Annotated in this window: 46 protein-coding genes and 1 tRNA gene; 13 read left to right on the forward strand and 34 right to left on the reverse strand. The window is 64.1% G+C overall.

Going from position 1 to position 42,417, the window contains the following annotated elements; translation table 11 throughout:
- Positions 1–171: 171 nt before the first annotated feature.
- Genes BLS08_RS19760 through tsaA form a run of 3 tightly spaced genes read left to right on the forward strand, consistent with a single transcriptional unit; the run spans position 172 to position 1,847 of the window.
- Positions 172–882 carry an RNA pseudouridine synthase gene (locus BLS08_RS19760; RefSeq protein WP_017677496.1) on the forward strand — a complete coding sequence of 237 codons (711 nt, stop codon included), beginning with the start codon at positions 172–174 and terminating at the stop codon, positions 880–882.
- A 43-nt stretch (positions 883–925) separates the two neighbouring features.
- Positions 926–1,132 (forward strand): hypothetical protein, encoded by a 207-nt coding sequence (locus tag BLS08_RS19765; RefSeq protein ID WP_017677497.1) that lies wholly within the window; start codon positions 926–928, stop codon positions 1,130–1,132.
- 10 nt (positions 1,133–1,142) lie between these two features.
- Positions 1,143–1,847, forward strand: a complete 705-nt coding sequence (tsaA, locus tag BLS08_RS19770) for a tRNA (N6-threonylcarbamoyladenosine(37)-N6)-methyltransferase TrmO (RefSeq protein WP_017677498.1) — start codon at positions 1,143–1,145, stop codon at positions 1,845–1,847.
- Between the two features lie 48 nt (positions 1,848–1,895).
- Here tsaA and BLS08_RS19775 read toward each other — a convergent pair whose 3' ends face one another.
- On the reverse strand, positions 1,896–2,198 hold the full coding sequence (locus BLS08_RS19775) for a putative quinol monooxygenase (protein WP_017677499.1): 303 nt from the start codon (positions 2,196–2,198) through the stop codon (positions 1,896–1,898).
- Positions 2,199–2,259: 61 nt separating this feature from the next.
- Between BLS08_RS19775 and BLS08_RS19780 the strand changes: the two genes are divergently transcribed.
- The gene (locus BLS08_RS19780; protein WP_017677500.1) at positions 2,260–2,676 is read left to right on the forward strand and encodes a VOC family protein; all 417 of its coding nucleotides are present in this window, start codon (positions 2,260–2,262) and stop codon (positions 2,674–2,676) included.
- A gap of 144 nt (positions 2,677–2,820) precedes the next feature.
- On the opposite strand, the gene BLS08_RS19785 is transcribed toward BLS08_RS19780, so the two are convergent.
- The 8 genes from BLS08_RS19785 to BLS08_RS19820 form a co-directional block, all read right to left on the reverse strand.
- A complete protein-coding gene (locus BLS08_RS19785; protein ID WP_017677501.1) occupies positions 2,821–4,773 on the reverse strand; it encodes a methyl-accepting chemotaxis protein in 1,953 nt (650 codons plus the stop codon).
- 289 nt (positions 4,774–5,062) lie between these two features.
- Positions 5,063–6,523 carry a sodium-dependent transporter gene (locus tag BLS08_RS19790; RefSeq protein WP_017677502.1) on the reverse strand — a complete coding sequence of 487 codons (1,461 nt, stop codon included), beginning with the start codon at positions 6,521–6,523 and terminating at the stop codon, positions 5,063–5,065.
- A 90-nt stretch (positions 6,524–6,613) separates the two neighbouring features.
- Positions 6,614–7,264 (reverse strand): maleylacetoacetate isomerase, encoded by a 651-nt coding sequence (gene maiA, locus BLS08_RS19795; RefSeq protein ID WP_017677503.1) that lies wholly within the window; start codon positions 7,262–7,264, stop codon positions 6,614–6,616.
- A 97-nt stretch (positions 7,265–7,361) separates the two neighbouring features.
- On the reverse strand, positions 7,362–8,348 hold the full coding sequence (locus BLS08_RS19800) for a fumarylacetoacetate hydrolase family protein (RefSeq protein ID WP_017677504.1): 987 nt from the start codon (positions 8,346–8,348) through the stop codon (positions 7,362–7,364).
- 83 nt (positions 8,349–8,431) lie between these two features.
- Positions 8,432–9,571 (reverse strand): homogentisate 1,2-dioxygenase, encoded by a 1,140-nt coding sequence (locus BLS08_RS19805; protein ID WP_090337328.1) that lies wholly within the window; start codon positions 9,569–9,571, stop codon positions 8,432–8,434.
- 4 nt (positions 9,572–9,575) lie between these two features.
- Positions 9,576–10,670 carry a 4-hydroxyphenylpyruvate dioxygenase gene (gene hppD, locus BLS08_RS19810; RefSeq protein ID WP_090337330.1) on the reverse strand — a complete coding sequence of 365 codons (1,095 nt, stop codon included), beginning with the start codon at positions 10,668–10,670 and terminating at the stop codon, positions 9,576–9,578.
- A 224-nt stretch (positions 10,671–10,894) separates the two neighbouring features.
- On the reverse strand, positions 10,895–11,221 hold the full coding sequence (locus BLS08_RS19815; protein ID WP_017677507.1) for an antibiotic biosynthesis monooxygenase family protein: 327 nt from the start codon (positions 11,219–11,221) through the stop codon (positions 10,895–10,897).
- Positions 11,218–11,955, reverse strand: coding sequence for a CTP synthase C-terminal region-related (seleno)protein (locus BLS08_RS19820; protein WP_090337331.1), 738 nt, complete (start codon positions 11,953–11,955; stop codon positions 11,218–11,220). The genes BLS08_RS19815 and BLS08_RS19820 overlap by 4 nt, the downstream gene beginning before the upstream one ends.
- A 94-nt stretch (positions 11,956–12,049) precedes the next feature.
- On the opposite strand from BLS08_RS19820, the gene BLS08_RS19825 reads away from it, so the two are divergent.
- Positions 12,050–12,913 carry a LysR family transcriptional regulator gene (locus BLS08_RS19825; RefSeq protein WP_090337332.1) on the forward strand — a complete coding sequence of 288 codons (864 nt, stop codon included), beginning with the start codon at positions 12,050–12,052 and terminating at the stop codon, positions 12,911–12,913.
- 327 nt (positions 12,914–13,240) lie between these two features.
- Here the strand turns inward: BLS08_RS19825 and BLS08_RS19830 are convergent, their stop codons facing one another.
- The 5 genes from BLS08_RS19830 to BLS08_RS19850 all read right to left on the reverse strand — a co-directional run bounded on the left by BLS08_RS19830 (position 13,241) and on the right by BLS08_RS19850 (position 17,706).
- On the reverse strand, positions 13,241–15,022 hold the full coding sequence (locus BLS08_RS19830) for an ABC transporter ATP-binding protein (RefSeq protein ID WP_021488659.1): 1,782 nt from the start codon (positions 15,020–15,022) through the stop codon (positions 13,241–13,243).
- Entirely contained in the window at positions 15,015–15,647 is a 633-nt protein-coding gene (locus tag BLS08_RS19835; RefSeq protein WP_055987531.1) for a DsbA family protein, read from the reverse strand. Before BLS08_RS19835 ends, BLS08_RS19830 begins: the two co-directional genes overlap by 8 nt.
- A 3-nt stretch (positions 15,648–15,650) precedes the next feature.
- Entirely contained in the window at positions 15,651–16,589 is a 939-nt protein-coding gene (gene trhO / locus BLS08_RS19840) for an oxygen-dependent tRNA uridine(34) hydroxylase TrhO (protein WP_021488657.1), read from the reverse strand.
- A gap of 314 nt (positions 16,590–16,903) precedes the next feature.
- The gene (locus BLS08_RS19845; RefSeq protein ID WP_021488656.1) at positions 16,904–17,197 is read right to left on the reverse strand and encodes a BolA family protein; all 294 of its coding nucleotides are present in this window, start codon (positions 17,195–17,197) and stop codon (positions 16,904–16,906) included.
- 11 nt (positions 17,198–17,208) lie between these two features.
- Entirely contained in the window at positions 17,209–17,706 is a 498-nt protein-coding gene (locus tag BLS08_RS19850; RefSeq protein ID WP_017677514.1) for a DUF2059 domain-containing protein, read from the reverse strand.
- Positions 17,707–17,981: 275 nt separating this feature from the next.
- Here BLS08_RS19850 and BLS08_RS19855 point away from each other — a divergent pair, with 275 nt between their 5' ends.
- From BLS08_RS19855 to BLS08_RS19865, 3 genes are all read left to right on the forward strand, one after another.
- Entirely contained in the window at positions 17,982–18,992 is a 1,011-nt protein-coding gene (locus BLS08_RS19855) for a DUF2804 domain-containing protein (protein WP_055987529.1), read from the forward strand.
- Between the two features lie 106 nt (positions 18,993–19,098).
- Entirely contained in the window at positions 19,099–20,493 is a 1,395-nt protein-coding gene (locus tag BLS08_RS19860; protein WP_055987527.1) for a class II fumarate hydratase, read from the forward strand.
- Entirely contained in the window at positions 20,486–21,103 is a 618-nt protein-coding gene (locus BLS08_RS19865) for an NAD(P)H-dependent oxidoreductase (RefSeq protein ID WP_017677517.1), read from the forward strand. The genes BLS08_RS19860 and BLS08_RS19865 overlap by 8 nt, the downstream gene beginning before the upstream one ends.
- Positions 21,104–21,124: 21 nt before the next feature.
- Here the strand turns inward: BLS08_RS19865 and BLS08_RS19870 are convergent, their stop codons facing one another.
- The 14 genes from BLS08_RS19870 to phnC form a co-directional block, all read right to left on the reverse strand.
- Positions 21,125–22,324 carry an MFS transporter gene (locus BLS08_RS19870; RefSeq protein WP_017677518.1) on the reverse strand — a complete coding sequence of 400 codons (1,200 nt, stop codon included), beginning with the start codon at positions 22,322–22,324 and terminating at the stop codon, positions 21,125–21,127.
- An 82-nt stretch (positions 22,325–22,406) separates the two neighbouring features.
- The gene (phnP, locus tag BLS08_RS19875) at positions 22,407–23,171 is read right to left on the reverse strand and encodes a phosphonate metabolism protein PhnP (RefSeq protein WP_017677519.1); all 765 of its coding nucleotides are present in this window, start codon (positions 23,169–23,171) and stop codon (positions 22,407–22,409) included.
- The gene (phnN, locus tag BLS08_RS19880) at positions 23,162–23,761 is read right to left on the reverse strand and encodes a phosphonate metabolism protein/1,5-bisphosphokinase (PRPP-forming) PhnN (protein WP_017677520.1); all 600 of its coding nucleotides are present in this window, start codon (positions 23,759–23,761) and stop codon (positions 23,162–23,164) included. Before phnN ends, phnP begins: the two co-directional genes overlap by 10 nt.
- A complete protein-coding gene (locus BLS08_RS19885; RefSeq protein WP_017677521.1) occupies positions 23,761–24,906 on the reverse strand; it encodes an alpha-D-ribose 1-methylphosphonate 5-triphosphate diphosphatase in 1,146 nt (381 codons plus the stop codon). Before BLS08_RS19885 ends, phnN begins: the two co-directional genes overlap by 1 nt.
- Positions 24,896–25,612 carry a phosphonate C-P lyase system protein PhnL gene (gene phnL / locus BLS08_RS19890; protein WP_017677522.1) on the reverse strand — a complete coding sequence of 239 codons (717 nt, stop codon included), beginning with the start codon at positions 25,610–25,612 and terminating at the stop codon, positions 24,896–24,898. Before phnL ends, BLS08_RS19885 begins: the two co-directional genes overlap by 11 nt.
- A 259-nt stretch (positions 25,613–25,871) precedes the next feature.
- Positions 25,872–26,681, reverse strand: coding sequence for a phosphonate C-P lyase system protein PhnK (phnK, locus tag BLS08_RS19895; protein WP_017677523.1), 810 nt, complete (start codon positions 26,679–26,681; stop codon positions 25,872–25,874).
- Entirely contained in the window at positions 26,678–27,547 is an 870-nt protein-coding gene (locus tag BLS08_RS19900) for an alpha-D-ribose 1-methylphosphonate 5-phosphate C-P-lyase PhnJ (protein WP_017677524.1), read from the reverse strand. Before BLS08_RS19900 ends, phnK begins: the two co-directional genes overlap by 4 nt.
- Positions 27,547–28,623, reverse strand: coding sequence for a carbon-phosphorus lyase complex subunit (locus BLS08_RS19905; RefSeq protein ID WP_017677525.1), 1,077 nt, complete (start codon positions 28,621–28,623; stop codon positions 27,547–27,549). Before BLS08_RS19905 ends, BLS08_RS19900 begins: the two co-directional genes overlap by 1 nt.
- Positions 28,623–29,234 (reverse strand): phosphonate C-P lyase system protein PhnH, encoded by a 612-nt coding sequence (gene phnH / locus BLS08_RS19910; RefSeq protein ID WP_017677526.1) that lies wholly within the window; start codon positions 29,232–29,234, stop codon positions 28,623–28,625. The genes BLS08_RS19905 and phnH overlap by 1 nt, the downstream gene beginning before the upstream one ends.
- Entirely contained in the window at positions 29,234–29,683 is a 450-nt protein-coding gene (gene phnG / locus BLS08_RS19915) for a phosphonate C-P lyase system protein PhnG (protein ID WP_017677527.1), read from the reverse strand. Before phnG ends, phnH begins: the two co-directional genes overlap by 1 nt.
- Before the next feature lie 11 nt (positions 29,684–29,694).
- Positions 29,695–30,417 carry a phosphonate metabolism transcriptional regulator PhnF gene (gene phnF / locus BLS08_RS19920; protein ID WP_082469419.1) on the reverse strand — a complete coding sequence of 241 codons (723 nt, stop codon included), beginning with the start codon at positions 30,415–30,417 and terminating at the stop codon, positions 29,695–29,697.
- Between the two features lie 18 nt (positions 30,418–30,435).
- The gene (phnE, locus tag BLS08_RS19925) at positions 30,436–31,227 is read right to left on the reverse strand and encodes a phosphonate ABC transporter, permease protein PhnE (RefSeq protein ID WP_055987523.1); all 792 of its coding nucleotides are present in this window, start codon (positions 31,225–31,227) and stop codon (positions 30,436–30,438) included.
- Positions 31,228–31,309: 82 nt separating this feature from the next.
- The gene (gene phnD, locus BLS08_RS19930) at positions 31,310–32,311 is read right to left on the reverse strand and encodes a phosphonate ABC transporter substrate-binding protein (protein WP_055987521.1); all 1,002 of its coding nucleotides are present in this window, start codon (positions 32,309–32,311) and stop codon (positions 31,310–31,312) included.
- 53 nt (positions 32,312–32,364) lie between these two features.
- Entirely contained in the window at positions 32,365–33,189 is an 825-nt protein-coding gene (gene phnC, locus BLS08_RS19935) for a phosphonate ABC transporter ATP-binding protein (protein ID WP_055987519.1), read from the reverse strand.
- Positions 33,190–33,573: 384 nt separating this feature from the next.
- Between phnC and BLS08_RS19940 the strand changes: the two genes are divergently transcribed.
- Positions 33,574–33,900 carry an Arc family DNA-binding protein gene (locus BLS08_RS19940; protein WP_003461866.1) on the forward strand — a complete coding sequence of 109 codons (327 nt, stop codon included), beginning with the start codon at positions 33,574–33,576 and terminating at the stop codon, positions 33,898–33,900.
- Positions 33,901–33,978: 78 nt separating this feature from the next.
- Here BLS08_RS19940 and BLS08_RS19945 read toward each other — a convergent pair whose 3' ends face one another.
- The 4 genes from BLS08_RS19945 to BLS08_RS19960 form a co-directional block, all read right to left on the reverse strand.
- A complete protein-coding gene (locus BLS08_RS19945) occupies positions 33,979–35,115 on the reverse strand; it encodes a sodium ion-translocating decarboxylase subunit beta (RefSeq protein WP_017677532.1) in 1,137 nt (378 codons plus the stop codon).
- Positions 35,116–35,125: 10 nt separating this feature from the next.
- Positions 35,126–36,904: a sodium-extruding oxaloacetate decarboxylase subunit alpha gene (gene oadA / locus BLS08_RS19950; RefSeq protein ID WP_017677533.1), complete on the reverse strand. Its 1,779-nt coding sequence runs from the start codon at positions 36,902–36,904 to the stop codon at positions 35,126–35,128.
- Between the two features lie 23 nt (positions 36,905–36,927).
- Positions 36,928–37,185: an OadG family protein gene (locus tag BLS08_RS19955; protein WP_017677534.1), complete on the reverse strand. Its 258-nt coding sequence runs from the start codon at positions 37,183–37,185 to the stop codon at positions 36,928–36,930.
- Between the two features lie 201 nt (positions 37,186–37,386).
- On the reverse strand, positions 37,387–38,283 hold the full coding sequence (locus tag BLS08_RS19960; protein WP_026088620.1) for an AraC family transcriptional regulator: 897 nt from the start codon (positions 38,281–38,283) through the stop codon (positions 37,387–37,389).
- A 175-nt stretch (positions 38,284–38,458) separates the two neighbouring features.
- On the opposite strand from BLS08_RS19960, the gene BLS08_RS19965 reads away from it, so the two are divergent.
- From BLS08_RS19965 to BLS08_RS19975, 3 genes are read left to right on the forward strand one after another with little or no spacing between them, the layout of a single operon-like run.
- A complete protein-coding gene (locus BLS08_RS19965) occupies positions 38,459–39,181 on the forward strand; it encodes an SDR family oxidoreductase (protein WP_017677536.1) in 723 nt (240 codons plus the stop codon).
- An 11-nt stretch (positions 39,182–39,192) separates the two neighbouring features.
- Entirely contained in the window at positions 39,193–39,522 is a 330-nt protein-coding gene (locus tag BLS08_RS19970; RefSeq protein WP_055987517.1) for an Atu4866 domain-containing protein, read from the forward strand.
- Between the two features lie 29 nt (positions 39,523–39,551).
- The gene (locus tag BLS08_RS19975; RefSeq protein ID WP_017677538.1) at positions 39,552–40,013 is read left to right on the forward strand and encodes a nuclear transport factor 2 family protein; all 462 of its coding nucleotides are present in this window, start codon (positions 39,552–39,554) and stop codon (positions 40,011–40,013) included.
- Positions 40,014–40,019: 6 nt separating this feature from the next.
- On the opposite strand, the gene mgtE is transcribed toward BLS08_RS19975, so the two are convergent.
- Positions 40,020–41,462 carry a magnesium transporter gene (gene mgtE / locus BLS08_RS19980; RefSeq protein ID WP_017677539.1) on the reverse strand — a complete coding sequence of 481 codons (1,443 nt, stop codon included), beginning with the start codon at positions 41,460–41,462 and terminating at the stop codon, positions 40,020–40,022.
- 323 nt (positions 41,463–41,785) lie between these two features.
- Between mgtE and BLS08_RS19985 the strand changes: the two genes are divergently transcribed.
- Entirely contained in the window at positions 41,786–42,280 is a 495-nt protein-coding gene (locus tag BLS08_RS19985) for a DUF4124 domain-containing protein (protein ID WP_017677540.1), read from the forward strand.
- 44 nt (positions 42,281–42,324) lie between these two features.
- Here the strand turns inward: BLS08_RS19985 and BLS08_RS19990 are convergent.
- A tRNA-Arg gene (locus BLS08_RS19990) sits at positions 42,325–42,401 on the reverse strand.
- Between the last annotated feature and the right edge of the window lie 16 nt (positions 42,402–42,417).

Below are 42,417 nucleotides of genomic sequence, written 5' to 3' on the forward strand. Positions count from 1 at the left end.
CCCTGGATGTAGCCCATAAACGACAATGCCCCCATCGACTGATGGAGGCATTGTCTTCAGCTTGCTCTCAGACTGCTAGGTTTTCACACAGTCTGATGCTGCGGGGCTTTTTCTTTCCCGGCACCACAGCTTCTTGCCGGTACAATGACCTTCTTTTTGTCGAGCCCAGTCATGAGCGAAGCCACCCGTCTGTCCAAACGCGTCATCGAACTGTTCGGTTGCTCGCGCCGTGAAGCCGATCTTTACATCGCAGGGGGCTGGGTGACGGTGGACGGCCAAGTGGTCGAAGCGCCGCAGTTCAAGGTCGAGGATCAGCGCGTCGAATTGCACCCCGATGCCCGCCTTGACCCCGTGGAGCCCGTCACCCTGCTGGTGCATGGCTCGACTGGCTGCAACGCCGCACAGTTGCAGCACTTGCTGGTGCGCGAACGACACTGGGAAGAGGACCCGCACGCCCAACGCGTCCTGCATGGCCACTTCCTGCGCCAGGAGCAGAGCCTGCCACTGCAGACCGGTGCCAGCGGCCTGATAGTGCTCAGCCAGGACTGGCGAACGCAACGCAAGCTGCGCGAGGATGCCGCCAAGCTGGAGCAGGAATACCTGGTCGAAGTAGCCGGCGAAGTGCCCGCCAGCGCATTGGAGCGCCTGAAGAAAGGCTGGCTGCACAAGGGCACGCAGTTCCCGCCGTGCAAGGCCAGCTGGCAGAGCGAACAGCGCCTGCGCTTCGCGCTGAAGAATCCGGCCCCTGACCTGCTGCGGCAGATATGTACGGCGCTGGGCCTGAAGGTGCTGGGCATGAAGCGCATCCGCATCGGCGGCGTACCCATGACCAAGTTGCCGGTCGGGCAATGGCGCTATCTGGGCGATAAGGAACGCTTCTGAGGTCGTGTTAGGCTGTGTCCGTCACGCCCTGGAGACCACCATCATGCGTACCCTACTGCTCACCGCACTGCTCGCCCTGAGCCTGCCCAGCTTCGCCGCGCCGGCACCATTCTTTCTCTGGCAGAGCAAGATCGATGGCCACCTGACCTGCGCTCAGGTCAGCCCTGGTGAAGGCTGGATTCGTTTCACCGGCCCATTCCGCGATGCTGGCTGCCGCGTGGCACACGACGCTCCCGTCAACAGACGCTAAGCAGGACGCCATGCAGCATCTGGTTTCTCCGGTCGGTATCGTTCGCTCCTGCTTCAAGGAAAAATTCGCCATTCCTCGCCAGCCGCACCTGGCGCCCGCCGCGCGCGGCGTGCTGGAACTGCTGCCCCCCTTCGATCAGGGCGAAGCCGTGCAGGGCCTGGAACAGGTCAGCCATGTCTGGTTGCTGTTTCTCTTTCACCAGGCGCTGGAAGACAAGCCGCGCCTGAAAGTGCGCCCGCCGCGCCTGGGCGGTAACCAGGCGGTAGGCGTGTTCAGCACCCGCGCCACCCATCGCCCCAACGGCATCGGCCAGTCCGTGGTACGCCTGGAACGAGTGGAACCAGGCCGCCTGCACCTGTCCGGCATCGACCTGCTCGACGGTACGCCGGTACTGGATATCAAGCCTTACGTGCCGTACGCCGATTCTGTGGCCGACGCGCGCAACGATATGGCAGATGCACCGCCCCCCCTGATTACAGTGGACTGGCAGGATGACGCGCTACGCCTGGCGCGCCAACACGCGCTGCGTCTGAGTGAGCCCTTGGTCGAGCTGATCGAGCAGTGCCTGGCGCAGGATCCGCGCCCGGCCTACCAGCAGCCGCAGCCGGAGCGCCGCTATGGTGCGCGCTTCTGGGATCTGGACGTGCACTGGCACTATCCCGAGCCAGGGCATATCCGGGTGCTGGATATGCAGATGGCACAGGGCACGGCCTGACCGAGCCAAGCCTTCGGAACGGCCAGTGGTGCAACGGGCAGCCTCACTTCAGCGCGATGGATTGAGAGCCAGCATATCGGCTTCGATAGCCTCCTGACGCTCGATCAGTGGTTCCACCAGCGGCCGGCTGGCGAGGAAATGCGCGGTTCGCGTATGCGCCTCGAAAGCCGCCTCGTCGACGTACACCTCGTACAGCCACACCAGGTCGGGATCACTGCGGTCACGCATCACGTCGAAGGTCAGGCAGCCCGGCTCATCGCGCACCGAAGCGGCGGCATTGACACGCATGGCATCCATGAACGCCCCGAAACTGCCGGGCTTGAGTTGGGTCTTGAGCAATAGCACGTACACGGCAACCTCCATTATGTTTTATATTTGAAAAATAATTGTATACATATTGGAGTGTAAAAAGATGCTCGAACGCCCATCGCGCCTCAATGGCCTACGCCATCTGGCCCTGCTGGTACCCAACCTGGAAGAGTGCGAGCGTTTCTACGTGGACGTGCTAGGCATGCAGTTGCTGCACCGCGCCAACGAGGACCTGGTCTACCTGACCTGCGGCAACGACAACCTGTCGCTCGGCCGCGCTTATGCCGAGAGCCACGGCGTGGCGCTGGTGGATCACTACGGTTTCATCGTCGACAGCGTCGAGGAGCTGGACGCCTGGTACCAGTACCTCAAGGCACAAGGGGTGACGCTACTGGATCGGCCCTTCGACCATGGCGACGGTGCGCGCAGCTTTCACCTGCTGGACCCAGCCGGCAACAAGGTCCAGCCGCTCTATCATCCTGCGATCTCGGGCCAGCGCTTCAGTCCAGCCCGAACCTGAACATGTGGGAGCGAGCGCTGTAGGGCGTACTCGCGAAGCAGTACGCCGTTAGGACTTTTGCCGCACCGAAGACGGCGGACTGTTCGCTGACGCTCCTGAGTCCGCCCTACGCCCGCCCGCGGCCGGCGTCCCGGCTCGCCCGAATCAGGTGCGGAACTGTCGCACCAACTCCTGCAGCTCGACGCCCAAACGCGCCAGCTCGGCGCTGGAGGCCGCAGTCTGTTCCGTGGCGGTAGCGCTCTGCTCACCGATATCGCGCACACGGGTGACGCTCTCGTTGATCGCCTCGGCCACAGCGCTCTGCTCCTCGGCAGCGGCGGCGATCTGCTGGTTCATCTGCTCGATGGTACTCACCGCCTGGGTGATGCGCCCCAACGCGTCACCAGCCTCGCCCGCCAGTTCGACGGTGCGGCGGGTCAGGTCGCGGCTGCTGTCCATCTGCTGCACGGCGCCCTTGGCCATGCGCTGCAGGCCGGCGATCAGGCTCTCGATCTCTTCGGTGCTGTCCTGGGCACGCTTGGCCAGCGCGCGTACTTCGTCGGCGACCACGGCGAAACCACGGCCCTGCTCACCTGCACGCGCCGCCTCGATGGCGGCGTTGAGCGCCAGCAGGTTGGTCTGCTCGGCGACGTTGCGAATCACTTCCAGCACACTGCCGATACGCGCGCTTTCCTGATTCAGGTCGGCGATGGCCTTGGCGGACTGCTCCACTTCGCTGGCCAGACTGTCGATCTGATCCACCGCCTGCTGCACCACGCGATTACCCTGCTGCGCTTCCAGATCCGCATCACGCGCCGCCAGCGAGGCCTGCTCGGCGTTCTGTGCCACTTCCTGCACGGTCGCAGCCATCTGGTGCATGGCGGTGGCGGTCTGCTCGGTTTCCAGCTTCTGTGTCTGCACCCCGGCGCTGGTCTGCGCGGTGATCGCCGACAATTGCTCGGCAGCCGCCGCGATCTGCCCGACACCCCCACCAATGCGTCCGACCAGGGTGCGCAGGCTAAGGGTCATGTCCTGCATGGCGGCCAGCAACTGGCCCACTTCGTCGCGGCGATCCTGCGGGATGTTCTGGCTGAGATCGCCTGCGGCGATGCGTTGGGCGAATGCCACGGTCTGGCGCAGCGGTGCGACGATCAAGCGGGTGATCAGCAACGCCGCGCACAGGCCCAGCACCACTGCGGCCGCACCCATGATGCCGAGCATCACCAGCGAGCGCTGGCTGTCGTCGAGCATGCTCTGCTCGGCCGCCGCCTGGGCCGCTTCGGCCAGGTCCACCACCGAGCGCGCACGTTCGATCATGGCGTTCTCAGTGGCCAGGTTCTGCTCGCGCAGTTGCTGGTAATAGAGGAAGGAACGCTGGTAGAAGGTCAGCGCCTGCAGCGCGGTGTCAATGGCGCCTTTCTGGTCGTCGTTGAGCCATACCATCAGGCTGCGAGCCACGGTTTGCAGGTCTTCGCTGACGTATTCCCATTCCTCCAGCGCCTCAGCCGAACCGTCGATGATGTACAGGCTTTCATGGCCACGCAGATCGAGCATGCGTTTGCTCAGACCGGATGCGGTTTCCGCCAGGGTCAGCGGATCGCTGCCGCGCAGGCGGTCGCCCTGCAGACGCAGTTCACGTACCGCGTCGTACATGTCTAGCTCGATCACCTCGAACTGGTCGCGCGCCTCGGCAGCGGCGCTGCGCATGTCCTGCCGCGCTTCGCGCGCCTTGTTCTGCTGCTCGACATAGTTATCGAACTGCTTGAGGTACTCGGCCACGGCCTGCTGCATGGTCTGATTGCGCGAGCTGGCGCCAGAACTGTCCTGGGCGAGCTTTTCCAGCAGTGTCTGCACCTTGAGCAAACTGGCCCGCACGAGCTCGGCACTCTGCGGGGTCTGCTCGATGGCGAAGCTGCGCTCCAGGCGACGCGCCTGAAGAATCTCCTGGTTGACCTGTGCCAACTGGCCGACCTGGGCATGTCCTTGCAGCACCGCCTGTACAGCGAGAAAGCCGCTGCCGGTCATGGCTGCAGTGAGCAGCAATACCAGACCGAAGCCGATGAATAACTTCTTGCCGACGGCAAGGTTGGCGAATAGGCGTGCGGCAGGTTCAAACATAGGGGACAACTCCAGGTTCTTCTTATAAAGCCACGTCTCATGAACGCGGCCTGGTCGGAAGGCAACGCAACTGCTGTGCCAAATCGAACCCCATATATCGGCAGCAAAGGCGCCCAGCTTGAGTACTGGCAATTCGCCAAGTGGTTTTGTTAAGCATAGCCCCTGAAAAGCAGACACCTGGCCATGCTCGGCAACTATCCGCTTATTGGCGCCGATTTACTGGCGATTTTTCGCCGATAAAAAAGGCGCAGCCCCTCACAGAGCTGCGCCTCGACCTGTGATCAACGACTCAGCGGCCAGTCAGTACCGGCATCACTCGTGGCCGCAGCACTTCGCCGGCCACCGCCAGCAGACCGATGGCGCCGGCAATCCAGTACCACTGCGCGATTGGGTCGAACATCAGCCAGCCCAGTGCATGCAGGAACACCACCATGATCAGCACCGGGCTGACGTAGCGCACCATGAACAACCAGAGCGCGTAGCCCGCAGGAGGCAGGCCCAGCTCGTCACGCATGATTTCGCCGCGCAGCGCATAACCTGCCAGCAGCACCATGAAAATACCGCCCAGCGGCATCATCCAGCGCGAAGTGAGGTAGTCCAGCCAGTCGAAGAAGTTCTTGCCCAGCGGCGTCCAGCCCGCCAGCAGGTTGAACGACAGCATCGCCAGCAGGCTGATCACCAGCAGTACCGCGCCGGCCCCGATGGCAGCGCGCAGGCGGCTGATACCGTGCTTTTCGTTCAGGTAGGCCACGCTGGCCTCGATCATCGAGATCGCCGAGGTCAGCGCGGCGATCGATACCATGGCAAAGAACAAGACGCCGAACGCGGTGCCGAATGGCATCTGCTGGAAGGCCAGCGGCAGACTCATGAAGATCAGCCCCGGCCCGGCGCTGGGGCTCATGCCGTTGGCGAAGATGATCGGGAAGATCGCCAGACCGGCCAGCAGCGCCACGCAGGTATCGCAGAGTGCGACGATGAAGGTGGTCCGCGCGATGGATTGACCGTCCGGGATGTAGGAGCCGTAGGTGAGAATGGCGCCCGAGGCCAGGCTGAGGGTGAAGAAGGCGTGACCCAGTGCCGCCAACAGTGCTTCGCCGGTGATCTTCGAGGCATCGAAGTGGAAGAGGAAGCCGAAGCCTGCGCTGAAACTGCCACTGGTGAACGCATAGCCGACCAGCGCGATGAGCATCAGGGCCAGGCCCGGCATCATCCAGCGCACCGCGTTTTCGATGCCTTTCTGCACGCCCTTGGCGACGATCCACAGGGTCAGCAGCGCCACCAGCACGCTCCAGCCGCCGAGTTGCCAGGGATTGGCGTTATGCGTCTCGAACACCCCACCCAGTGCTTCGACGCTGGTGGCGGCCAGGGAGCCGTCGAGCATCTTCCACGTATAGGCGAAGGCCCAGCCGGCGACGACCACGTAGAAGCACAAGATCATGAAACCGGCGAGCATGGCCATGCCGCCAACCGCCTTCCACAGCGGGTTGCCGCCGTTCTCGCGTACCACGCGGCCGATGGCGTCGATGGGGCTGCCGCGACCACGGCGGCCGATGGCGATCTCGGTCATCATCACCGGAATGCCGATGGCCAGGATGCACGCCAGGTACATCAGCACGAAGGCGCCGCCGCCGTATTCGCCGGTGATGTAGGGGAATTTCCAGATATTGCCCAGGCCGACGGCCGAGCCGGTTGCAGCGAGGATGAAACCCCAGCGCGAGAGCCAGAGGTTCTTCGGTTTTTCACGGGTCATGCGTCACCTGTTTGTTTTTATCTGTGACGGAATCGGACCCGCCGCGCTTGTGGCGCAGCGGAATGCAAGGCTTGGGTTGAAGCCGAAGTGTCACTGGGCGTCGGCTTGTGCCTCCGGCGCGGCCAGTTGGAAGGCCTCCAGGGGTTCACAGCGCGCCGCCATGGCGACAATGCGTGGGTACGCGGCAAGGTCACAGTTAAAACGCCGCGCATTATACAGCTGCGGAATCAGGCAGGCCTCCAGATATCCCGGCCGCTCGCCGAGCGACAGGCGCCCGTCGAACGGCGCCAGGCCGTCCTCCACTGCCGCCAGGCCCAACGCGACCCAGTGCCGGTACCAGGCGTTCTTGGCTTCGTCGGCAACGCCCAGTTCATTGCTCAGGTACTGCAGCACACGCAGGTTGTTCAGTGGGTGCACGTCGCAGGCGAGATGCAGCGCCAGCGCCCGCACCTGCGCGCGCTCGGCCGGGTCGGCCGGCAGCAGCGCCGGTACCGGGAAGATTTCTTCGAGGTATTCGATGATCGCCAGCGACTGGGCGATGCGTACGCCGCCGTTTTCCTCGTCCACCAGCAACGGCAGCAAACCCTGCGGGTTCAGCGCACGGTACTCGGCCGCGTGCTGCTCACCCCCGCCGCGAACCAGATGCACCGGCACCGAATCAAAGGCCAGGCGCTTGAGGTTCAGGGCGATGCGCACGCGGTAGGCGGCACTGGAGCGCCAGTAGCCATAGAGCTTCAACATTGCGGATTCCTCGCGAAACGCAAACTGTAGGAGCGGCTTCAGCCGCGATAGATCTTGAACGTGCCAACAACATCGCGGCTAAAGCCGCTCCTACCGATCAGCGAGCGTCGTACTTTTCCACCACCTGATCGATGGCGCCGAAGATGCTCTGGCCGGCGGCGTCGAACATCTCGATACGCACCTGGTCGCCGAACTTGAGGAACGGCGTCTTCGCCTCGCCCTGCTCGACGATTTCCAGCATGCGTTTTTCCGCCAGGCAGCTCGAGCCCGCGCTGCGATCGTAGTTGGACACGGTGCCCGAACCGATGATGGTACCGGCGCCCAGCGGACGGGTCTTGGCGGCGTGGGCGACCAGGGTCGGGAAGTTGAAGGTCATGTCCACGCCGGCATCCGGCTGGCCGAACAGCGCGCCGTTGATATGCGAGACCAGCGGCCGATGCACCTTGCCGTCCTTCCAGCTTTCGCCCAGCTCGTCCGGGGTGATGGCCACCGGAGAAAAGCTCGACGACGGCTTGCTCTGGTAGAAACCGAAGCCCTTGGCCAGCTCGCCGGGGATCAGGTTGCGCAGCGACACGTCGTTGACCAGCATCAGCAGGCGGATATGGCCGGCCGCTTCGGCCGGCGTGGCGCCCATCGGCACGTCGTCGGTGATCACCGCCAGCTCCGCTTCCAGGTCGATGCCCCAGGCTTCGTCGGCCAGGCGGATCGGGCTGTGCGGTGGGATGAAAGCATCGGCACCACCCTGGTACATCAGCGGGTCGTGCCAGAAGGATTCCGGCATCTCGGCGCCACGCGCCTTGCGCACCAGTTCGACATGATTGACGTAGGCGCTGCCATCGGCCCAATGGTAGGCACGCGGCAGCGGGCTGTGACAGGCGGCCTGATCGAAGGCGAAGGCGCCCTCTTCCAAGCCGTCGTTGAGACGCTGATAGACCGCCTCCAGCTTGGGCCGGGCGACAGCCCAGTCGTCCAGCGCGGCCTGCAGGGTGATGGCGATCTGCGGCGCGAGCACGGCGCGGGTCAGATCGCGGGAAACCACGATCAGCACGCCGTCGCGGCCTTGATTGAGTGATGCGAGTTTCATATGCGATTTCCGTTCTTGGCGTAGGAGCCGGCTTGCCGGCGATCCGGGGATCGCTGATCGCCGGCAAGCCGGCTCCTACAGGTTCAACCTTGTGTACCCGGCGCGCGCCAGGAATTGACGTACTCGGCGACATCCACCGCACTGGCGGCATCGGCCACTTCCAGGGCACGACGGGTGTCGATCATCACCGCCACCTCGTCGATGAAGGTGGCCGGATCCTCCTGACTCTTCTTCAGCGCCTTGGGGTGCGGCCCATGGGGGAAACCGCAGGGGTGCAGAGTGACCATGCCCTGCTCGATGTTGTCGCGGCTGAAGAAGTTGCCGCGGTGGTAGAACAGCACTTCGTCGTAATCGTCGTTGTTGTGGAAGAACGGCACCTTGAGCGCGCCGGGGTCGGATTCCACCGGTCGCGGGGTGAAGGTGCAGATCACGAAACCGTTGGCGACGAAGGTGGTGTGTACCGACGGCGGCAGGTGGTAGCGATGGCTGATCAACGGGCGAATATCGCGCCAGTTAAGGCGTACCACGGTGTTGTCACCGTGCCAGCCGACCACGTCCAGCGGGTTGTAGGGGTAGGTCACGGTGCTGATCTGGCCGCGCCGCTTGATGCGGATCTGCCAGGTGTTCTCGTCCTGCTGCGCCTTGAAGGCGTCGTCGATATGCGGGTGCTCCAGCACCGCCAGGTCGAAGATCGCCTGCGGGCCGAGCAGGCCCTTGTCCGGCAACTGATAGGCGCCGTCGGTGTTCTCGATCAGCAGGAAGTAGCTCGGTGTGCTGGCCTCGATGCGCCAGGCGGTGCCACGGGGGATCAGCAGGTAGTCGCCGTCGCGGTACTGCAGATGGCCGAAGTCGCAGTAGAAATGCCCACTGCCTTCATGGACGAACAGCAACTCGTCACCATCGGCGTTGCGCACCAGATGGCGCATGGCGCCGTGGGTGCGCCAGACGCGCAGCTTGACGTCGGCGTTGTGCAGCGTCAGCGGCGCCGCCAGCGGGCAGTCGCGCTCGCTGGGAATGTTGTTGAAGTTGAACGCATGCGGACGCAGCGGGCCTTGCCAGTCGATCCAGCCGGTGGGCGGATGCTTATGGTGCAGGTGCGCGGTGGGGCCGAAGAAGCCCTCACGGCCCATCTCGCGCTCGTATGTGCCCTGCGGCAGGTCGCAATGCGCCTGACGCGAGCACTCGCCTTCACGCAGGGGAAAGCGAATCCATTGGCGGCTCATGGCATCACTCCTCGGAGATCACACCGCGACGCAACTGGTCTTCCTCGATGGACTCGAACAAGGCCTTGAAGTTGCCCTCGCCGAAGCCCTGATTGCCCTTGCGCTGGATGATCTCGAAGAAGATCGGGCCGATCACCGTGTTGGTGAAGATCTGCAGCAGGATGCCGTCATCGCCCGGCGCTCCGTCGATCAGAATGTTCAGTTCACGCAGTACGTCGGTCGGCTCGCCATGGCCGGCGACGCGGGTGTCGACCTTCTCGTAATAGGTATCCGGGGTGGTCATGAAGTCGACGCCGTTGGCGCGCAGTTGGCGCACGGTGGCGTAGATGTCGTCGGTGGACAGGGCGATGTGCTGGATACCTTCGCCGTGGTATTCGCGGATGAATTCCTCGATCTGCGACTTGTCATCGGCCGACTCGTTGATCGGAATGCGGATCTTGCCGCAGGGCGCGGTCATCGCGCGGGAGAACAGGCCGGTGAGCTTGCCTTCGATATCGAAGTAGCGGATCTCGCGAAAATTGGCGATACGCTCGTAGAAGCCGGACCAGACGTCCATCTGCCCGCGACGCACGTTGTGGGTCAGGTGGTCGATGCACTGCAGGCCGACGGCGTTGTCATTCGGGCTGCGGCCTTCGATGTACTCGAAGTCGACGTCGTAGATGCTCTTGTCGCCGCTCTCGTTGGAATAACGGTCAACCAGATACAGCAGCGAGCCGCCGATGCCCTCGACGCAGGGAATGTTCAGCTCGCCGAAGTTGGCGTGGCTGCCCACCAGCTTGGCGCCCTGCTGCTCGACGTAAGCAGCGGCCTGGGCCGCGTTCTTGACCCGGAAGGCCATGGCGCAGGCGCTGGGGCCATGCTTCTCACCGAAGGCGCGCACGTGGCCGGTGGGGCTGCCGTTGAGCACGATGTTGATGTCGTTCTGCTGGAACAGCCAGACCTCTTTCGAGCGGTGCTTGGCGGTCTCGGTGAAACCCATGGCGGTGAACAACTGGCGCAGTTGCTCGATGCCTTCGGCATTCGGTGCGGTGAATTCGACGAACTCGAAACCGTCGGTTCCGATGGGGTTGTGCTGCTCGATCTTGGCCACGGCGGTCATTTCGCCTCCTGATTGTCATTGTTATGGCAGCCGCACGAATGCGTTGCGGACAACCTCATGACAACCGAGCGCAGACCCGCTCTCAAGATGGCTTGCGACACTTCGACACAGCAGCCAAGCGCAACGCCGGCAAATTTTCGTTACGCCAGGCAGCTAACGCAGGCAGCGCCCCGCTTACCGTAAAAGAAACCTTACAGAGCGGTCTGCCGGCTTGCCGCTAGCACTCAGTCGGAGCGCAAGAAGGTGTAGGCACGCTCCACCTTGGCCACCCGTGTGGCGAAGGCAGCGTACCAATCGGCTCGCCCCTGCTCACGCACGACGCGGTGCTCGGCGTGCTCGCGCCAGGCACGAATGGCCTCCTCGCTCTGCCAGTAGGACAGGGTAATGCCCAGGCCATCGCTGCGCGCCGACTCCACGCCGAGGAAACCGGGCTGCTGGGCGGCCAGTTCCAGCATGCGCTGTGCCGCCTCGGCGTAGCCGGCATCCACCTCGGTGCGCTGGCTGGTAAACATCACCACGTAATAAGGTGGCTCAGGCGTAACGGCGATCACACGGCTGCCTGCAGATGCGCTTCGTGTACCGATTGCACCGCACAGGCGCCGACCAGACCGGCCACGACCGGCGGCAGGCGACCTTCCAGCGCCGCGCGCTCGGGCTGGAACAGGGTGGCGATAAAGAACGGATGGTCCTCCAGTTCGATGGCACGCACCGCGCCCGCCTGGTCATGCCCGGAGGCCTTCAGCGCCTGGGCCATCAGCGGCTCGACGAAGGCATCGACGAGACCATAGCGGCACAGGTACTGCTCGCTGATCTCACGTACGCCGTAGAGTTCGGCAATGCGCGAGCCGGAAACCAGATGCACGTGCTCGCTGACATCCAGCAAGGCGCAGCTCAGGGGCGCGATCAGAGGATTCTGCGCTTGCGGCGACAGCTCGGCGTGTTCGGCATCGGTCCAGCCCAGGCGGTTGCGCGCGTACTCCAGCAGCGCGTGCTGGAAGCCGCCACAGGTGCCCAGGAACGGCACGCCCCGCTCGCGCGCGAAACGAATGGCGCGCAACGCACCTTCGGTGGCGGCGTAGGGACTGCCCGGCACGCACCAGATGCCGTCGTAAGCCATCAGGGTGGCGTCATCGACGAGACTGTCAGTGGCCAGCCAGTCATGTTCGACCGCCACACCCAGTGCCTCGCTGGCCAGGCGCAGCGCCTCGGGAATGGCCCGGTGCGCGGCAATCGCCGCATTGTAGTCACCCACCAGAGCGACCTTGACTCGACACTTGCTGTACATACGCCTATCCCCTCTTGCATGGCGGTCTCCCTGCCACTATAAGATGGCGCTAGCGCAATAATAATTGGCGAATAGACAAGCAGAGATTGCAGCTGTGCAATATCAGATCGACCATGCCGACCTCTCCCTGGTGCTCGCCCTGGTGCGTGGCCGCTCCCTGGCGCGCGCGGCAGAACTGATGCAGGTCGACGTGTCCACGGTGTTCCGCGCCGTGCGCCGCCTGGAGGCCGCCCTAGGGGTGGCGCTGTTCGAAAAGAGCCGACGCGGCTACGAACCCAGCGAAACCGCCCGCGCCCTGGCCGAGCAGGCCGAGCGCGCCGAACAGGCGCTGGATGCTGCACGCGTGGCGCTGGAGCTAGGCAAGCAGGTAGTCAGCGGTACGGTGCGCCTGACCTGCACCGATGCAGTATTGAGCAGCCTGCTGCTACCGGCCATGGCGCGTTTCATGCCCAGTTACCCGGCGCTGGCGCTGGAGCTGGTGACCTCCAACGACTTCGCCAACCTCAGCCGGCGCGATGCCGACCTGGCCCTGCGCCTGACCAACGAGCCGCCGGAGCATCTGGTCGGGCGGCGCCTGGCCAGCGTGTACTACCTCGTCTGCGCGCGCGATGATGGCCAGGATCGCAGCGACCTGGCACGGCAGAGCTGGATCGCCCCGGACGAGGCGATGCCGGATCACGCCACGGTACTCTGGCGCCTGCGCGAGTTGCCCGGCGTCACCCCCAGCTACCGCTGCAGCAGCATGTACGCCGTGGCGCAGTTGGCCCGCGCCGGGCTGGGTGTCGCCGCCCTGCCCGACTTCGTGCTGCGCGCCCACCCCGAACTCAAGGCACTCGGCCCGCCACTGGCCGGCTGCGACACCGAACTCTGGTTGCTGACCCGCCCGGATTGCCGGGCCTTGCGCTCGGTGCAGACACTGTTCGAGGAGTTGAGTGAGGCTCTGATGAGCCATGGCTGAGGTAGAGCGTCGCCGCTAAAGCGCCTCCCACAGAACGGGAGCAGCCGTTCATTGCAGCGGCGCAACCTTGTGGGAGGGGCTTCAGCCGCGACAGCCAAGGAAGCTGTGTAGCCCGGATGAAATCCGGGGACATTGGTTGCGCAAAAGAGCATCGCGGCTGAAGCGGAATGCCGCCCAGCCGCTCCTACCTATCCCGTAGAAGCGGCTTCAGATCCATAGGGCGGGTGCAACCCGCCACTCATTTATGGTGGGTTGCACCCGCCCTACAACATTACAGATGCCTAACTGCCCCCGTAGGAGCAGTTTCAGCCGCGAAGAATAGACACCTCAGCCCTGCTGCAAATGCCCGTAGAGCTTGGCGTACAGGCCACCTTCGGCGATCAGCTGCTGGTGGTCGCCATCCTCGGCGACGCTGCCGCCATCGAACACCAGCACGCGGTCAGCCTGTTTCACCGCGCTGAGGCGGTGGGCGATGATCAGCGTGGTGCGACCTTCAAGGAACTGCGCCAGCGCTTCATGCAAGGCGTACTCGGTGGCCGCATCCAGCGCCGAGGTGGCCTCGTCGAGAATCACCACCTTCGGCTCGGCCAGCACCATGCGCGCGATCGCCAGGCGCTGACGTTGCCCACCAGAGAGCCGCACACCACTGCGCCCGACCACGCTGTCCAGACCCTGCGGCAGTTGCGCGATGGTGTCGTGAAGCTGGGCGATACGCAGCGCCTGCCAACAAGCCTCGTCGCTGCGTTCGCGGCCCATGGTCAGGTTGGCACGCACCGTGTCGTTGAACAGTGCCGGGTGCTGCAACACCACCGCGACGTTGTCACGCACGCCGTCCAGGCCGATCTCCTCCAGCGCGCTGCCGCCGAAGCGGATGCTGCCGGCCTGTGGCGTATAAAGGCCCAGCAGCAGCTGCACCAGCGTGCTTTTGCCACCGCCGGACGCGCCGACGATGGCGACCTTCTCACCCGGGCCGATGGACAGATCGAGACGATCCAGCACTGGCTCCTCGCCATAGCCGAAGGTCAACCCGCGCACCTCGATACCGACCGTGTCGCGCCCCTTGAAAGGGTCGACGCGCCCGTCGTACTGCGGCTCGTCCTTGCGTGCCAGCAGCTCGTTGATCCGCGTCAGCGCCCCGCCTGCAGCGTAGAACGCGTACTGCAGACTGAGCAGCTGCTCCACCGGGCCGATCATGAACCACAGGTAGCTGAACACCGCGAGCATCTGGCCGATGGACAGGTCGGAAAACAGCACGGTGAGCATCGCCGCCGCGCGGAACACGTCGATACCGAACTGGAACAGCAGGCCGCTGGCACGGTTGGAGGCATCGCTCTTCCACTGCGAGGCAACGGCATAGTCGCGCACCTCGCGCGCCCGCCCGCCGAGGCGGCCGAGGAAGTAGCCCTGGCGGTTGCCGGCGCGCACTTCCTGAATGGCTTCCAGGGTCTCGGTCAGCGCCTGGGTGAAACGCGACGTGCTGTCGTTCTCCAGCTTCTTCAGGTGCTTGACCTTCTTGCCCAGCAGCACGGTGGCGTAGATCACCAGCGGGTTGAACAGCAGGATCAGCAAGGCCAGTTGCCAGTGCATCCAGATCAGGATGGCCGAGGTGCCGACCAGGGTCAGCACCGCCACCAGAAAGCGGCTGAGGGTCTCGCCGACGAACTTGTCCAGGGTGTCCAGATCGGTGACCAGGTGGGTGGTCACGGTGCCGCTACCCAGGCTCTCGTACTCGCCGAGGGAGATGCGCTTGAGGCGCTCGATCAGACGCATGCGGATGCGATAGACAATGTCCTTCGACAACCTGGCGAACAGCCGCGCCTGCAACACGTTGAAGATCAGCCCCGAGCTGCGCAGCAGCAAGGTCAGCAGCAGCATCAGGCCGATGTAGCCTGCTGCGGTCTGCCAGTCGGCAGGCAGGAAGTTGTCCATCACCTTGAGCGCCGCGTCTCCGTCATGCAGCAGCACTTCGTCCACCAGCAGCGGCAACAGCAACGGGATCGGCACGCTGCACAAGGTCGCCAGCACGGCGACCAGATTGGCCAGGATCAGCGCTTTCTTGTGATGCAGGGCCAGGCGACGGATTTCTGCCCAGCTCAACCGATCAGGCATTGGCAGCGCGCTCCAGCCAGCGGCCCAGCAGCGGCGCCAGTACCGCGAGCGGTTGATAGCCGTTGGTCAGCAGCGCCAGCTGGCCGTCGCGCTCCGCCAACAAGGTGGGGAAGCCGGCGATGCCCAGATCCTGTACCCAGGTGAAGTCGGCAGCAGTCGCCTCCTGCATGGCCTGACTGTCGAAGGCCTCGGCGAACTCGATGCGCGGGATGCCCGCCTGCTCGGCCAGTTGCACCAGCACGCTGGCCTGGGTGACGTCGGCACCCTCGGTGTAGAAGGCTTGCTGAACCAGCTTGAGCAGCGTCCAGGCGCTTGCGGCATCGAGCTGGCGCGCGGTGACCAGCGCACGGCAGGCTGGCTCGGTGTCGTACACCAGCCCCTCGGGCAGCCCGCGTTCGAAGTCGAACAGCTGCCCGGTACTGGCGTTGACCGCCTGCCAGTAGCCCAGGTAACGCACCCGCGCGGCCGCATCGATCGCCACCTGATCGCGGCGCAGGCCACCCACCACGACCTGCAGCGGCACGCCGGCGGCCGCAGCCTGCTCGGCCAGTGCTTCGACCACCGGGGCGAAACCCCAACACCAGGAGCACATCGGGTCCATCACGTAGAGCAGGCGGCTAGCCATGGGTCAGGCCTCGTTCAGTTGGCGGGGGTCGCGGCCAATCGGGTGCGGCTGGTTGCGCTGGCGCGCCAGTTCGATCTGCTTCTGCCGCTCGCGGGCGCTCTCACGGGTTTTCTCCGGCAGCGAATCCCAGCAATGTGGACAGCTGACGCCGGGGCTGTAGAACTCGGACTGGCGGTCTTCCACGGAGATCGGCGTGCGGCAGGCGTGACACTGATCGTAGTCGCCCTCGGACAGGTCATGACGCACGGTTACACGATTATCGAAGACGAAGCAGTCGCCCTGCCACTTGGTCTGCTCCTGCGGTACTTCCTCGAGATATTTGAGGATGCCGCCCTTGAGGTGATAGACCTCCTCGAAACCCTCGCCGAGCATGTAGCTGGAGGCCTTCTCGCAGCGGATACCGCCGGTGCAGAACATCGCCACCTTCTTGTGTTTGCTCGGGTCGAAGTGGGCCTTGATGTACTCGGGGAACTCGCGGAAAGACTTGGTCTTGGGGTCGATGGCGCCCTCGAAGGTACCGATGGCCACCTCATAGTCGTTGCGGGTATCGATCAGCAGCACTTCTGGGTCGCTGATCAGGGCGTTCCAGTCCTGCGGCTCAACGTAGGTACCGACGCGCTGGTTGGGGTCGACACCGGGCACGCCGAGGGTAACGATCTCTTTCTTCAGCTTGACCTTGGTGCGATAGAACGGCTGTTCATCGCAATAGGATTCCTTGTGGTCGATATCGGCCAGACGGGCATCCAGGCGGAACCAGGCGAGCAGCGCATCGATAGCGGTGCGGGTGCCGGAAACGGTGCCATTGATACCCTCTTCGGCGAGCAACAGGGTGCCCTTGATGTCGTTATCGATCAGGGTTTGCAGCAGGGGTTCGCGCAGCGCCTGATAATCCGGCAGGGAGACGAATTTATACAACGCCGCGACGACGATCTTGTCGGTCATGAACAGTTCTCTCAGTAGTCGCCCACGTAAAGGGCGGACTGGCCCTCGATCAGCTGCGCGTCGGCCCTGCTGCGTTAAAAACAGGCTTGGAATGCTCATGTACAAAAGTACACTGCGCTTCCTCGCCTGTTTTTGCCTTGCATGGCTCTAGCTCGCTAGATCGAGAATCTCAACGAAAGCGCCGGCGTGGGCCGGCGCGGGCGGATTCTAACAAATCGGCGAATTGCCAGGGCAAGTTGGCGACAGGGCGCGACAGCCTGTCGCGTAGTCCGGATGCAATCCGGGAAAGGATCGCTGCCGCGGATTGGGCTACATCAATGACCGCCACGGCAGGTCGGCGAGGCCGGGGCCACACCCTGCGCCGCCCACTCCTCCGGGGTGTAGGTGTGCAGCGCCAGCGCGTGGATCTGCCCCATCAGCTCGCCGACCGTGGCATAGACCTTCTGATGTCGCTTGACCGCATTCAGGCCGGCAAACGCCGGGCTGACGATCACCGCCTTGTAGTGGGTCTCCAGACCGCGGCTGTGCATATGGCTCTCATCCAGCACATCGAGATACTCGGGCTGCAGCGCCGTCAGGGCGGTGACGATCAGGTCTTGCTTGGACATCTCGAGCTCCATCAGGGCTGTTTCGGCAGGCCGAGCTCGTTGCTCATGTCGGCCAGCAGCTTGTTCACCTCAGGCACGGCGGTTTCCAGCTTGCTCTGGGTGATCTGTGCAGATTGTGCGGTCAGGGTCGGCATCTTCTGCAGCACCTTCTGTCCCAGCGGCGACTCGTAGAAGGCGATCAGGTCCTTGAGCTCCTGCTCGTTGAAGTTGCTGGTGTAGAGCTTGACCATGTCCGGCTTCAGCTTGTCCCAGCCGACGGCCTTGTCCAGCGCGGTGTTGGCCTTGGCCTGATAACTCTCAAGCACCGCCTTCTTGCCGTTCGGGGCCTCGGCGAAACGCTGGGCGAACATCTGCTGCACCTGGCCGTACACCGGCACGGTCAGCTTGTCGGCGTGGGCCAGCTTGAGAAAACGCTCGGCATCGGCGGCGTGACTGGCAGCATCGGCCATGGCCAGGGATGCGCTCGCGCTGAGCAGAACGGCGGTGCAGAGTTTGGAAAAACGGAGCATGGAGAGCGTCCAGAGGTTGTGAATGAGTCTGGGTAGACTACGAAGGCGGCATTTTGTGCCCTGCGCGGAAATCCCTCAAGCGATGCGCGTTGTGCGCTGGCTCACACGCGTCATGTTGACCGGCGCACCCACTGGTCAGTTGCCAAAATGCCAGTACTTGCTCATGCTCGGCTGGGCTCGGCATTCTTTGCGACCTCCCCATTATTCAACAAGGCGTGCGCACCTCAAGAGCCGGCAATTGATCGCCAGCCCGCGCACACACACGGACGTGCCCGATGACCAGCCTCACCTCACACGCGCCCCTTCCGCTCCAGCCGCTTTGCGACAGCAAAGGTCGACTGCTGGACGAGGCCATTGGTTGGTCCAATCGACCGCAGGTGGACTGTACCCTGCATGGTCACGCCGGGCGGCGCAAGCGCTGGAATCACTGGTGCATCACCACTCCGCAGTGGATGCTCTCGCTGACCCTCGCCGATCTCGATTACCTGGGCTACGGCGCCGCCTACTTTCTCGATCTGGAATCCGGTCAGGCCGTCGCCCATGCCCAGTTCCGCCCCTTCGCTCTGGGTTGCCAACTGCCCGACTTGCCGCTGGAGAGCCACGCCTTCAGCCACTCTCGCCTGCAACTGCGCATCGACGAGCACCCCGGACGCCTGCGCCTCACCGCTGCCGCCCCGGATATAGGCGGCCAGCCCCTGCAGGTGGCCCTGGACATTCAGCGTCCTGCCCATCTGCAATCGGTCAATCTGGTCGCGCCGTTGCAACATGGCGGCTTTCATGCCACCAGTCGGCAACTCGGCCTGCCCACCGCCGGCAGCCTGCAGTTGGGCGGCCAGCATTACAGCTGCGTGCCGGGCCAGAGCTTCGCCGCACTGGACTTCGGTCGCGGCGTCTGGCCGCTGAACACTTACTGGCAGCGCGCGGCCTTCGCTGCAGCGGGCGGCATCGCCGGCAACTTCGGTGCTGGCTGGCTCGATCACAGCGGCCTGTCGGAAAATTCCCTGTGGTTCGGCGGTGAAGTGCAACTGCTCGACAGCCCCCTGCATATCGAGCGCAGTTCACAGGCGCCACTGGCCCCCTGGCGCCTGGACAGCGAAGATGATTGCGTGGCTCTGCGCTTCACGCCCCGCCAACTGCACAAGGCCTGCCCCAAGCTCGGGCCCTTTCACGCCAGCACCGTACAGCGCTTCGGTCATTACGATGGCGTGCTGCGCGGCCCTAAAGGCGAGCGCGTACCGGTGGACGGAGCGCTGGGCTGGCTGGGTGAAACCCACGCCCGCTGGTAGTCGCCCGCTCAAAGGCTCCAATCAACCTTATAGATAAGTTGTGGAACCAGTCTTCGGCGGCACGACCTAAACTGCCAGCAACCTTGCAATTGCCCCGGAGAACGCCATGAGCCGCACCGAAACCGACAGCATCGGCCCCATCGAAGTCCCTAACGACGCTTACTGGGGCGCGCAGACCCAGCGCTCGCTGATCAACTTCGCCATCGGTCAGGAGCGCATGCCGCTGGCCGTGTTGCACGCCCTGGCGCTGATCAAGAAAGCCGCGGCACGGGTCAACAGCCGCAGCGGCGAGTTGCCGGCGGACATCGCCCGCCTGATCGAACAGGCCGCCGACGAAGTGCTCGACGGTCAGCACGACACGCAGTTCCCCCTGGTGGTCTGGCAGACCGGCAGTGGCACGCAGAGCAACATGAACGTCAACGAGGTGATCGCCGGGCGCGCCAACGAACTGGCTGGCGGCAACCGTGGCGGCAAGACCCCGGTGCACCCCAACGATCACGTCAACCGCGCGCAGAGCTCCAACGACTGCTTCCCCACGGCCATGCACATCGCCGCCGTACAGGGCGTGCGCCATTGCCTGCTGCCAGCGCTGGCCGAGCTGCGTGACGGCCTGCAGGAGCAGGCGCAGCGTCACGCCAACCTGGTCAAGACCGGGCGCACACACATGATGGACGCCACGCCGATCACTTTCGGCCAGGAGCTGTCGGCCTTCGTCGCTCAACTCGGCCACGCTGAAGCAGCCATTCGTGCCGCCCTGCCCGCCGTCTGCGAACTGGCCCAGGGGGGTACCGCCGTCGGCACAGGCCTCAATGCGCCGGCCGGTTTCGCCGAAGCCATCGCTGCCGAGCTGGCCGCGCTTACTGGCCTGCCACTGACCAGCGCGCCGAACAAATTCGCTGCGCTGTCCGGCCATGAACCTCTCGTGCACCTGTCCGGTGCCCTGAAAACCCTGGCCGTGGCGCTGATGAAGCTGGCCAACGACCTGCGCCTGCTTGGTTCGGGCCCGCGTGCCGGCTTCGCCGAAGTGCGCCTGCCGGCCAATGAGCCGGGCAGCTCGATCATGCCCGGCAAGGTCAACCCGACCCAGTGCGAAGCGCTGTCGATGCTCGCCTGCCAGGTACTGGGCAACGACGCCACCATCAGCTTCGCCGCCAGCCAGGGCCACCTGCAGCTGAACGTGTTCAAGCCGGTGATCATCCATAACCTGCTGCAATCGATCCGCCTGCTCGCTGACGGTTGCCGCAACTTCCAGCAGCATTGTGTCGCCGATCTGCAGCCGGATGCCACGCAAATGGCCGCGCACCTGGAGAATGGCCTGATGCTGGTGACCGCGCTCAATCCCCATATCGGCTACGACAAGGCCGCCGAAATCGCCAAGAAGGCCTACGCCGAAGGCAGCACCCTGCGCCAGGCTGCTCTGCAGCTTGGTTACCTGAACGAAGAGGAATTCGACCAATGGGTACGACCACAGGACATGCTCGGAGCCGGGCGGCATGACTGAAGGCAAGAGCGGCGCCACACCGCTGGAAGGCGATGGCAAACGAATCCTGCTGATTCTCGGCACCCCCAAGAAGGACAGCCTCTGCCACGCCCTGGCCGAGGCCTACAGCCTGGGAGCACGCAGCAAGGGGCACGTGGTGCGCCAGCTCAGGCTGGGCGAGATGCAGTTCGACCCGATCCTGCGTGAAGGTTACGAGCAGAGCCAGAATCTGGAGCCGGATCTGCTCGAAGCTCAGCGTCTGATCCACTGGGCCGAGCATCTGGTGTTCGTCTACCCGGTCTGGTGGGGCGGCATTCCTGCACTGCTCAAGGGTTTCTTCGACCGGGTGTTCCTGCCCGGCTTCGCCTTCAAGTATCGCAACCGCTCACAACTCTGGGACAAGCTCCTCAGTGGGCGCAGCGCTGACCTGTTGGTGACCATGGACACGCCACGCTGGTACTTCCGCTGGATCTACGGCGCTCCGGCGCATCGGCAGATGGTGCGCACCATTCTCGGTTTCTGCGGGATCAAGACTCGCCGCCTGAGCGAATTCGCCCCGGTTCGCCCGTCCAATGAGGAACAGCGCCAGAGCTGGCTGCGCAAGGCTGAAGCGCTGGGGATGAAGGCATGACACACAGCAGGCATGCCTGATCTACAAACGAGCACTGCCCTCGCGTGCCTTGCCCGCCCACCATAGCGCCAGCGGCCCCAGCGTCAGTAGCAGGCCCATCAGCGCGAACGCTGCCCACCAGCCGAGCAACTGCTGATCGCCCAGGGCATCGAGGGTCATGCCGAACAGCAACGGGCCGAGGAACGCGCCGGTAAAACCGGTGCAGGAATACAGCGCCATCGCCGCACCACGGTGGCTGGCCGGGGCGACGCTGACCAACCCGGCGGTCAGCGAAGCCGAGTCGGCGGTCACTGTCACCGCGTAAAGCAGCACCAACACCAGCATTACCCAGAACGGCAGTGCCGCTCCCAGGCCGACCACGACTGCCAGCAGCGCAGAGGCGAACATCACGCCGATCAGCCAGCGCTGCCGACCGAAACGCAGCGCCAGCTCATTGCCGAGAATGCTCGACGGCATGCCGATCAACGTTGCCAGCATCGCCACCCAGGTACCGGACAACCAGGGATCGACGCCCTGAAAATGCCCGGAGAACACCACGAAGGCCACCAGCCAGGCGCGCAGGGCGAACAGCTCCAGGTTGTGCATCGCGTAGGCCAGGCAGTAGGCCAATACCGCGCGACTTTTCAGCGGTGCCAGATCCAGCAGATTGCGCGGCGTATGCGCCACCACCGGTTTCGGCGCCAGCCCCCAGTACACCAGCGCCCAGGCCAGCAACGCGCAGGCGCCGCTGAGCAATGCCGGCACCTGCCAGCCACCGAGCTTGGCCAGTTCGCCGGACAGGGTGAAGGACAGCGCCGTACCCAGGCCGAAACTGGCGGTATAGAAGGCGATGGCGCGCGACTGCGAAGCACCGTCGATGCGTTCTGATAACGCCTTGAGCCCCGGCATGTAGGTGCCCGCCAGACCGATGCCGGCCAGCACACGCCAGAGCAGCGCCGACCAGAAACCATCGGCGAAGACGAAGCCGGCGCTGGCCACGGCCGTCAGCAGCATGGCCCACAGGTAGATCAGCCGGGCATCGTGGCGGTCGGTCAGGCCGGTGAGCACCGGCACGGCCAGCATATAGCCGAGAAAGAAGCCGCCGCCGATCCAGCCCGCCTCGGTATTGCTCAGCCCCCAGAGCGCCTGGAACTGCGGCAACAATGCGGCGAACAGGGCAAAGCCGGCCATGCCCAGGGTTTCGGCTGTACACAGCAGCAGAGTAATGCGACGAGTGTTCATGCTGTTCTTAGGGCGAGAAATCGGAAGGCTTTGCACTGTAACGGCAAAGCCGCGCGAATCGAAATATTTGGTTACACCAAGATCAAAGCACCAGGCCATCGCTGGCCAGGCTCACGCCACTCGGTAACGCCTCGGGATGCTCCAGCAACCAGGTATCGAAGGCATGGCCGATATGGGTCAGCACTGCATGCGTTGGCTGCAACCGCTCGATGACCTCCAGCGCGCGGGTCAGGTCGTTGTGGTTACGTGGTGCAACGGGTTGCGGCGCGGTGGAGCAATCGAGCACCAGCAGATCCAGCGGTGCACGCTGCAATTCGGCGCAACTGGCCTCGGGCACACCAACCGTGTCGGTGAGATAGGCGATACGCCGGCCCTGCCCTTCGAACCCCTTCCCCTCGAACAAATACCCGAAGGTCGGTTTGGAATGCGTCAGCGGTAGCGCGGTGACCTGCAGTTCGCCCAATTGGCGACGCTCGAATGCGGCGAATGGCTGGCTGAAGTCGAGGATGCCGGGGTGCTTGTACAGATCGGCCAGCCCTTCCGGGTCGTCCGGGCCATGCACCGGAATCACCAGCCCCTGGCCCCAGCGCAGGTGCAGCAGACCCTGGGCGTGGTCGGCGTGGTAGTGGGTCTGCAGAATGCCGCTGAGGCTGTGCGGCGCGAAGCGCTCGGTAAGGTCGGTCAGGCCGCTGTCGATCAGCCAGCGCTGCGCGCCGCATTCGATCAGCGCGCAACAGGGGCCACGGCGCCGCGCCGGATACACGCGCGCCGCATCACAAGCCGGGCAGCTGCAGTTGTACACGGGCACCTGGCGAGCATCGCCGCTGCCGAGCAGGGTCAGGCGCATTGGCGGGCCTCGTCGAGCAGATGCAGCAGGCGGCTGACGGTGTGTTGCAGGGGGCCAGAGTTGTCGAGGATTGCCAGGCACTCCCCTGTGGGAGGGGCTTTAGCCGCGACAGTCGCCGCTGAAGCGCCTCCCATAGGGGTAAAGCTGCGGCTGCGCGCCAGGCGCTGTTCGATCTGCTCCGGCGTTTCCCGGCCACGGGCCAGCAAGCGCTGGCGCAGCACCGCCTCGTCGACCTGCAGAAGAATCGCCAGCAGATCCGGATAGCGCTGGCGGGCGACCTCGAGATGGCCGCGCGAGCCGTTGATCAGTACGTCCTGCCCGGCGCTCAGCCAGTCGTCGATCTCACGCGGGATGCCGTAGGCCAGGCCGTTGGCACGCCAGCTCAGGGCGAAGGCGCCCTCGCCCTGCAGACGCTCGAACTCGTCCGGGGTGACGCCCAGTGCGTCCTCGCCTACCGACTCCGCGCTGCGGGTGATAACCCGCCGGGCGAAACGGCAGCCGTGCGCCTCCAGCGGCGCACGTGCGGCTTGCAACAGGCTGTCCTTGCCCGAGCCCGAAGGCCCCATCAGATAGATCAACCTGCCCTGCATCAGAATACCCTTCGTGCTTGGCGCCACACCTGCTGGATCACCGGCTGCTGGCCATGGGCCCTGGCCTGTACCAGGTCGGCGCGCAGGCCGACGCGGATCTCGCCGCGGTCATCCAGTCCGGCCGCCCTGGCCGGCGCGCGGCTCACGGTGGCGATGGCCGCAGGCAAATCATAGTCGTTGTCCTGCCCGACGAGCAGCCAGGCAGCATGCAGCAGACTGGCCGGGTAGTAGTCGCTGGAGAGGATATCCAGCACGCCGTGGCGCGCCAGTTCGGCGGCGGCGATATTGCCGGAGTGCGAGCCGCCGCGCACCACATTCGGTGCCCCCATCAGCACCTTCAGCCCCAGCTCGTGGCTGGCTCTGGCCGCTTCCAGGGTGGTGGGAAACTCGGCGATGGCCATGCCGAAGCCGGCCGACTCCTGCACATGGGCCAGGGTCGCGTCGTCATGGCTGGCCACCGAGATGCCCCGGGCGTGGCAGTCCTCGACGATGGCGCGGCGCTGGCGGTCGCTGTATTGGTGCGAGTTGGCGATCTGCTCCTGAAGGAAATCCTCCATCTCCGCCGAGCTCAGGTGATACTTGCCCATGTAGTACTCGCGGTACTTCTCCACCTTGGCGAACTGGCGCTGGCCGGGCGAGTGATCCATCACCGAAACCAGCGCCACCAGCGGGTGCTCCACAAGGTCGCGGTAGATGGTCAGGGCATCCGGGTGGCACAGCTCGCAACGCAGGTGCAGGCGGTGCTCGGCGCGAGTCTGCCCGGCCGCCTCGCTGGCAGCGATGGCCTCGATCATCGCCGGCAACTGCTGCATGCGCCGCCCGCGCGGGTTGATGTCGCCGATGGCCAGCGCATCGAACACCGTGGTGATACCGGCGGCGACGATCTGCGCGTCGTGGGTCAACACCGCCGAGGCCGAGGGCCAATCGACTCCCGGCCTGGGGCTCATATGTTTTTCCAGGTTGTCGGTGTGCAACTCCACCAACCCCGGCAGCAGGTAATCGCCGCCGAGATCCTGGGCCTGCGGCAGGCGGCTGGCGCCCTCGTCCACCGCTGCGATCAGTCCGTCACGCAGCAGCAGGCTACCCAGGAATTCCCGCTCAGCGGTGACGACGCGGGCGTTGCTGAGAATCTGTTCAGACGACATAGACGTACTCCGGTTGCGCCGCCTCGGCGCTCATATCGAGGTAACGGTCGGCCACCGCCTCACGGGCGGTGCGGTCGTGGAAAATGCCAATCAGTGCGCTGCCTGCGGCCTTGGCTTCGTTGATCAGCTCCAGCACCACCTGGCGGTTGGCGTCGTCCAACGAGGCGGTGGGCTCGTCGAGCAGCAGCACCGGCCACTCGACCATGAAGCCGCGGGCGATATTGACGCGCTGCTGCTCGCCCCCGGAGAAGGTGCCCGGTGCCAACTGCCACAGCGCCTCGGGAATGTTGAGGCGGGCCAGCAGGGCCTTGGCCCGCGCCTCGGCGTCGCTGCGCGGCCAGCCGCGCGACAACGCCGGCTCCATCACCACGTCCAGGGTCGAGACGCGCGGGATCACCCGCAGGAACTGACTGACATAACCCAGACTCTGCCGGCGCACCGCCAGCACCTGACGCGGCTCGGCGCCGACCAGCTCCACCGGCGCGCCCTGGTGACGGATGCGGATGCTGCCGCCGGCCGCCAGGTAGTTGCCGTACAGGGTGCGCAGCAGGGTCGACTTGCCGGCGCCGGACTGCCCATGCAGCACCAGGCACTCGCCGCCGCGCACGGCGAAATTCAGGTCACGCAGCACCTGCAGGACGACGCCGTTCTGCTGGTGCAGGGTGAAGGTCTTGCTGAGGCTGCTGACCTCGATCAGGTTGTTCATATACACCTCGATTGCTGTCGTAGCCCGGATGCAATCCGGGGGTGGCGGGCACGGGCTTCCCGGATTTCATCCGGGCTACGGGTTGACGGTTGCAGGCCGTAGGGCGGGTGCAACCCGCCATTGCCGTGGCGGGTTACACCCGCCCTACATCCCGCGTCATGCGCAAGCGGGCAGCTGTAGCCCGGATGCAATCCGGGGATGGCTGGCACGGTTTTCCCGGATTGCATCCGGGCTACGGGCTGGCGATTGCTGGGCGTCATCAGGGCTGCAACACCGACGACACCAGCAGCTGCGAATACGGATGCTGCGGGTCGTCGAGAATCTGGTCGGTCAGCCCCGCCTCCACGACCTTCGAACGGCGCATCACCATCAGGCGGTCGGCCAGCAGGCGCGCCACCGCCAGGTCATGGGTGACGATCACCACTGCCAGGTCCAGCTCACGCACCAGGCCGCGCAGCAGGTCGAGCAGGCGCGCCTGCACCGACACGTCCAGCCCTCCAGTCGGCTCGTCCATAAACACCAGGCGCGGCGCGGAGACCAGGTTGCGGGCGATCTGCAGGCGCTGCTGCATGCCGCCGGAGAAGGTGCGTGGCAGGTCGTCGATACGCGCCGGGTCGATCTCCACCTGGCTCAGCCAGTCGAGCCCGGCGGCGCGCAGCTCGCCGTAGTGGCGCACGCCCTGGGCCATCAGCCGCTCGCCGATATTGGCGCCGGCCGACACCGCCATGCGCAGGCCGTCGCGCGGGTTCTGCTCGACGAAGCCCCACTCGGTGCGCAGCAGCGTGCGCCGCTCGGCCTCGCTGGCGCTATACAGGTCGAGCCACTGACCACTGCGCGCGCGATAACTCACGCTGCCGCGATCCGGCGGGCAGCGCCCGGAGAGCAGGCTGAGCAAGGTGGACTTGCCCGAGCCGGACTCGCCGACGATGCCCAGCACCTCGCCGGGATAGAGGTCGAAGCTCACCCCCTGGCAGCCCTTGTCCGGGCCGTACAGGCGGGTCAGGTCACGCGCCGAGAACAGCGGCTCGGCCGCTGCCACGGCAGGTTGCAGACGTTCGGCGGCGCTCATTGCAGGTTCTCCTCGGTGCGCTGGCGGCAGTAGTCGGTATCGGAGCAGACGTAGCGCTTGCTGCCGGCGTCGTCGACGATCAGCTCGTCGAGGAAGGATTCCGTGCTGCCGCAGAAGGCGCAGCACTCGTCCCAGCGCTGCACGGCGAAGGGGTGATCCTCGAAGTCCAGGCTGACCACCCGGGTAAAGGGCGGCACCGCGTACAGGCGCTTTTCACGACCGGCGCCGAACAGCATCAGCGCCGGGCTCATGTCCAGCTTGGGGTTGTCGAATTTCGGGATCGGCGACGGGTCCATCACGTAGCGCTCGTCCACCGTCACCGGGTAGGCGTAGGCGGTGGCGATATGGCCGAAGGTGGCGATGTCCTCGTACAGCTTCACGTGCATCACGCCGTAATCCTCCAGCGCATGCATGGTCCGCGTCTCCTGCTCGCTGGGCTCGATAAAGCGCAGCGGCTCGGGGATAGGCACCTGGTAGACCATGATCTGCCCGGCCGACAGCGGGGTTTCCGGGATGCGGTGGCGGGTCTGGATCACGCTGGCCTCCACCGTGCGTTCGGTGGTGGCGACGCCGGCGGTGCGGGCGAAGAAGCGGCGGATCGACACCGCATTGGTGGTGTCATCAGCGCCCTGGTCGATCACCTTGAGCACGTCATCACGGCCGAGAATGGCGGCGGTCAGCTGCATGCCACCGGTGCCCCAGCCGTAGGGCAGCGGCATCTCACGGCCGCCGAAAGGCACTTGGTAGCCGGGGATCGCCACCGCCTTGAGCAGACCTCGGCGGATCATGCGTTTGGTCTGCTCGTCGAGGTAGGCGAAGTTGTAGGCCGACGCCTCGCGGACGCCGCTTGCAGTGGAAAGGTTCATCAGTGGTTCTCCTCTGCCGACGCCTGTCGGCGCAGCTTGCGGATCAGTTCCAGTTCGGCCTGGAAGTCGACGTAGTGCGGCAACTTCAGGTGCGAGACGAAGCCGGCGGCCTCGACGTTGTCGCAGTGCATCAGCACGAATTCCTCCTCCTGCGCCGGGCCCTGCACTTCCTCGCCGTACTCGCCGGCGCGCAGGGCGCGGTCGACCAGGGCCATGCCCATGGCCTTGCGCTCGGCGTAACCGAAGGCCAGGCCGTAGCCGCGGGTGAACTGCGCCTGCTCGGCGCTTTCCCCGACGAACTGGTTGACCATCTCGCACTCGGTGATTTCGATGTCGCCCAGCGGTACGGCGAAACCCAGTTCGGCGGGCGTCATCCACACCTCGACATCACCGATGCGGATCTCCCCGGCGAAGGGGTGGTTGCGTCCGTAACCACGCTGCGTGGAATACCCCAGCGCCAGGAGGAAGCCCTCGTCGCCACGGGCCAGGGCCTGCAGGCGCTCGGCGCGGCAGGCGGGAAAGGCCAGCGGCTCGCGGGTGATGTCGGGTACTGGCGCGCCGTCATCCGCCTCACGGGCCATCAGCCCTTCGCCTGCGAGAAAATCCAGCACCCGCGGACAGGGCTTGGGCTCAGCGGTAACGGCTGCTTCCGGCGCCGGATAGTCGCCCTCGGCCAGCAAGGTGAAATCCAGCAGACGGTGGGTGTAGTCGAAGGTCGGGCCGAGCAGTTGACCGCCAGGCAAATCCTTGAAGGTGGCGGAGATGCGCCGTTCCAGCTGCATCTTCGTGGTATCCAGCGGCTCGCTGGCGCCGAAGCGCGGCAGCGTGGTGCGGTAGGCGCGCAAGAGGAAGATGGCTTCCATCAGATCGCCCGCGGCCTGCTTGATGGCCAGCGCAGCCAGTTCCTCGTCGTACAGCGAGCCCTCGCTCATGACGCGGGCCACGGCCAGCGGCAGTTGCTGACGCACCTGCTGCACGCCCAGTTCGGCGACGGCGGTATCACCGCGGCGACGATTGGCCAGCAGTTGATGAGCGTTGTCGATGGCGCGTTCGCCACCCTTGACGGCGACATACATCAGGCAGCCTCCTCGGTTTCGATCAGCACGTGGGTGCTGCGTGGCAGGCCGATGACTTCGCCGTCAGCGGCGAAGAAGCAGTCCAGGCCACGGGGAAAAGCGTTGCGCGCCTGGCGCTGCTGCCAGAACGAGGCCGGCAACGGCAGGCTGACGCTGCGCACGTCCTTGATACCCGGGCCGCGCCAGCGCAGGGCTGGGCCAGCGTGCAGATCGTCGAGTTGAATCAGCAGCGTGCAAGACTGATCCGGGTAGCGCTCGCTGCCGTTGTCGAAGTCCGACAGATCGCTCAACTCGCGCTCATCGAGCAGGGCGAACAGGGCGATCTCGCGCTCGGCGACGATCGGGCAGCCGCAGTGGAACGCCAGGTTGGCGCGGATCAGCGGCGTATCGAAGCGCGGCGCCAGCCACAGCGGCGTGTCGCTGTCGAGAAAGGCCAGGCACAGGCCATAGGTGGCCGGGGCCAGGTCACCCAGGGCGTGGGCGCGATCCATGGCGCGCGGCAGACCCGGTTCGGCCAGGGCGCCGAGGGCGGCGCGGAAGCTGAGCTGGGCGTCCAGCACCGGGTCGTCGAAAGCCGGTTGCAGCCAGTGCGAGCTGTGCGGCGTAGTCATCAATCCTCTCCTCTGACCAGGGTGAAGAACTCCACCTGGGTGGTGGCAGTCTGTGCGGCCCGGGCCAGTCGCTGTTCGCGCTGCTGGCGGGCCAGGGGGTCGATCAGGTCAATGAGCCAGCGCGCCTGGTCACTGCCCTGCAGGTGGGCGTCGGCCAGGGCGGCCAGTTCAGCGCGGCGCTTGTCGCGACCAGCCAGGTAGCTGTAGCCGGTACGGCCGTCGGCCAGGCGCACCACGCAGCGGGTCACGGTCATCTCGCCGAGGTTGAAGGCGCTGCCGGTGCCGCCCATGCGCCCGCGCACCAGAGTCATGCCCACCTCGGGGGCGCGGATCAGCTGGTAGGCGCTGTCTTTCAGCGCCGCTTCATGGGCATCGAGAGCGTCGCCGGCGCGAGCCAGCACACCCATCCAGCGCTGGCGCGCGGCGATGTTCGGATCAAGGTCGTTCATGCGGGTCTCCATCAGGTCGCTACCTGGTACTGGAAGCGGTCGGCGCGGCTGCTGGACTGCGCCAGCTCCACCGCCCGACCAGCGGGATCGCGGGACAGGGTGAGTACGCTGAGCAGCGGCGCATGGCGCGGCATCAGCAGGTGCGCGGCTTCTTCGCGGCTGGGCAGACGCGCACCGATCAGGCTGAAAGTGCGCGCCAGCGGCAGGTCGCGCTCGGCCAGGTACTGGCGCAGCGAACCGCCCTGGTAGTCGGCCAACAGTGGCGCCAGGCTGGCGCAGAAACGGTGACGGATCAGGCTCAGCGGCTGGCCGTCGAGCAGGCGCAGGGTGGCCAGTTCGATCAGCTCGCTACCATCGGGCAATTGCAGGTGGCGGCACTCCTCGCTGCTGCCGCCACGGCGCAGGCGCTCGATCAATTTCGCTTCAACCCGGTGGCCGAGCGCCGACAGCGACTGGCTGAAGGCACTGCCCGCCTCCACCGGATACACCAGCGGCTTGGCCAGCACCTGGGTGCCCTTGCCCTGGCGGCGCAGCAGTCGGCCTTCGAGCACCAGCTCGTCCACCGCGCGGCGCAGGGTGTGGCGGTTGACGGAAAAACGCGCGGCCAGTTGCATCTCGCCCGGCAGGTAATCGCCCGGGCTCATGTGCTGCACGTCTTCGCGCAACACGGCGGCCAGCTCGCGGTACAGCGGTTCGCTTTGTCTAGACAAGTTCATCGTTTGAAAAGGGCGCACGCAGGCGCCCCCTCTCCTTCAGATAAAGAGCTTGCGCAGGCGTTGGGACAGGATGTCGATGGCGCTCACCACCAGGATGATCACGATCAGCAGGGCGCAGGTCTGGGCGAATTGGAAGCCGCGTATGGCCTCCCAGAGGATCACGCCGATACCGCCGGCGCCGACCATGCCGACCACCGTGGCCGAACGCACGTTGGACTCGAAGCGGTACAGCGAGTAGGAAATCCACAGCGGCAGCACTTGCGGGATGACGCCGAAGATCACCTCCTGCAGGGCACTGGCGCCGGTGGCACGCACGCCTTCGACCGGACCTGGATCGATGGCCTCGACCGCCTCGGCGAACAACTTGGCCAGCACCCCGGTGGTGCTGATGAACAACGCCAGCACGCCGGCGAAGGGGCCGAGCCCGACCGCGACGACGAAGAGCATGGCGAAGACCATTTCATTGATCGAACGGCAGGCATCCATCACCCGGCGTACCGGCTGGTACACCCACCAGGGCACGATGTTCTCGGAACAGAGAATGCCCAGCGGAATGGCGCAGACGATGGCCAGCACCGTGCCCCAAAGAGCGATCTGTACGGTGACGACCATCTCCTTGAGGTAGTGCTGCCAGTTGCTGAAATCCGGCGGGAAGAAGTCGGCGGCGAAGGTGGCCATGTTGCCGGCATCGCGCACCAGCGCCAGCGGGTTCATTTCCGCACCCCGCCAGGACCAGGCGAGTACGGCGAAGAACAGGCCCCAGCCAATCAGTTGCACCCAGCTACGCTTGGCTTCGGTGGCCGGGATGGCGGTGGTCAGTGTGGTCATGGGTAACTCTCGTTCCTGTGGGAGGCGCTTCAGCGGCGAGCGTTTCAAGAGCCGCCCCACTTTCGCGGGGCGGCTCCGAGGCTCAACCGGCGCTGGCGCCGCCCTGCTTCTCACGTTCGGCCATGCGCTGCTCCAGCTTGGCCAGCTCGGCATCCAGCTCCTTGAGCTGGGCCTTCTTGTCGGCGTCCTTGAGCGTGGTGTTGTTGGCCACTTCGGTGCGTTTCTTGAACAGCTCGAGCTGACGAATCGGCAGCAACTGATCGTTGTCGGAAGCCTTGAACTGGCCCCACTGCAGACCTTCGAGCACCTTCTTCTCCTCCGGCTTGGCGCCGTAGGTCATGAAAAAGTTGCGCAGCTTGTCGCGGGTTTCCTGCGGCAGGTTCTTGCGCCAGACGATCGGGTCCGACGGGATCAGCGGCGAAGTCCAGATCACCTTGAGCTGCGCGGCCTTGTCCGGCGCGGTCACTTCCAGGCGCTCCATGCCTTCGCTGTTGAAGGTGCCGACATCGACCTGCTTGTTGGCCACCGACAGCGCGTTGACCTCATGGCTGCCATTGAGCGAGCGCTTGAAGATCTTGCCGGCGTCGACGTTGTTCTGGGCGAACACGTAATAACCGGGCACCAGGTAGCCGGAGGTGGAGTTGGGGTCACCGTTGGCGAAGGTCAGCGACTTGGCGTTCTTGAGCATGTCCTTGACCGAGTCGATCGAGCTGTCCTTATGCGCCACCAGCAGGCTGTAGTAGCCCTGTGCGCCGTTGGCTGCCACGGTCTGAGCGAATATCTCGCCGCCGGCACGGTCGACTGCTTCCATCGCCGACTTGTTGCCGTACCAGGCCACGTCGACCTTGTCGAAACGCATGCCCTGGATGATTCCGGCGTAGTCCGGGGCGAAGAAGGCATTGATCTTCACGCCGGTCTGCTTGCTCATGTCGGCCAGGAAGGGATCCCACATGGCCTTGAGATTCTGTGAAGACTCGGTGGAAATGATGCCGAAGTTGAGTTCCTCGGCGGCCTGGGCCGAGCCCAGCAGGGAACCCGTGACGAGCGCAGAGGCAGCCAGCACCTGGCCGATGCGTTTGAACATGGAGCACACTCCTGTTGCTAGTTGGCGTTGGTTTTTCGAATGAGGTGCTGAGCTCAGGCCTTGGCCAGTGTCAGCGGACGCTCCACGGTCCGTGGGCGCTGCCCTTGCGGCAGCAGCAGGCTGATGTCTAGATCGCCGCCGTAGAGGTCATTGAGGAAATCGGGGTTGAAGCTGTCGGTGGGGCCGTCGAAATGAATTCGCCCGCCCTTGAGCGCCACGGCGCGCTGGCAATAGCGCACCGCGTAGTCGACCTGATGCAGGGTCACCACCACCGTCTTGCCGTCACGACGGTTGATGTCGGCGAGAATCTCCATCACCTTGCGCGCCGACTCGGGGTCGAGCGAGGCAATCGGCTCGTCGGCGAGAATCACCTCGGCCTGCTGGCACAGCGCACGGGCGATGGCCACGCGCTGCTGCTGGCCACCGGACAGGGTCGAGGCACGCTGCGCGGCGAACTCGGCCAGCCCTACCCGCTCCAGTGCCTGCATCGCACGCTGCTTCTCTTCGGGATTGAACAGACTGAGGCTGCCGCGCCAACGCGGCATGCGCCCCAGGCCGCCGAGCAGCACGTTCTGCAGCACACTGAGGCGACCGACCAGATTGAACTGCTGGAAGATGTAACCGATATCGGCGCGCTGACGGCGTACATCGCCATTGAGCCGTCCATCGGCCTGCACCGGACGGCCGAGCACTTCGATACTGCCGGCATCCCCGCGCGCCAGCCCGGCGAGATGACGCAACAATGTCGACTTGCCCGAGCCAGAAGCGCCGATCAGTGCCACCATCTCGCCCGGCTGCACCGATAGCGCCAGTTCGAACAGCGCCTGTTTACGGCCGAAGCTCTTGTTCAGACGGTCGACTCGAATCGCTGCGCTCATATGCTGGCCCTCTACTATCATTAACGATAAGAAGGCTGCTAGCTGGCGCCTTCTGGTGTAGACCAAGGTAGGCGCAAGCTGTGTCAGCCCCGTGAACCGGGGATGACGATTGAGTGACCGAAACTTGAAACTTTGATGTTTGAGCGAGGCACCAACATGAGTTCTGCCGAATACCACGCATTTCAGACAATCGGTGCTGGCATAAAGCCGCCACCTGGATCACAATGCGACACGTATTTGGCGTCAAGGAACTGTTCAGATGACCTTCGGGTCGTAATGACGCAGAACGCGATACCGGTTGAACGGCTAGTGCGAAACACGGTCAAACCGGTGACAATCTCGACACTGATTACCAGTATCGCTCCCTGAACTAACCGGTAATGTATGCGCCCTATGAAACAGGCTATTTATTCCAGCCGCACGGCTGACAAATTTGTCGTTCGCTTGCCAGATGGCATGCGTGAGCGTATCGCTGACGTAGCACGCAACCATCACCGCAGCATGAATTCGGAAATCATCGCCCGCCTGGAGCAAAGCATGCTTCAGGAAGGTGCGCTGGATGACGATCTCAGTCTGCGTCTCGACAGCCCCGAACTGAGCCTCCATGAGCGTGAATTGCTGCAGCGTTTTCGTCAGTTGTCGCGCCGCCAGCAAAACGCGCTGGTCGCTCTGATTGCCCACGATGTGGAAATGGCCGCCGAAGAAGCCTGAGGCGAGCTAATAAAAAAACCGGCCTTGAGCCGGTTTTTTTATGGGCAACGAAAAGACGCGGAGCGAACTCCGCGCCTATCAGCCAACGAAACTGAGCAACACCCCCGCCGCCACGGCCGAGCCGATCACCCCGGCCACGTTCGGCCCCATGGCATGCATCAGCAGGAAGTTCTGCGGATTGGCCTCCAGGCCGACCTTGTTCGATACCCGAGCCGCCATCGGCACTGCCGACACACCCGCCGAGCCGATCAACGGATTGACCTTGTTGCTGCTGAACACATTCATCAGCTTGGCCATCAGCACCCCTGCAGCAGTGCCGGCGCAGAAAGCCAACATGCCCAGAGAGAGAATTCCCAGGGTTTTAAGTTGCAGGAAGGAATCGGCTGAGAGTTTGGAGCCTACGGTCAGGCCGAGGAAGATGGTGACGATATTGATCAGCGCATTGCGCGATGTATCGGCCAGACGCTCGACCACACCGGCCTCGCGTAGCAGATTGCCGAGGGCAAACATGCCGATCAACGGCGCGGCGTCAGGCAGCAGCATCCCGATCAGAACGCACAGCACGATGGGGAATATGATCTTCTCGGTCTGCCCCACCGGGCGCAGTTGCTGCATGACGATGGCGCGCTCTTCCTTGGTGGTCAGCGCACGCATGATCGGCGGCTGAATCAGGGGCACCAGCGCCATATAGGCATAGGCCGCAACTGCAATAGGACCAAGTAGATGCGGCGCCAGCTTGGAGGTCACGAAGATCGAGGTCGGCCCGTCAGCACCGCCAATGATGGCGATGGAGGCAGCCTCCTTGAGGGTGAACTCCATACCGGGAATACCCAACGCAGTCAGCGCCAAGGCGCCGAGCAGCGTACCGAAAATACCGAACTGCGCAGCAGCACCCAACAGCAGCGTTTTGGGGTTGGCCAGCATCGGCCCGAAATCGGTCATAGCGCCGACACCCAAAAAAATCAGCAGCGGGAAGATACTGGTAGGCAGGCCTACCTCGTAGATCAGGTGCAGAAAGCCCGCCCCCTCTGCCATGTTGGCCACCGGAATGTTCGCCAACAGGCCACCAAAACCAATGGGCAGCAGCAACAGCGGCTCGAAGCCCTTTTTGATGGCCAGGTAGATCAGCAACAGACACACCGCGATCATGAACGCCTGACCGGGCTCCAGATGGTACAGACCGGTGCTCTGCCAGAGCTTGAGCAGCTTTTCCATGACGCGCCCCTCAGCCGATGGTCAGCAGGCTTGCGCCCACTGCCACTGCATCGCCGACCTTGACGTTGACGGCACCGACGGTGCCGGCCTTGAAGGCGCGGATCTCGGTTTCCATCTTCATTGCTTCGAGGATGATCACCAGTTGACCCTCCTCCACAGCCTGGCCGGGCTGCACCAGTACCTTGAAGATATTACCGGCCAGCGGCGCAGCCTGCGGCTCGCCACCGCCTGCTGCGACCGGGGCCGCCGCCGGTGCGGCGCTCGCTGCGCCACCGCCGGGCTTGATGCCTTCGATATCGCCGCCCTCGTTCACCTGCACGACGAAGGATTTGCCATTGACCTCGACGGTGTAGACCTCGGGCTTGCCGGCCTCGCGAGCCGGGGTTTCCTTACCGGTCGGCGCCGGCTCGAAGGCCGCCGGATTGCCGCGATTTTCCAGGAACTTCAAACCGATCTGCGGGAACAGCGCGTAAGTCAGCACGTCGTCGATCTCGTCGGCGGCCAGCTTGATGCCTTTCTCCTGGGCAATGCCCTTGAGCTCGGCGGTCAGCTTGTCCATTTCGGCCTCGAGCAGGTCGGCCGGGCGGCAGGTGATGGCCTCGCCGCCATCCAGCACACGAGCCTGCAGCTCGGCGTTGAATGGCGCGGGCGCGGCGCCGTACTCACCCTTGAGCACGCCGGCGGTTTCCTTGGTGATGGACTTGTAGCGCTCGCCAGTTAGCACGTTGATCACCGCCTGAGTGCCGACGATCTGCGACGTGGGGGTTACCAGCGGGATGAAGCCCAGGTCTTCGCGCACGCGCGGAATCTCGGCCAGCACCTGGTCGAACTTGTCCTGGGCACCCTGCTCTTTGAGCTGGCTTTCCATGTTGGTGAGCATACCGCCCGGTACCTGGGCGACCAGGATGCGCGAATCGACGCCCTTGAGGTTGCCCTCGAACTTCGCGTACTTCTTGCGCACCTCGCGGAAGTACGCGGCGATTTCTTCCAGCAGCTCCAGGTTGAGCCCGGTGTCACGCTCGGTGCCCTGGAACATGGCCACCACCGACTCGGTCGGTGAATGGCCATAGGTCATCGACAGCGAGGAAATCGCGGTGTCGACGTTGTCGATACCGGCTTCCACCGCCTTGAGAATGGCCACCGACGACAGCCCCGCCGTGGCGTGGCACTGCATGTGAACCGGAATCGCCAGGCTGGCCTTCAGGCGCGACACCAGCTCGAAGGCGGTGTACGGGGTAAGGATGCCCGCCATGTCCTTGATGGCCACCGAATCGGCGCCCATGTCTTCGATCTGCTTGGCCAGGTCGACCCACATATCCAAGGTGTGCACCGGGCTGGTGGTGTAGGAGATGGTGCCCTGGGCATGTTTGTCCTGCTGCTTCACGGCCTTGAGCGCGGTTTCCAGATTGCGCGGATCGTTCATCGCATCGAACACGCGGAACACATCCACACCGTTGACCGCCGCACGCTCGACGAACTTCTCCACCACATCGTCGGCGTAGTGGCGGTAGCCGAGCAGGTTCTGCCCACGCAGCAGCATCTGCTGACGGGTGTTGGGCATGGCCTTCTTCAGTTCGCGGATGCGCTCCCAGGGGTCTTCGCCGAGGTAACGAATGCAGGCATCGAAGGTCGCGCCGCCCCAGGACTCCACCGACCAGAAGCCGACCTGATCGAGCTTGGGCGCAATCGGCAGCATGTCTTCGAGACGAACACGCGTCGCCAGGATCGACTGATGCGCATCACGCAGCACCACATCGGTGATTCCGAGTGCTTGTTTCACGGCAGTCATACAGGTGCTCCCTCTGAACCTGATCAACCGCGGCGCGCGCGGTGCTGGGCAATAGCGGATTGGATGGCGGCCAGTGTTGCTGCGTCCGGCCCATGGCTGGCCGACCTGGCACTAGGTGCTGGAGAAGAAATGGCCGGGGTCGGCGCGGGCGGAGCGAAGGTCGCGATCAGACGTGACATCAGACTGACCACACCCACCAGCAACACCAGAAAGACAAATACGAAGCCCATGCCGAACAGCATGAGTTCGACACCCTCGAGCAGCAGTTCACTGGGGGTCATCTTGGCTCCTTTGGCCAGCAGCTAAGGGGCTGCATTCATTATTGATTAGGAGCGCCCAGGGTCAGTACCTGGGCAAAGCTGGCGAACCTTAGCGTGAAACGAGCGTTTGAAGCAAACGCCAAAAGGGACGAACGGGCTATTTATGTAGTGGTTTATCAGCACCCACTACCAAAGAGGCAGAAAGGCCCGGCGAGCGCAGCCTCAGGATGCCGAGCGAACCACGGTATCAACGGCAGGAGCAAGCCTCAGCAGGGTCTTGAAGTGACGCGTCTCATCACCGGGGGTACGCCCGAACAGACGCTTGAACTCCCGATTGAACTGCGACGGACTTTCATAACCGACGCGCTGCGCAGCGCTGAGCGCACTCATGTCGTTGCGGATCATCAGCAGGCGCGCCTGATGCAGGCGAATGGCCTTGAGGTACTGCAGCGGTGAGCGACTGGTCATCGCCTTGAAATGCACATGGAAGGTCGGCACGCTCATGCTGGCGACTTCGGCCAGCGAAGGCACATCGAGCGATTGCTGATAATCCCGGTGAATCCGCTGCAGGACGCGCGCGATACGACCGAAATGACTGTTCTGCGCCAGGGTCGCGCGCAGGCCATTGCCCTGCTCACCCTGCAGCACGCGAAAGACGATTTCACGCAGAATCGATGGGCCGAGCAGGCGCACCTCCTCAGGGTCAGCCAGGGCCTCCAGCAGGCGCAACGTGGCATCACTCAAGCGCGTATCCATCGGGCTGGAATAAAGCGTTGCCGGTTGAGTGGGCTGGGGCTCTTGCAGATCCATGACCAGCTCGGCCACCAACAGCGGGTCGACACGCAGCGCCACCCCCAGCATGGGCTCTTCGGCACTGGCCTCGGTTTCGATGGAAAACGGCAGGGGCAGCGCCAGCACCAGATAGTGCTGCGCATCGTAAACATACAGTTTGCCGTCGTGCAGCCCACTCTTGCGCCCCTGGATCACGATCACGATGCTCGGCTCGTACAGCGCCGGGGTAACCGGCAGCGAGCGATTGGAGCGCATGAAGGTAACCCCGTCGAGCTGCGCCGCGGTGTACCCCTCCTCGGGGGCCAGGCGCAGCATCAGTTCGACCATACGTCGCTTGATGCTCTCAGGATTCATGCTCATGCGCCGCTTTCGACTCGTTATCAATACCCGGGCATTGTAGGAAGCATTCAATAGAAACAGGCAATATCGAAAGAGTAACGAGACTTAGCAGCCGGCCGGCCCCTGCCTAGCATGGACGCTCCATAACGCAATGGAGACCGACATGAGCAAAGTCATCCTCATCACCGGCGCCAGCAGCGGCATCGGCGAAGCCACCGCCAGACACCTGGCAAGCCTGGGTCATCAGGTAGCCCTCGGTGCACGGCGCATCGAGCGCCTGCAGGCATTGGTAGAAGAACTGCAGGCACAAGGTCAACATGCCTCCTGCCGCGCCCTCGACGTCAGCCAACTGCACGATATGCAGGCCTTCGTCGAGCATGCCGAAGCGCAGCACGGCCCAGTCGACGTGATCATCAACAACGCCGGGGTCATGCCACTGTCGCCGCTCAATGCCCTGAAGGTGGATGAGTGGAATCGCATGATCGACGTCAACATCAGGGGCGTGCTGCACGGTATTGCCGCCGTACTGCCAGGCATGGAAGAACGCGGACGCGGCCAGGTCATCAATATCGCCTCCATCGGCGCCCATGCCGTATCGCCGACAGCAGCGGTCTACTGCGCCACCAAATATGCCGTCTGGGCGATTTCCGACGGCCTGCGCCAGGAAAGCGAGCGCATCCGCGTCACCACCATCTGCCCTGGCGTGGTCGAGTCCGAACTGGCCGACAGCATCTCCGATGCCAGTGCGCGCGAGGCGATGCAAGCTTTCCGTCGCGTCGCCATCACCCCAGACGCCATCGCCCGCGCCGTGGCCTATGCAGTCGAACAGCCCGACGACGTCGACGTCAGCGAACTGATCGTGCGCCCAACCGCCAGCCCCCATTGATGGAGACCACCATGTCAGCGAAGAACACCGTCGCGGTACTGCTGATCAGCGGCGCCTTGCTACCCGGCGTGTCAATGGCGCAATCCGAGAACCCGCATCCTTACGTAGGCATGTGGGTAACGGACGACGGCCATGTCCGCCATGAGCTATTGGCCAACGGCCGTTATGACGAGGCACGCGGCAATCGCGAAAGCGCCTACCAGGGCAACTACCGCGTCACCGGCAACCACATCGACTACGTCGACGACACCGGGTTTACCACCGATGGCGAATTCATCAACGACGTGCTCTACCACGGCGGCATGGTACTGCGCCGCAAAAGCAACCCAATAGACGAATAACGCTATTCATCAGCCAAGGAAAAATGCCCATGAACATGCACAAGATCATCGCCGTATTGCTACTGAGCGCATCCCTCTGCCTCCCGGCCTGGGCAAGTGACAACACCGCGGCCAATCAGGCCCTGATTCAGAAAGCCTTCGATGATTGGCGCGCAGGCCAAGGCGGCATCTTCCAGTTGCTGGCCGATGATGCCGTCTGGGTCGTGGCCGGCAGCAGCCCGTACTCCGGGACTTACCCCACGCGAGAGGCGTTCATGGAAGATGCAGTCAAACCCATCACTGACAAACTGGCCACGCCCATCGTGCCCACCGTCCGCCAGATCGTGGCGCAGGGACCTTACGTGGTAGTGCACTGGGATGGCCAGGCGACCGCCAAGGACGGCAGTCGCTACGAGAACAGTTACTCCTGGCACATGCAGCTGGAGAACGGCCGGATCACCCGGGTCACGGCCTTTCTCGATACCTGGCGGCTGGTCGAGCTGATGAACTGAAGCGACCTACATCAGGAAGATCGACGCCAACCCCAGGAAGATGAAGAAACCGCCGCTGTCGGTCATGGCAGTGATCATCACGCTGGCCCCCATGGCCGGGTCGCGCCCCAGGCGTGCCAGGGTCATGGGGATCAGCACCCCCATCAGCGCCGCAAGCAGCAGGTTGAGGGTCATGGCCGCCGTCATCACCACACCCAGCGACCAGCTGTCGTACAGGTAATAGGCCACCCCACCAATCACGCCGCCCCAGAGGATGCCGTTGATCAGGGAAACCCCCAGTTCCTTGCGCACCAGCCGCGCGGTGTTACCGGTGCTGACCTGATCCAGCGCCATGGCGCGTACGATCATGGTGATAGTCTGGTTGCCGGAGTTGCCGCCGATACCGGCGACGATGGGCATCAGCGCCGCCAGCGCCACCAGCTTCTCGATCGAGCCTTCGAACAGGCCGATCACCCGCGAAGCCAGGAATGCGGTGACCAGGTTGATAGCCAGCCAGGCCCAACGGTTGCGCACCGACTTCCACACCGAGGCGAAGATGTCTTCTTCCTCGCGCAGACCGGCCATGTTCAGCACTTCGCTTTCGCTTTCCTCACGGATCAGGTCGACCATCTCGTCGATGGTCAGACGGCCGATCAGCTTGCCGTTCTTGTCCACCACCGGGGCGGAAATGAGGTCGTAACGCTCGAAGGCCTGGGCGGCGTCATAACCGTCCTCATCCGGGTGAAAACTCACCGGATCGTCGGCCATGACTTCGCCGACCTGCTTGTCCGGGTCGTTGACCAACAGGCGCTTGATCGGCAGCACGCCCTTGAGCACGCCGTCGTAATCGACCACGAACAGCTTGTCGGTATGGCCCGGCAGCTCTTTCAGCCGGCGCAGGTAACGCAGAACCACTTCCAGGCTGACGTCTTCGCGGATGGTGACCATCTCGAAGTCCATCAGCGCACCAACCTGATCCTCTTCATAGGACAGGGCCGAACGCACACGCTCGCGCTGCTGGGCGTCGAGCGATTCCATCAGCTCATGAACGACGTCGCGCGGCAGTTCCGGCGCCAGGTCGGCGAGTTCGTCGGCGTCCAGGTCCTTGGCAGCGGCGAGAATCTCGTGATCGTCCATGTCGGCGATCAAGGTTTCCCGTACCGCGTCAGAGACTTCCAGCAAGATGTCGCCATCGCGCTCGGACTTGACCAGCTGCCAGACGGTCAGACGTTCGTCGAGCGGCAAGGCTTCGAGGATGTGGGCAATGTCCGCAGGGTGCAGATCTTCGAGCTTGCGCTGCAGCTCGACGAGATTCTGACGATGCACCAGGTTCTCGACCCGGTCGTGATGCTGGCCTTCCTGACGATGAGTCAGGTCTTCGACCAGTTTGTGCCGATGCAGTAGTTCGATCACCTGGGCCAGGCGATCCTGCAAGCTTTCTTGCGGCTTTTTGGCTTCTACTTCAGTCATAGCGCGCTCCACCCCCAGTTGGCGGGCACGCCAGAGGGGATCAATCAGGTCTTACACGATTGTGCGAGGGGAGTATTGAGTAACTACTGGGTAAGTCCATGGTGGTATTCCACAAGCCCCGGCGGGGCTGACGCGGCGAATGATAACACCGCAAAACAGCTTTGTACGTGACAAAAGCGCGGCAAGAACAACTGCTTGCATCACAAACTTCGATCTCGCATGAAAACCTGGCTATGCGACGTCAGCGCTCCCCGCCAGGACACCCTGGCGAGCGCGAAAAAACGGTCTAACCTGAAGCAGGCAAACGTCACGGAGGACGATTCATGCGAGGACAGCACGTCGCAGCGCTACTGGCCGCTGCGCTTCTCTACCCTATTGCAGACAGCTCGGCCGCCAGCGTGTTCCGCTGCGTCGACGCTGACGGCCATATCACCTTCACCCGCCACGGCTGCACCGACGATCAGCAGCAGCATCTGCAGGATGCGCGCAACCACACGCCCAGTAGCGGCAAGCCAATCCCCCTGGCCGACCCAGGCCGACGTACGACAACTGCCTCGGCAAGCAGTGGCGAGGTGGTCATCGTCGGCCAACAGGACGATGGCTGCGGCAACCTGCTGACCAGCAGCGAAAGGCGCCAGGCAATCATCCGCAAGGAAGTGCGCCGCGGCATGAGCCGCGCCGACGTGGAAAGCAGCCTGGGCAAGCCGGACAGAGTCACGAGCAGCAATGGGCAGCAGCGCTATCACTACCGCGAAAAACGCAAAGGCGGCAGCAGCCGGCAGGTCAGTTTCGACGAAGCCGGCTGCGTGAAGAAATGATGCGCAAAGAAAAAGGGCCTGCATTGCTGCAGGCCCTTTGGGTATGGCGGACTCAGGAGGATTCGAACCTCCGACCGCTCGGTTCGTAGCCGAGTACTCTATCCAGCTGAGCTATGAGTCCACACTTTGGCGCTTTT

It is taken from the genome of Ectopseudomonas chengduensis, from assembly GCF_900102635.1.
In the GTDB taxonomy this organism is placed as follows: Bacteria; Pseudomonadota; Gammaproteobacteria; order Pseudomonadales; family Pseudomonadaceae; genus Aquipseudomonas; species Aquipseudomonas chengduensis.

Bases quoted from the DNA above. Each gene is read 5' to 3' on its own strand.
- BLS08_RS19860 (WP_055987527.1), top strand. From the start codon at position 19,099: ATGAGCCGCACCGAAACCGACAGCATCGGCCCCATCGAAGTCCCTAAC.
- phnG (WP_017677527.1), bottom strand. From the start codon at position 29,683: ATGAACGACCTTGATCCGAACATCGCCGCGCGCCAGCGCTGGATGGGT.
- BLS08_RS19985 (WP_017677540.1), top strand. From the start codon at position 41,786: ATGCGAGGACAGCACGTCGCAGCGCTACTGGCCGCTGCGCTTCTCTAC.
- phnC (WP_055987519.1), bottom strand. From the start codon at position 33,189: ATGAGCGCAGCGATTCGAGTCGACCGTCTGAACAAGAGCTTCGGCCGT.
- phnE (WP_055987523.1), bottom strand. From the start codon at position 31,227: ATGACCACACTGACCACCGCCATCCCGGCCACCGAAGCCAAGCGTAGC.
- maiA (WP_017677503.1), bottom strand. From the start codon at position 7,264: ATGTTGAAGCTCTATGGCTACTGGCGCTCCAGTGCCGCCTACCGCGTG.
- BLS08_RS19855 (WP_055987529.1), top strand. From the start codon at position 17,982: ATGACCAGCCTCACCTCACACGCGCCCCTTCCGCTCCAGCCGCTTTGC.
- trhO (WP_021488657.1), bottom strand. From the start codon at position 16,589: ATGACCGACAAGATCGTCGTCGCGGCGTTGTATAAATTCGTCTCCCTG.
- tsaA (WP_017677498.1), top strand. From the start codon at position 1,143: ATGCAGCATCTGGTTTCTCCGGTCGGTATCGTTCGCTCCTGCTTCAAG.
- phnH (WP_017677526.1), bottom strand. From the start codon at position 29,234: ATGACTACGCCGCACAGCTCGCACTGGCTGCAACCGGCTTTCGACGAC.
- BLS08_RS19960 (WP_026088620.1), bottom strand. From the start codon at position 38,283: ATGGTCGAACTGATGCTGCGCCTGGCCCCCGAGGAGGGGTACACCGCG.
- BLS08_RS19970 (WP_055987517.1), top strand. From the start codon at position 39,193: ATGTCAGCGAAGAACACCGTCGCGGTACTGCTGATCAGCGGCGCCTTG.
- BLS08_RS19965 (WP_017677536.1), top strand. From the start codon at position 38,459: ATGAGCAAAGTCATCCTCATCACCGGCGCCAGCAGCGGCATCGGCGAA.
- BLS08_RS19780 (WP_017677500.1), top strand. From the start codon at position 2,260: ATGCTCGAACGCCCATCGCGCCTCAATGGCCTACGCCATCTGGCCCTG.
- BLS08_RS19850 (WP_017677514.1), bottom strand. From the start codon at position 17,706: ATGCTCCGTTTTTCCAAACTCTGCACCGCCGTTCTGCTCAGCGCGAGC.
- BLS08_RS19955 (WP_017677534.1), bottom strand. From the start codon at position 37,185: ATGACCCCCAGTGAACTGCTGCTCGAGGGTGTCGAACTCATGCTGTTC.
- BLS08_RS19835 (WP_055987531.1), bottom strand. From the start codon at position 15,647: ATGGCTAGCCGCCTGCTCTACGTGATGGACCCGATGTGCTCCTGGTGT.
- BLS08_RS19975 (WP_017677538.1), top strand. From the start codon at position 39,552: ATGAACATGCACAAGATCATCGCCGTATTGCTACTGAGCGCATCCCTC.
- phnP (WP_017677519.1), bottom strand. From the start codon at position 23,171: ATGCGCCTGACCCTGCTCGGCAGCGGCGATGCTCGCCAGGTGCCCGTG.
- oadA (WP_017677533.1), bottom strand. From the start codon at position 36,904: ATGACTGCCGTGAAACAAGCACTCGGAATCACCGATGTGGTGCTGCGT.
- BLS08_RS19790 (WP_017677502.1), bottom strand. From the start codon at position 6,523: ATGACCCGTGAAAAACCGAAGAACCTCTGGCTCTCGCGCTGGGGTTTC.
- BLS08_RS19845 (WP_021488656.1), bottom strand. From the start codon at position 17,197: ATGTCCAAGCAAGACCTGATCGTCACCGCCCTGACGGCGCTGCAGCCC.
- BLS08_RS19760 (WP_017677496.1), top strand. From the start codon at position 172: ATGAGCGAAGCCACCCGTCTGTCCAAACGCGTCATCGAACTGTTCGGT.
- phnD (WP_055987521.1), bottom strand. From the start codon at position 32,311: ATGTTCAAACGCATCGGCCAGGTGCTGGCTGCCTCTGCGCTCGTCACG.
- BLS08_RS19805 (WP_090337328.1), bottom strand. From the start codon at position 9,571: ATGAGCCGCCAATGGATTCGCTTTCCCCTGCGTGAAGGCGAGTGCTCG.
- hppD (WP_090337330.1), bottom strand. From the start codon at position 10,670: ATGACCGCCGTGGCCAAGATCGAGCAGCACAACCCCATCGGAACCGAC.
- BLS08_RS19820 (WP_090337331.1), bottom strand. From the start codon at position 11,955: ATGTACAGCAAGTGTCGAGTCAAGGTCGCTCTGGTGGGTGACTACAAT.
- BLS08_RS19765 (WP_017677497.1), top strand. From the start codon at position 926: ATGCGTACCCTACTGCTCACCGCACTGCTCGCCCTGAGCCTGCCCAGC.
- BLS08_RS19900 (WP_017677524.1), bottom strand. From the start codon at position 27,547: ATGAACCTTTCCACTGCAAGCGGCGTCCGCGAGGCGTCGGCCTACAAC.
- BLS08_RS19870 (WP_017677518.1), bottom strand. From the start codon at position 22,324: ATGAACACTCGTCGCATTACTCTGCTGCTGTGTACAGCCGAAACCCTG.
- phnN (WP_017677520.1), bottom strand. From the start codon at position 23,761: ATGCAGGGCAGGTTGATCTATCTGATGGGGCCTTCGGGCTCGGGCAAG.
- BLS08_RS19830 (WP_021488659.1), bottom strand. From the start codon at position 15,022: ATGCCTGATCGGTTGAGCTGGGCAGAAATCCGTCGCCTGGCCCTGCAT.
- BLS08_RS19885 (WP_017677521.1), bottom strand. From the start codon at position 24,906: ATGTCGTCTGAACAGATTCTCAGCAACGCCCGCGTCGTCACCGCTGAG.
- BLS08_RS19785 (WP_017677501.1), bottom strand. From the start codon at position 4,773: ATGTTTGAACCTGCCGCACGCCTATTCGCCAACCTTGCCGTCGGCAAG.
- BLS08_RS19905 (WP_017677525.1), bottom strand. From the start codon at position 28,623: ATGTATGTCGCCGTCAAGGGTGGCGAACGCGCCATCGACAACGCTCAT.
- BLS08_RS19865 (WP_017677517.1), top strand. From the start codon at position 20,486: ATGACTGAAGGCAAGAGCGGCGCCACACCGCTGGAAGGCGATGGCAAA.
- mgtE (WP_017677539.1), bottom strand. From the start codon at position 41,462: ATGACTGAAGTAGAAGCCAAAAAGCCGCAAGAAAGCTTGCAGGATCGC.
- BLS08_RS19800 (WP_017677504.1), bottom strand. From the start codon at position 8,348: ATGAAACTCGCATCACTCAATCAAGGCCGCGACGGCGTGCTGATCGTG.
- BLS08_RS19945 (WP_017677532.1), bottom strand. From the start codon at position 35,115: ATGGAAAAGCTGCTCAAGCTCTGGCAGAGCACCGGTCTGTACCATCTG.
- BLS08_RS19940 (WP_003461866.1), top strand. From the start codon at position 33,574: ATGCGCCCTATGAAACAGGCTATTTATTCCAGCCGCACGGCTGACAAA.
- phnL (WP_017677522.1), bottom strand. From the start codon at position 25,612: ATGAACAACCTGATCGAGGTCAGCAGCCTCAGCAAGACCTTCACCCTG.
- phnK (WP_017677523.1), bottom strand. From the start codon at position 26,681: ATGAGCGCCGCCGAACGTCTGCAACCTGCCGTGGCAGCGGCCGAGCCG.